The sequence below is a fragment of the Marivita cryptomonadis genome (assembly GCF_002115725.1).
GTDB classification, from domain to species: domain Bacteria; phylum Pseudomonadota; class Alphaproteobacteria; order Rhodobacterales; family Rhodobacteraceae; genus Marivita; species Marivita cryptomonadis.
This window is the reverse complement of record NZ_JFKD01000001.1, coordinates 345,367-397,937: the sequence shown is the minus strand read 5'-3', so window position 1 is coordinate 397,937 and position 52,571 is coordinate 345,367. Positions and strand designations below refer to the sequence as shown.

Annotated in this window: 51 protein-coding genes; 27 read left to right on the top strand and 24 right to left on the bottom strand. The window is 58.7% G+C overall.

Going from position 1 to position 52,571, the window contains the following annotated elements; translation table 11 throughout:
• Positions 1 to 148, bottom strand: a 148-nt coding sequence (locus MCRY_RS01820; protein WP_176234486.1) for a universal stress protein, incomplete at its 3' end; no start/stop codon positions are given.
• A 310-nt stretch (positions 149 to 458) separates the two neighbouring features.
• On the opposite strand from MCRY_RS01820, the gene MCRY_RS01815 reads away from it, so the two are divergent.
• Together MCRY_RS01815 and MCRY_RS01810 are read left to right on the top strand one after the other, a co-directional pair.
• Complete coding sequence (locus tag MCRY_RS01815) at positions 459 to 1,844, top strand: cytochrome ubiquinol oxidase subunit I (protein WP_085627741.1); 1,386 nt, start codon at positions 459 to 461, stop codon at positions 1,842 to 1,844.
• Between the two features lie 3 nt (positions 1,845 to 1,847).
• On the top strand, positions 1,848 to 2,858 hold the full coding sequence (locus tag MCRY_RS01810) for a cytochrome d ubiquinol oxidase subunit II (RefSeq protein WP_085627740.1): 1,011 nt from the start codon (positions 1,848 to 1,850) through the stop codon (positions 2,856 to 2,858).
• Here the strand turns inward: MCRY_RS01810 and MCRY_RS01805 are convergent.
• The 3 genes from MCRY_RS01805 to MCRY_RS01795 all read right to left on the bottom strand — a co-directional run bounded on the left by MCRY_RS01805 (position 2,845) and on the right by MCRY_RS01795 (position 6,500).
• Positions 2,845 to 3,582 (bottom strand): metallophosphoesterase family protein, encoded by a 738-nt coding sequence (locus MCRY_RS01805; protein ID WP_085627739.1) that lies wholly within the window; start codon positions 3,580 to 3,582, stop codon positions 2,845 to 2,847. The genes MCRY_RS01810 and MCRY_RS01805 overlap by 14 nt on opposite strands.
• Positions 3,583 to 3,651: 69 nt before the next feature.
• A complete protein-coding gene (serA, locus tag MCRY_RS01800; protein WP_085627738.1) occupies positions 3,652 to 5,247 on the bottom strand; it encodes a phosphoglycerate dehydrogenase in 1,596 nt (531 codons plus the stop codon).
• Between the two features lie 98 nt (positions 5,248 to 5,345).
• Positions 5,346 to 6,500, bottom strand: a complete 1,155-nt coding sequence (locus tag MCRY_RS01795) for a phosphoserine transaminase (RefSeq protein WP_085627737.1) — start codon at positions 6,498 to 6,500, stop codon at positions 5,346 to 5,348.
• A 297-nt stretch (positions 6,501 to 6,797) separates the two neighbouring features.
• On the opposite strand from MCRY_RS01795, the gene serB reads away from it, so the two are divergent.
• Positions 6,798 to 7,688: a phosphoserine phosphatase SerB gene (gene serB / locus MCRY_RS01790; RefSeq protein WP_085627775.1), complete on the top strand. Its 891-nt coding sequence runs from the start codon at positions 6,798 to 6,800 to the stop codon at positions 7,686 to 7,688.
• On the opposite strand, the gene MCRY_RS01785 is transcribed toward serB, so the two are convergent.
• On the bottom strand, positions 7,660 to 8,658 hold the full coding sequence (locus tag MCRY_RS01785; protein WP_085627736.1) for an asparaginase: 999 nt from the start codon (positions 8,656 to 8,658) through the stop codon (positions 7,660 to 7,662). The two genes, serB and MCRY_RS01785, sit on opposite strands and share 29 nt — an antisense overlap.
• Positions 8,659 to 8,831: 173 nt before the next feature.
• Between MCRY_RS01785 and MCRY_RS01780 the strand changes: the two genes are divergently transcribed.
• The 7 genes from MCRY_RS01780 to cueR all read left to right on the top strand — a co-directional run bounded on the left by MCRY_RS01780 (position 8,832) and on the right by cueR (position 15,736).
• Positions 8,832 to 9,365, top strand: coding sequence for an invasion associated locus B family protein (locus MCRY_RS01780; RefSeq protein WP_085627735.1), 534 nt, complete (start codon positions 8,832 to 8,834; stop codon positions 9,363 to 9,365).
• Positions 9,366 to 9,479: 114 nt separating this feature from the next.
• On the top strand, positions 9,480 to 9,797 hold the full coding sequence (locus MCRY_RS01775; RefSeq protein ID WP_085627734.1) for an ArsR/SmtB family transcription factor: 318 nt from the start codon (positions 9,480 to 9,482) through the stop codon (positions 9,795 to 9,797).
• A gap of 16 nt (positions 9,798 to 9,813) precedes the next feature.
• Positions 9,814 to 10,857 (top strand): permease, encoded by a 1,044-nt coding sequence (locus MCRY_RS01770; protein ID WP_085627733.1) that lies wholly within the window; start codon positions 9,814 to 9,816, stop codon positions 10,855 to 10,857.
• A 91-nt stretch (positions 10,858 to 10,948) separates the two neighbouring features.
• The gene (gene rlmN, locus MCRY_RS01765; protein ID WP_085627732.1) at positions 10,949 to 12,136 is read left to right on the top strand and encodes a dual-specificity RNA methyltransferase RlmN; all 1,188 of its coding nucleotides are present in this window, start codon (positions 10,949 to 10,951) and stop codon (positions 12,134 to 12,136) included.
• Between the two features lie 205 nt (positions 12,137 to 12,341).
• On the top strand, positions 12,342 to 12,794 hold the full coding sequence (locus MCRY_RS01760; RefSeq protein ID WP_085627731.1) for a hypothetical protein: 453 nt from the start codon (positions 12,342 to 12,344) through the stop codon (positions 12,792 to 12,794).
• 96 nt (positions 12,795 to 12,890) lie between these two features.
• Positions 12,891 to 15,347, top strand: a complete 2,457-nt coding sequence (locus tag MCRY_RS01755; protein ID WP_085627730.1) for a heavy metal translocating P-type ATPase — start codon at positions 12,891 to 12,893, stop codon at positions 15,345 to 15,347.
• Positions 15,344 to 15,736, top strand: a complete 393-nt coding sequence (gene cueR, locus MCRY_RS01750; protein WP_085627729.1) for a Cu(I)-responsive transcriptional regulator — start codon at positions 15,344 to 15,346, stop codon at positions 15,734 to 15,736. Before MCRY_RS01755 ends, cueR begins: the two co-directional genes overlap by 4 nt.
• A gap of 107 nt (positions 15,737 to 15,843) precedes the next feature.
• Here the strand turns inward: cueR and MCRY_RS01745 are convergent, their stop codons facing one another.
• The 3 genes from MCRY_RS01745 to MCRY_RS01735 all read right to left on the bottom strand — a co-directional run bounded on the left by MCRY_RS01745 (position 15,844) and on the right by MCRY_RS01735 (position 17,958).
• Positions 15,844 to 16,776 (bottom strand): aldose epimerase family protein, encoded by a 933-nt coding sequence (locus MCRY_RS01745; protein WP_085627728.1) that lies wholly within the window; start codon positions 16,774 to 16,776, stop codon positions 15,844 to 15,846.
• Positions 16,777 to 16,840: 64 nt separating this feature from the next.
• Entirely contained in the window at positions 16,841 to 17,455 is a 615-nt protein-coding gene (locus MCRY_RS01740) for a ferric reductase (RefSeq protein ID WP_085627727.1), read from the bottom strand.
• Between the two features lie 14 nt (positions 17,456 to 17,469).
• A complete protein-coding gene (locus MCRY_RS01735; protein ID WP_085627726.1) occupies positions 17,470 to 17,958 on the bottom strand; it encodes a peptidase associated/transthyretin-like domain-containing protein in 489 nt (162 codons plus the stop codon).
• A gap of 345 nt (positions 17,959 to 18,303) precedes the next feature.
• On the opposite strand from MCRY_RS01735, the gene MCRY_RS01730 reads away from it, so the two are divergent.
• Positions 18,304 to 19,023, top strand: coding sequence for a hypothetical protein (locus MCRY_RS01730; RefSeq protein ID WP_138487778.1), 720 nt, complete (start codon positions 18,304 to 18,306; stop codon positions 19,021 to 19,023).
• Here the strand turns inward: MCRY_RS01730 and MCRY_RS01725 are convergent.
• The 3 genes from MCRY_RS01725 to MCRY_RS01715 form a co-directional block, all read right to left on the bottom strand.
• Positions 18,975 to 19,769, bottom strand: a complete 795-nt coding sequence (locus MCRY_RS01725) for a helix-turn-helix domain-containing protein (protein ID WP_139834081.1) — start codon at positions 19,767 to 19,769, stop codon at positions 18,975 to 18,977. The genes MCRY_RS01730 and MCRY_RS01725 overlap by 49 nt on opposite strands.
• A 164-nt stretch (positions 19,770 to 19,933) precedes the next feature.
• Positions 19,934 to 21,355 carry a homospermidine synthase gene (locus MCRY_RS01720; RefSeq protein ID WP_085627723.1) on the bottom strand — a complete coding sequence of 474 codons (1,422 nt, stop codon included), beginning with the start codon at positions 21,353 to 21,355 and terminating at the stop codon, positions 19,934 to 19,936.
• A 237-nt stretch (positions 21,356 to 21,592) separates the two neighbouring features.
• Positions 21,593 to 22,276 carry a D-lyxose/D-mannose family sugar isomerase gene (locus MCRY_RS01715; protein WP_085627722.1) on the bottom strand — a complete coding sequence of 228 codons (684 nt, stop codon included), beginning with the start codon at positions 22,274 to 22,276 and terminating at the stop codon, positions 21,593 to 21,595.
• Between the two features lie 47 nt (positions 22,277 to 22,323).
• Here MCRY_RS01715 and MCRY_RS22575 point away from each other — a divergent pair, with 47 nt between their 5' ends.
• From MCRY_RS22575 to MCRY_RS01700, 4 genes are all read left to right on the top strand, one after another.
• A complete protein-coding gene (locus MCRY_RS22575; RefSeq protein ID WP_138487779.1) occupies positions 22,324 to 22,599 on the top strand; it encodes a hypothetical protein in 276 nt (91 codons plus the stop codon).
• Positions 22,596 to 24,923 (top strand): Tex family protein, encoded by a 2,328-nt coding sequence (locus tag MCRY_RS01710; RefSeq protein WP_085627721.1) that lies wholly within the window; start codon positions 22,596 to 22,598, stop codon positions 24,921 to 24,923. The genes MCRY_RS22575 and MCRY_RS01710 overlap by 4 nt, the downstream gene beginning before the upstream one ends.
• Before the next feature lie 361 nt (positions 24,924 to 25,284).
• Positions 25,285 to 26,652 (top strand): aspartate aminotransferase family protein, encoded by a 1,368-nt coding sequence (locus MCRY_RS01705; protein WP_085627720.1) that lies wholly within the window; start codon positions 25,285 to 25,287, stop codon positions 26,650 to 26,652.
• Between the two features lie 37 nt (positions 26,653 to 26,689).
• Positions 26,690 to 27,469, top strand: a complete 780-nt coding sequence (locus MCRY_RS01700) for a 3-keto-5-aminohexanoate cleavage protein (protein WP_085627719.1) — start codon at positions 26,690 to 26,692, stop codon at positions 27,467 to 27,469.
• A 43-nt stretch (positions 27,470 to 27,512) separates the two neighbouring features.
• Here MCRY_RS01700 and MCRY_RS01695 read toward each other — a convergent pair whose 3' ends face one another.
• The 4 genes from MCRY_RS01695 to MCRY_RS01680 all read right to left on the bottom strand — a co-directional run bounded on the left by MCRY_RS01695 (position 27,513) and on the right by MCRY_RS01680 (position 31,895).
• Positions 27,513 to 28,157, bottom strand: a complete 645-nt coding sequence (locus MCRY_RS01695; RefSeq protein ID WP_085627718.1) for a LysE family translocator — start codon at positions 28,155 to 28,157, stop codon at positions 27,513 to 27,515.
• Positions 28,158 to 28,164: 7 nt separating this feature from the next.
• On the bottom strand, positions 28,165 to 29,232 hold the full coding sequence (locus tag MCRY_RS01690) for an isopenicillin N synthase family dioxygenase (RefSeq protein ID WP_238939725.1): 1,068 nt from the start codon (positions 29,230 to 29,232) through the stop codon (positions 28,165 to 28,167).
• 59 nt (positions 29,233 to 29,291) lie between these two features.
• Positions 29,292 to 30,632, bottom strand: coding sequence for an ATP-binding protein (locus MCRY_RS01685; RefSeq protein WP_085627717.1), 1,341 nt, complete (start codon positions 30,630 to 30,632; stop codon positions 29,292 to 29,294).
• 363 nt (positions 30,633 to 30,995) lie between these two features.
• Positions 30,996 to 31,895, bottom strand: a complete 900-nt coding sequence (locus MCRY_RS01680) for a LysR family transcriptional regulator (RefSeq protein ID WP_238939724.1) — start codon at positions 31,893 to 31,895, stop codon at positions 30,996 to 30,998.
• 173 nt (positions 31,896 to 32,068) lie between these two features.
• On the opposite strand from MCRY_RS01680, the gene MCRY_RS01675 reads away from it, so the two are divergent.
• On the top strand, positions 32,069 to 32,800 hold the full coding sequence (locus MCRY_RS01675) for a DUF4386 domain-containing protein (RefSeq protein ID WP_085627715.1): 732 nt from the start codon (positions 32,069 to 32,071) through the stop codon (positions 32,798 to 32,800).
• 60 nt (positions 32,801 to 32,860) lie between these two features.
• Here the strand turns inward: MCRY_RS01675 and MCRY_RS01670 are convergent, their stop codons facing one another.
• Positions 32,861 to 34,048, bottom strand: a complete 1,188-nt coding sequence (locus MCRY_RS01670; protein WP_085627714.1) for an OmpA family protein — start codon at positions 34,046 to 34,048, stop codon at positions 32,861 to 32,863.
• 251 nt (positions 34,049 to 34,299) lie between these two features.
• On the opposite strand from MCRY_RS01670, the gene pheS reads away from it, so the two are divergent.
• The 5 genes from pheS (at position 34,300) to mscL (ending at position 39,596) form a co-directional block, all read left to right on the top strand.
• A complete protein-coding gene (gene pheS, locus MCRY_RS01665) occupies positions 34,300 to 35,370 on the top strand; it encodes a phenylalanine--tRNA ligase subunit alpha (RefSeq protein WP_085627713.1) in 1,071 nt (356 codons plus the stop codon).
• A 74-nt stretch (positions 35,371 to 35,444) separates the two neighbouring features.
• Complete coding sequence (gene pheT / locus MCRY_RS01660; RefSeq protein ID WP_085627712.1) at positions 35,445 to 37,841, top strand: phenylalanine--tRNA ligase subunit beta; 2,397 nt, start codon at positions 35,445 to 35,447, stop codon at positions 37,839 to 37,841.
• Between the two features lie 29 nt (positions 37,842 to 37,870).
• Positions 37,871 to 38,503, top strand: coding sequence for a class I SAM-dependent methyltransferase (locus MCRY_RS01655; RefSeq protein ID WP_085627711.1), 633 nt, complete (start codon positions 37,871 to 37,873; stop codon positions 38,501 to 38,503).
• 54 nt (positions 38,504 to 38,557) lie between these two features.
• Positions 38,558 to 39,007, top strand: coding sequence for a YtoQ family protein (locus MCRY_RS01650; protein ID WP_085627710.1), 450 nt, complete (start codon positions 38,558 to 38,560; stop codon positions 39,005 to 39,007).
• A 163-nt stretch (positions 39,008 to 39,170) separates the two neighbouring features.
• Positions 39,171 to 39,596, top strand: coding sequence for a large conductance mechanosensitive channel protein MscL (gene mscL / locus MCRY_RS01645; protein WP_085627709.1), 426 nt, complete (start codon positions 39,171 to 39,173; stop codon positions 39,594 to 39,596).
• Between the two features lie 76 nt (positions 39,597 to 39,672).
• Here the strand turns inward: mscL and MCRY_RS01640 are convergent, their stop codons facing one another.
• From MCRY_RS01640 to pncA, 5 genes are all read right to left on the bottom strand, one after another.
• Entirely contained in the window at positions 39,673 to 40,959 is a 1,287-nt protein-coding gene (locus MCRY_RS01640; RefSeq protein WP_085627708.1) for a PQQ-dependent sugar dehydrogenase, read from the bottom strand.
• Positions 40,960 to 41,135: 176 nt separating this feature from the next.
• Positions 41,136 to 42,428, bottom strand: coding sequence for a nicotinate phosphoribosyltransferase (gene pncB, locus MCRY_RS01635; RefSeq protein WP_085627707.1), 1,293 nt, complete (start codon positions 42,426 to 42,428; stop codon positions 41,136 to 41,138).
• 60 nt (positions 42,429 to 42,488) lie between these two features.
• Positions 42,489 to 42,944, bottom strand: coding sequence for a tellurite resistance TerB family protein (locus tag MCRY_RS01630; protein WP_085627706.1), 456 nt, complete (start codon positions 42,942 to 42,944; stop codon positions 42,489 to 42,491).
• Positions 42,945 to 43,067: 123 nt separating this feature from the next.
• Complete coding sequence (locus MCRY_RS01625) at positions 43,068 to 43,769, bottom strand: YkgJ family cysteine cluster protein (RefSeq protein WP_085627705.1); 702 nt, start codon at positions 43,767 to 43,769, stop codon at positions 43,068 to 43,070.
• Entirely contained in the window at positions 43,766 to 44,359 is a 594-nt protein-coding gene (gene pncA, locus MCRY_RS01620; RefSeq protein ID WP_085627704.1) for a bifunctional nicotinamidase/pyrazinamidase, read from the bottom strand. Before pncA ends, MCRY_RS01625 begins: the two co-directional genes overlap by 4 nt.
• A gap of 112 nt (positions 44,360 to 44,471) precedes the next feature.
• Between pncA and trhO the strand changes: the two genes are divergently transcribed.
• Positions 44,472 to 45,392, top strand: a complete 921-nt coding sequence (gene trhO / locus MCRY_RS01615; RefSeq protein ID WP_085627703.1) for an oxygen-dependent tRNA uridine(34) hydroxylase TrhO — start codon at positions 44,472 to 44,474, stop codon at positions 45,390 to 45,392.
• Positions 45,393 to 45,504: 112 nt separating this feature from the next.
• Here the strand turns inward: trhO and MCRY_RS01610 are convergent, their stop codons facing one another.
• From MCRY_RS01610 to MCRY_RS01600, 3 genes are read right to left on the bottom strand one after another with little or no spacing between them, the layout of a single operon-like run.
• A complete protein-coding gene (locus tag MCRY_RS01610; RefSeq protein ID WP_085627702.1) occupies positions 45,505 to 45,837 on the bottom strand; it encodes a hypothetical protein in 333 nt (110 codons plus the stop codon).
• Between the two features lie 35 nt (positions 45,838 to 45,872).
• Complete coding sequence (locus MCRY_RS01605) at positions 45,873 to 46,583, bottom strand: DUF599 domain-containing protein (RefSeq protein ID WP_085627701.1); 711 nt, start codon at positions 46,581 to 46,583, stop codon at positions 45,873 to 45,875.
• A 3-nt stretch (positions 46,584 to 46,586) separates the two neighbouring features.
• Positions 46,587 to 46,997, bottom strand: a complete 411-nt coding sequence (locus MCRY_RS01600) for a CopD family protein (RefSeq protein ID WP_085627700.1) — start codon at positions 46,995 to 46,997, stop codon at positions 46,587 to 46,589.
• Positions 46,998 to 47,119: 122 nt separating this feature from the next.
• On the opposite strand from MCRY_RS01600, the gene MCRY_RS01595 reads away from it, so the two are divergent.
• The 5 genes from MCRY_RS01595 (at position 47,120) to MCRY_RS01575 (ending at position 52,523) form a co-directional block, all read left to right on the top strand.
• Positions 47,120 to 48,568, top strand: a complete 1,449-nt coding sequence (locus tag MCRY_RS01595) for an FAD-linked oxidase C-terminal domain-containing protein (protein ID WP_085627773.1) — start codon at positions 47,120 to 47,122, stop codon at positions 48,566 to 48,568.
• Between the two features lie 54 nt (positions 48,569 to 48,622).
• Positions 48,623 to 49,726 (top strand): FAD-binding protein, encoded by a 1,104-nt coding sequence (locus MCRY_RS01590; protein WP_085627699.1) that lies wholly within the window; start codon positions 48,623 to 48,625, stop codon positions 49,724 to 49,726.
• 3 nt (positions 49,727 to 49,729) lie between these two features.
• On the top strand, positions 49,730 to 51,043 hold the full coding sequence (gene glcF, locus MCRY_RS01585) for a glycolate oxidase subunit GlcF (RefSeq protein ID WP_085627698.1): 1,314 nt from the start codon (positions 49,730 to 49,732) through the stop codon (positions 51,041 to 51,043).
• A gap of 70 nt (positions 51,044 to 51,113) precedes the next feature.
• Complete coding sequence (locus MCRY_RS01580) at positions 51,114 to 51,911, top strand: trypsin-like serine peptidase (RefSeq protein ID WP_238939732.1); 798 nt, start codon at positions 51,114 to 51,116, stop codon at positions 51,909 to 51,911.
• 144 nt (positions 51,912 to 52,055) lie between these two features.
• Positions 52,056 to 52,523 (top strand): Hsp20 family protein, encoded by a 468-nt coding sequence (locus MCRY_RS01575; protein WP_085627697.1) that lies wholly within the window; start codon positions 52,056 to 52,058, stop codon positions 52,521 to 52,523.
• The last annotated feature ends 48 nt before the right edge of the window (positions 52,524 to 52,571 follow it).

Here is a 52,571-nt window from a genome sequence, read left to right as displayed (position 1 = left end):
GGGGTGTCAGGAAGGAATACGGCGACCATTCCAGAACGTGAACGATCAGGATACTTCCCCCTTGGGCCTGGGCCCGTGATACGGCGAAATCGAGAGCACGTTTCGCAACATCACTCCCGTCGTATCCCACGACAAATTTCTCAGACATAATATCCCCCTTTGGAGTGTTCCCGGTCTCAACGCCGGTGCCGACAATCTACCACCTACAGCAAAGGCCATTTGCCTCAATTCCTTGTTCCAGAGCGGTAAACGCTGCAAAGATCTGCCCCAGATCAGCTTATTTGCGCAAAATTGTCCCGAATCGCAGGAATTATCCGCACATCACAACCCTTGGGAGAGAGGCTTGCGAACACTGTCGTCACTTCCGGTGCGCAATGCTGTCGCAGGAGAGGGGAAACCTGCATCTGCGACCTATCTTACAAACTAACAGAAAAACGTGTTTCAAAGGATGGTCAATCATGGACACTCTCATCCTCTCTCGCATCCAGTTCGGTGCCAATATTTCGTTCCACATCCTGTTCCCAACGATCACGATCGCACTGGGTTGGGTTCTGCTTTTCTTCAAGCTGCGCTTTGCGCGAACCGGTGATCAGAAATGGGTCGACGCCTATCGCTTCTGGGTCAAGGTCTTTGCCCTCAGCTTCGCGATGGGCGTGGTGTCTGGCATCACCATGTCGTTCCAATTCGGCACCAACTGGCCGGGCTTTATGGAAAGCGTCGGCAACATCGCCGGGCCTCTCTTGGCTTACGAGGTGATGACCGCGTTCTTCCTTGAGGCGGTGTTCCTTGGGATCATGCTTTTCGGCATGTCCAAGGTGCCAAGTTGGTTGCACACTTTATCCACCTTTCTTGTGGCATTCGGCACCACCATGTCGGCGTTCTGGATTCTTGTCCTGAACAGCTGGATGCACACCCCAGCCGGGTTCGAGATGCGCGACGGCGTGGCCTTTGCGACCGATTGGTGGGCGATCATCTTCAATCCGTCCATGCCGTATCGCCTGGTGCACATGCTGCTTGCCTCTGGCTTGACCGTTGCCTTCCTGCTGGCTGGTCTGAGCGCGTTCCGCTGGCTGATCGGCGACCGGTCGAAGGGCGTGCGTGCAACGCTCAAGACGGGGATGACCATCGGTGCCGTTCTGATCCCGCTGCAAATTCTCGCAGGCGATTTCCACGGATTGAACACGCTGGAGCATCAGCCGCAGAAAGTGGCTGCGATGGAAGGCAACTGGGAAACCGGGCCGAACGTGCCGCTGGTTCTGTTCGGCATTCCAAACGAGGAAACCCGCTCGACCGATTTTGAAATCGCGATTCCGAATGGGGCATCGCTCATTCTCAAGCATTCGCCAGATGGCGTTGTGCCGGGTCTCAACGATTTTGTTCTGGAAGACGGCACCATACAGCATCCGCCCGTAGCGCCCGTGTTCTTTAGCTTCCGCATCATGGTGGCAACCGGCATGGCAATGCTGCTGCTCAGCTGGGCCAGCGTGTTCTTCATGGCCCGCAAGAAACGCGGTGTCGAAGGGCTACCCAAGCCGCTGCTCTGGGCAATGGTGCCCATGGCCTTCTCGGGCTGGGTTGCCACTTTGGCCGGTTGGTACACAACCGAGATCGGCCGTCAGCCGTGGCTTGTTCAAGGCGTTCTGACCACTGAGGCCGCCGTGGCCGATGTACCTGCCCCCATGGTCGCATCTACGCTGATCGTCTATCTCGCGATCTATGCGGCATTGCTTGCGGCCTATGTCGGCGTGCTTTTCTACCTTGCGCGCAAGGCCGCCAAAGGCGAACCGCTTGGGTCGCGCGTTCCAAGCGCGTCCGAAGCTCAAGTCACTGTTGCGGCGGAGTAACCCATGTATCTGTTCGGAGACCCCGCCACTTGGCTGCCCTTGGCTTTTGCCGCTCTGCTAGGACTGTCCATTCTCATCTATGTTGTTCTGGACGGGTTCGATCTGGGCGTTGGGGTCTTGTTCCCCTTCGCCGAGCAGGATGAAAAGGACCGCATGGTTGCCTCCATCGGCCCGTTCTGGGATGCCAATGAAACTTGGCTGGTTCTGGCTATCGGTATCCTGCTGGTCGCTTTTCCAACGGCACACGGCACCATCCTGACAGCGCTTTACCTGCCGGTGGCGGTGATGCTGGTCGGGTTGATCCTGAGGGGTGTATCGTTCGAATTCAGGGTAAAGGCGCCTGCCCATCACAAAAAAGCGTGGGATGGAGCATTCTATATCGGCTCGATGATGACCTCACTCAGCCAAGGCTACATGCTGGGCATGTATATCATGGGCCTTGAAGTGACCGCGTTCACTCTAGCCTTTTCGGCGGTGACCGCCGTTTTCCTGACCGTCGCCTACAGCTTTATCGGTGCAACCTGGCTGATCCTGAAAACCGAAGGCGCGCTGCAGTTGAAAGCCGTGGCGTGGTCCAAGGGCGGCATCTGGGGCGTCGTTCTGGGCATGGGCGCGGTGTCTCTGGCGTCGCCGTTCGTGAGCGAACGTATCTTCGACAAATGGTTCTCCATGCCCGAGTTCTTTTTGCTGTTGCCGCTTCCCCTGATGTCGGGTGCATTGATCGTCCTTTTGTGGCTGGCTTTGCGCCGCCTGCCCACCAGCGATGACAGCTTTGCGTGGTTTCCGTTCGCGGCTACCATCGTTCTGTTTGTACTGGGCTTTTTCGGGATGGCCTATTCGTTCTACCCATTCATCGTCCCCGACCAGCTGACCATCTACGAAGCCGCAAGTGCACCCGAAAGCCTGTTCATCATCCTGATCGGAACCCTGTTCGTTCTGCCAATGATCCTTGGCTACACTGCGCTGGCCTATACGGTGTTCCGGGGAAAAGCGACGGCGCTCAGCTACGACTAGGCAGATGCTTGCGCCCATTTGCGGTCAGGATAAAGACGTCTTCTCCCTCGAACCCGGCAACGGTTAGCGGGCGCCCATATCCGGCGCCGGTGTCCAAATTGATCCGATTGGCATAGCGTTCCGGTGCATCCACTGGTGTGTGACCATGCACGACCAAAGCGCCGTGATCACGTTTGTCACTGTGAAACTCTTGCCGAATCCACAGAAGATCATTCTCGGCCTGCTGGTCCAGAGGCACGCCGGGGCGAATACCCGCATGTGCAAAGAAGCGCCCGTCTTGGTGATGTGCCGTTTTCAACCCCCGCAGAAACGCCTTGTGTGTGTCGGGTACAGCCGCGTGCAAAAGCTCTGCAAGATCGGTTTTGCGAATGCGGTCAGGCAAGTAAACATCATAAGAGGCGATGGTTTCCGTGCCACCAATCGCCTGATGAAACCAGTGATAGCCCACCAACAGATGCGGATCGAAGCGCGGGCCTTCGGGATCAAGATACCATTCAAAGAACCGGTCATGATTACCCTTGAGGCACACCCAATCGCGCCCGTCCGCTAATCCGCGCACAAGCGTGTCGATCACACCTTTGCTGTCCGGCCCCCGATCAACATAATCACCTAGAAAAACAACCCGCGCATTGCGTCCACCATCGACATCTATCTGCGCCAGGGCAGTTTCCAACATGCCGAGTTGGCCATGAATATCGCCAATTGCGTATAAGGTTTGTGTCATGCGCGGTATGTCGCATGTGGTAGGGAGCGGCGCAATCAGAACCGCCCCCCAGTAAGTATGGCGTTCGCGTCAAGCGACGTCGAACTGCAATGGTTTAACCTGCCGGAACAATCCTGTCGCCTTGAGCTTGTCCACCACATTGGCGGGCACCGCTTCGTCGACATAGAGCAAGGCAATCGCCTCGCCCTTGGCGACCGAGCGACCCAATGTGAAGTTCGCAATGTTGACGCTGTTCTGGCCCAGGGTCATGCCCAGCGTCCCGATGATGCCCGGCACATCTTCGTTGGTGGTGTAGATCATGTGCTGGCCGATCTCGGCGTCGATATTGATGCCTTTGATCTGGATGAAGCGCGGTTTGCCATCGCTGAACACGGTGCCCGCAATCGAACGTTCCCGCTCGGACGTGACCACAGTCACCTTCACATAGCCGTCAAACGCACCGGATTTCGCCTGGTTGGTCGTGCTGATCTTGATGCCACGCTCTTTTGCGATGAGCGGTGCGCTGACCATGTTCACATCCGGGTTGACCCGCTTCATGATGCCCGCAATCGCCGAACAGTTCAGCGCTTCGAGGTTCATCTCGGACACCGACCCATCATAGAGGATGTTGATTGCCTTGATCGGCTCGTCAGTCATCTGGCCGATAAAGCTGCCAAGGTGATCCGCAAGCTTGATCCATGGGCCCATGATCTTGGCTTCCTCAGCCGTCACCGACGGCATATTGAGCGCGTTTTCCACAGCGCCGGTCAGCAGGTAGTTGGCCATCTGCTCGGCCACCTGAAGAGCGACGTTTTCCTGCGCTTCGGTTGTGGCGGCACCAAGGTGCGGGGTGCAGACAACGTTGGGCAGATTGAACAGCGGGTTCTCTGTCGCTGGTTCTTCGCTGAACACGTCAAACGCCGCACCTGCGACATGGCCGGATTTCAAAAGCTCTGCCAACGCGGCTTCGTCTACCAGACCGCCACGGGCGCAGTTGATGATCCGCACACCCTTCTTGGTCTTGGCAAGGTTTTCTGCCGACAGGATGTTGCGGGTCTGGTCGGTCAGCGGCACGTGCAGCGTGATGAAATCGGCACGCTTGAGCAGGTCTTCCAGTTCGACCTTTTCCACCTGCATCTGTTTGGCTTTGTCTTCACCGAGGAACGGATCGTAGGCGACGACCTTCATCTTGAGCCCACGGGCACGGTCGCAGACGATGCCACCGATATTGCCCGCACCGATCACACCCAGCGTCTTGCCGGTCAGTTCGACGCCCATGAATTTCGACTTTTCCCACTTGCCCGCATGGGTCGAGGCAGAGGCCTCTGGGATCTGACGCGCACAGGCGAACATCATCGCAATGGCATGTTCGGCGGTGGTGATCATGTTGCCGAAGGGCGTGTTCATGACGATCACGCCTTTTTTGGACGCGGCCTCCTTGTCCACATTGTCGGTGCCAATCCCGGCGCGGCCGATCACTTTGAGATTGGTCGCATTCTCGAGGATCGTCGGCGTGACCTTGGTGGCCGAGCGGATCGCCAGCCCGTCATACTGACCGATCACTTCGGCCAGCTTGTCTTTGTCTTTACCCAGATTGGGCTGGAAATCGACCTCGATGCCACGGTCTTTGAAGATTTGAACGGCAGCATCGGAGAGTTTGTCAGAGATGAGTACACGAGGGGCCATGTCGGTGGTCCTTTTGAATATCGGGGAAAGGTGCGTGGGATCACGCACCCTACAGGGAATGATGGGGAAAGGTGCGCGCGGGCGCGCACCGCGTGATATCAGGCTGCTTGCGCCAGCGCCTCGATCTCGGTGTGGAAGGCCCAATCAAGCCACGGCAACATCGCTTCGATGTCCGCAGTTTCGACCGTGCCACCACACCAGATGCGCAGACCAGCAGGCGCATCACGATACGCGCCGATGTCCAGCGCCACGCCTTCGGCTTCAAGCCGCTTGGCGACGGCCTTGGCAAAAGCCGCACCATCGGTGATCCGGTCATCGGTGAACTTCAAGCAGACCGAGGTATTGGAGCGCGTGGCGGGATCATCCGCAAGGTTCGCAATCCAGTCATTCGCCTCGCAGAAATCCCAAACAGCCTTCGCATTGGCATCTGCCCGCGCCATCAGCCCCTTGAGACCGCCGACCGACCGCGCCCAGTCAAGCGCTTGCAGGTAATCTTCAACCGCCAGCATCGACGGTGTGTTGATGGTTTCGCCGACAAAGATGCCTTCGATAAGCTTGCCGCCTTTGGTCATGCGGAAGATTTTCGGCATTGGCCACGCGGGTGTGTAAGACTCAAGCCGTTGGACCGCGCGCGGGCTTAGGATCAGCATGCCATGCGCCGCTTCGCCGCCCAGAACCTTCTGCCAAGAGAAGGTGGTCACATCCAACTTGTCCCAAGGCAAATCCTGCGCAAACGCCGCCGATGTGGCGTCGCAGATCGTCAGGCCTTCGCGGTCCGCCGGAATGGAATCGCCGTTGGGCATTCGCACACCCGAGGTGGTGCCGTTCCATGTGAAGACGACATCGGTGTCGTAATCGATCGAAGCCATATCGACGATTTGACCGTACTCGGCGGTTTTCACCTCGGCGTCTATCTTAAGCTGCTTGACCACATCCGTGACCCAGCCAGCACCAAAGGATTCCCAAGCAACCATCGTTGCCTTGCGTGCACCCAGCAGCGACCACATCGCCATTTCGACCGCACCGGTGTCGGATGCGGGTACGATGCCGATCTTGTAGTCGGCGGGCACCCCAAGCAGGTCCCGCGTCTCTTCGATCGCGGCTTTCAGCTTGGCCTTACCGACAGCAGCGCGGTGCGACCGGCCCAGCGGCGCGTCAGCGAGGTTGTCGAGTTTGAAAACCGGGGGTTTGGCACAGGGGCCAGAAGAAAAACGCGGGTTAGCCGGCCGCGTTGCCGGTTGTGCAATAGCCATTGATGCTATCCTTCCAGATAAGCGCCCCTCGTTGGGGAGGGGTGTCCCGCTGCTGCGTTTATGCGGGCCTCGCACGCCGCGCAAGTCGGAAAATGCGACCAATGTGACGCATTTGAAGTTCCGCACGAAACGCGCGTTGCGGATCGGAAACTTGGTTCCGTTTTACAAGTCCGGCGGCATCGGACGCGGCACGCAGAGCGTATTCGGAACAAGAAGGGGGTAGTTGTGCGGTTGTTCCATCTGGCCTTTTTGACGGGCCGTAGATACATCGCGGCAAACCTTGCTTGGAGTGCTTTTATGTTCACCGCCACGTTGATTGCCCGTCCGGGACAGCTTGATCCTGCTCTTCCCGAAGCGCTGCGCAATGCCTGGGGCGGAGGTGATCTGGTTTGGCTGTCACCGGACGAGGCGGCGGAATTCGATCTTGAGATCGCGCCCGACACCGCCAAGACAAGCTGGACGGCGCTGCAGGATCAAGGCGTCGACCTAGCGATCCAGCAAACCGCGAATCGGAGCAAGAAGATGCTGCTGGCCGATATGGACAGCACCATGATCCAGCAAGAATGCATTGACGAACTGGCCGAGGTCGCAGGCGTTGGTACGCAGGTCAAAGAGATCACTGCCCGGGCGATGAACGGCGAGTTGGATTTCGACGGCGCGTTGATCGAACGGGTTCGTCTACTCAAAGGTTTGCCAGAGAGCGTGATCGGCGATGTTCTGGCCACGCGCATCACCCTCATGCCCGGCGGGCCTGCTTTGTTGGCAACGATGAAAGCACACGGAGCTTATGCGGCTCTTGTCTCTGGTGGCTTTACAGCCTTCACCGCGCGCGTCGCCGCAACGCTTGGTTTTGACGAAAACCGCGCAAACACGCTGCTGGTTGAAAGCGGCACGTTGTCAGGCGAAGTCGGTCGTCCGATCCTTGGGCGTGAAGCCAAGGTCACCGCTCTGCAAGAGATCACCGCGCGTCTGGGCATCACCGATGCCGATGTTCTGGCCGTCGGCGACGGGGCCAATGACCTTGGCATGTTGCAGCGGGCAGGCGCAGGCGTGGCGCTGCACGCCAAACCCAGCGTGCAGGCGCAGGCCAAGCTGCGCATCAACCATGGCGATCTGACTGCCCTGCTCTTCTTGCAAGGCTACAGCAAGGACGATTTCGTTACACCAGAAGTGCCGGCGCTGGCCTGATCTCTCCGGTCACCAGCCCGTCCCAATTGTGAATGGTCGGGGACAGGAACGCCTTGACCTCGGGGTGATCGGCATCCAGCACCTCCAGCTTCACAAGGATCGCGGCAATAGCACACTCCGCAGCCCGGGTCGCGCCGTCCGCTGCCTTGACCGCCACACCCAATCCGCGCGTCGGCAGTATCGCGATAAAATAACCTTCGGCCCCGGTCTTGAGAGCGACAGGTTCCTTGGAAACCCGCATCAAACGCGTGCAGGCACGGCCCTCTCCCGCAACCAGTTCAGGATGCGTATGCATCGCTTCTACCAGACGGGTCCCAGCGGTGCTCATCGTGTCTGACCGTTGTGCGGCAGTCGCAAACCACGCCATTGCCCGCGCCATACCATGCATCGTGGTGGCAAAGTTCGGCGCGGAACAACCGTCGATCCCAAACCCGGGGCTGGTTTGATCCGTCACCGTCTCGAACGCCTCAAGGCAGGCTTTCTGAACCGGATGTGCAGGATCGACATAGTTCGGCCCGGCGCCAAGATGCTGGGTCAGCGTCAGGAAGCCCGCATGTTTGCCGGAACAATTGTTGTGCACGCGGCACGGCGACTCATGCGCGCGGATCATCTCGATCTTCAGATCGGTGTCGCGACTCACCTGTGGGCCACAACACAGCGCATCATCGTTCAGCCCCAGATCAGTCAGCCAACGGTTCACCCGGTCCACATGAATCGCAGCGCCCTGATGCGACGCGCACGACAACGCCAATTGCTCGGTCGTCAAACCCCGCGCGTCGGCGGCACCAGACGTCAGCAGGGGCAGCGCCTGGATCATCTTCGACGAACTGCGTGGCAGCACGACCGCATCGGGATCGCCCCACGCCGAAACGATCTGTCCAGACCCATCGCAGATCACGGCATGGCCGCTGTGATGGCTTTCAAGAAATGGACCGCGCCAGACCTCGGCCAGCGACACGGGGTGTGCCATGGGTTCGCTCCTTCGTGCGTGGGCAAAAAACTGCCAATTGGGCTTTAAAGATCCTCATAAATCAGGCTATTCTCACGCCGTCGAGGGCAAAGTTGCAGTGACATAAGCGGGGCAAACCCCATACTGTGGCAGACAAACGAGTTGAGGCTAAGGACAGTCTGGAGGCTGGACGCATGAATTCATGGATTGGCGGAGCGGTGATCGGTGCAGTCGCGCTGGTGGCGGCAAGTGCGGGCGTGGCGCAGGAAACGAGTACAAACCGCGTGAACGCCATCACCGACTGGAGCGTGTTCGAAGGGCAAGAACCACGAGAATGCTGGGCGGTCACGACCTACAAAGAAAGCGTGAACACCAAGGATGGCCGCGTTGTTGCCGTGACCCGTGGTGAGATCCTCCTGATGGTCTTCTACCGACCCGGAGCCGAAGTGCAGGGTCAGGTTGCTTTCACGGGTGGCTACCCGTTTGCACCTGGGTCGACGGTAAACGTCAACATCAGCGGTACGGAGTTCGAGCTGTTCACCGAGGGTGAATGGGCATGGCCCGCAACGCCGCAGGACGATTCCAAGATCGTCACCGCAATGAAACGCGGCGCTGATGCAGTTCTCACAGCGCGGTCTGCGCGTGGGACCACGACCAAAGACACATTCTCGCTCTTGGGCTTCACAGCAGCCGTAGAAGACGCCGAGAAGCGATGTGCAAGCGGTTAAACGAACGTTGCGACTGACCCAAATGATGTAAAGGCCGGGCAAATCTGTCTGGCCTTTTTTCGTGCCGCATGAATTTCACTTGCCATACAACTATATTTCTAGTTTTATGGTTTCATGAATCAGACTCAACATCACGCCCGCGCTCTTTCTGCCTTGGGCCACGAAGCCCGACTTCAGATATTCCGCGTTCTGGTTAAGGCGGGGCATTCCGGCCTCACAGTGAGCCAGATCGCAGAACATCTTGGCCTACCTGCCTCAACGCAGGCGCATCACCTCAAGATGCTCGTCGAAGGCGGATTGGTGACGCAGACACGGCAAGGGCGAGAAGTGATCAACACGGTCGATTTTGACAGGATGAACGGCCTGATCGGGTTCCTTTCGGAGGAATGCTGCACAGGGTTCGCAACCAACACATCCAACACCGCTGCATAGCTCAAGGACATCGAGAATGGCTGACCTCTCATCTAACGCACCCCCGAACCCGATCTGGCTTGCGGTCAAGAAACAGAAGGTCTGGATCACGTCTGCTATTCTGCTGTTAATCGTTGCATTGGTCTCAGCCAATCAAGCCGAAGACAGCCTTGGCTTTGTGGTGCAGTCGCTGATGAAAACCGGCCCCTACCTTCTGTTGTCCATCGGGATTGCAGCTTGGGCCGTGGCGACAGGGGCGGACAACCTGATCGCCCGTGCCTTTACAGGTTCACCAGCACTGATGATCTTTCTTGCAGCACTGGCGGGTGGGCTGTCACCCTTTTGTTCTTGTGGCGTAATTCCCCTGATCGCAGCTCTTTTGACGATGGGTGTTCCGTTATCCGCTGTGATGGCCTTCTGGCTGGCATCGCCAGTGATGGACCCGTCGATGTTCTTGCTGACCTCGGGTGTGCTTGGGTTTGAATTCGCAGTTGCCAAGACATTAGCGGCAATCGGACTTGGCGTGGCGGGTGGCTATATCGTGCTGGCCTTGGGCGGCAGCCAAATCCTGCATGATGCCTTGCGCGAAGGTGTTGGAAATGGCGGCTGCGGTTCGGCCAAGATCCGCAATCCCAAGCCTGTGGTCTGGCGTTTTTGGGAGCACTCTGAACGGGTCGAGAAATTCGGCAAGGAGGCAATGAAGACAACGCTCTTCCTTGCCCAATGGTTGACCTTGGCCTTTTTGTTGGAAAGCCTGATGCTGGCCTATATCCCTGCGGAAACCATTACGTCCGTTCTGGGCGGCACCGGGATTGGTCCGATCGCGATCGCAACGGTGGTCGGTGTGCCCGCCTACCTGAACGGCTATGCCGCGCTGCCGCTGATCAGTGGGTTGATGGAGCAGGGCATGGCGTCCGGTGCCGGCCTTGCCTTCCTTGTCGCTGGGGGCGTCACGTCCCTGCCCGCCGCCATCGCGGTCTGGGCACTGGTGAAGCCCCGGGTGTTTACGCTCTACATCGCAATATCGCTTGGCGGCGCATTTCTCATCGGTTTGGCCTATCAGGGCTGGACGATGATCTAGGCTCTTGCAAGAGCCTTCACACGCATTCCCCTTTGGCAAAGCCCAAAGAATCCTATATGTGGCCCATCTCTTTTCGAGAAAGGCTGACCCAATGACCGGCTCTGCACCGATCACGCAAGACGTTATGACCATCCCGCGCAAGATGCCGGAGGGGGGCAAAACGAATATTGTCGGACTGACCCGCGACAAGCTACGCGAGGCGCTGGTCGCCATGGGCACACCGGAAAAGCAGTCCAAGATGCGGGTCAACCAGATCTGGCAGTGGGTTTATCAATGGGGCGTGCGCGATTTCCACGCGATGACAAACCTCGCCAAGGGCTACCGCGCCGAACTGGACGATCATTTCGAAATCGCTCTACCGGAGATCGTGTCCAAACAGGTCTCGGCAGACGGCACGCGCAAATACCTTGTCCGCATTGCAGGTGGGCACGAGGTCGAGGTGGTCTATATCCCCGAAACCGACCGTGGCACGCTGTGCATCTCGGCCCAGGTAGGCTGCACACTCACCTGTTCCTTCTGCCACACCGGTACGCAAAAACTGGTACGCAACCTGACCGCCGGGGAAATCATCGGTCAGGTCATGCTGGCCCGCGACGATCTGGGCGAATGGCCCGAACCAGGCATCGGCACCGGTGAGAACGGCCCACGCCTTTTGTCGAACATCGTGCTGATGGGTATGGGCGAGCCACTCTACAATTTCGACAACGTGCGCGATGCGATGAAGATCGCGATGGATGGCGAAGGCATCGCCCTGTCCCGCCGCCGCATCACGCTGTCCACGTCTGGCGTCGTGCCGGAGATCGCCAAAACCGCCGAGGAAATCGGATGCCTGCTGGCGGTCAGCTTCCACGCCACGACAGACGAGGTGCGTGACAGACTGGTTCCGATCAACAAACGATGGAACATCGAAACGCTGCTGGACACCCTGCGCGAGTATCCGAAGAAATCGAACTCCGAACGCATCACCTTTGAATACGTGATGCTCAAGGATGTGAACGACAGCGACGAAGACGCCCGCCGTCTGGTCAAGCTGATTTCGGGTATTCCGGCCAAGATCAACCTGATCCCATTCAACGAATGGCCCGGCGCACCTTACCAGCGGTCGGATTGGAGCCGGATCGAGTCCTTTGCCGACATCATATACAAAGCAGGCTACGCGTCCCCCATCCGCACCCCGCGCGGCGAGGACATCATGGCAGCCTGCGGGCAGTTGAAGTCGGCCACAGAACGCGCGCGTAAAAGCAAGGCGCAGATCGCAGCAGAGAGCGGGACTTCCTAAGCCCAAGAGCTTTGGAGTTTTGATGTGCACTTCTCGTGTCGACTGAACAATTGACCGTTTGCGTGGCAGAACAGGCGTCAGCTCGTCTTTTTGATCCAAGATCGCATCATTGGGCTTGAATGCCCTCGGCTCTTTCCTCTATTCAGGAATAATCCTGATTATTTTAATTGGGTATTATGCCGCCACGGTCCAACAAGGGTCACCCATGCACCACTCGCATATTCTTCTGCCGGATGATGACCTGCGATCCGCCGAAATGCGCGTGATCGCGCTGCTGCGTGCATGGAACACCAATTTGGACGCGCAAACAGCGATGTGGGAAGATTTGCAAACCTCGTTGGGCGCAGCCCGCGCCAGATCGTGTCTGCAAGCGTTCGAACAGATGCTTCAATTGCTCGCAAAACACAGCTGGCGCCCTCTGACGATCATGCCCATGGGGACCAAGGGTATGACGCCCGACGAAGCAGCTTTGGCACGGTTTGTCATGGCGTCAACCGAACAGAGGCGCGACACCGCATTGGCAGAAGCAAGGTTTCTGGTGTCACCCTCAGCCCTTTTGCCTTTGCTCTGCGCAGCATCTCGTTTTGGCTTGCCGCTGTTGTGCGAAGAATGCCGCGCACGGATTTTGACACCTTCGGTAAAAACCCCATTGAACTAGGCATGCAGCGCCTTTCTGGTGATTTCTTGGCCTTGCCTCTTGACCTTCCAGCGACTGGAGGCCCTATCTGATCCTCAAGCAACAAGGATCATTCCCATGACCACGCTCCGCTTTTCTGTCGACAAAATGAGCTGCGCAGGCTGTGCAGGCCGCGCCGAGCGGGCATTGGCGGCTGCCCCCGGCGTGACCGAAGCATCAGTCAACATCGCCAATCACATTGCGCAGGTTACCGGTTCAGCTTCACCCGAAACATTGCGCACAGCGCTCAAGACCGCGGGCTACCCCGCCCGCGAAACGAACCACAGTCTGTCCATCGAAGGCATGACCTGTGCCTCCTGCACCGGCCGTGTCGAACGCGCGCTTGAGGCCGTACCGGGTGTTCTGACGGCCAACGTGAACCTCGCCACACAGACCGCAAGCGTGCGTGTTCTGGATGGCGCGGTAACAATCGAAGCACTTGCCCAGACGGTAACCGATGCCGGATATCCGGCACGGCCAGTCGACAACGACATCCCGACAGAGCGGCATTCCGAAATCGCCCCCCTGCGCCGCGACACCTTGATCGCAGGCGCGCTCACCCTGCCGGTGTTCCTGACGGAGATGGGCGGGCACCTCTACCCGCCGCTGCACCACGCAATTATGGGCAGCCTCGGGATGCAGAGCTTCTGGGTGTTGCAATTCCTGCTCATCACACTGGTTCTGGCATGGCCGGGCCGTCGGTTCTTCCGCATCGGTCTGCCGCTGTTGGCTAAGGGCAGCCCCGACATGAACAGTCTTGTCGCCCTCGGCACGCTGGCCGCGTGGAGCTATTCCACCATCGCCACCTTCGCGCCTGCGCTTTTGCCCGAGGGTACCCGCGCGGTCTATTTCGAAGCGGCGGGTGTGATCGTCACACTTATCCTCGCTGGCCGTTGGATGGAGGCCCGCGCTAAGGGGCGCACCGGCGCTGCCATCCGCCATCTGATCGGCCTGCGGCCTGACACCGTGCTGCTGTCGCGGGACGGAGATTTTGTCGAAGTGCCGCTTGCCGATGTCGCAGTTGGCGATGTGATCATGGTGCGCCCCGGCGGACGTATTGCCGTCGACGGCATGGTGATGGACGGAGAATCCTATGTTGACGAGTCCATGATCACCGGAGAGCCTGTGCCCGTGGCCAAGACCACCGACGACGTCGTGACCGGCGGCACCATCAATGGGCGAAAGGCACTGACCTATCGCGCGACGGCGGTCGGCTCAAACACCGTTTTGGCCCGGATCATCGACATGGTGCAAACCGCGCAGGGCGCGAAATTGCCAATTCAGGCGCTGGCCGATACTGTAGTTCGCATTTTTGTGCCTGTCGTATTAGGCATCGCCGCGCTCACCATCGTTGTGTGGCTGACCTTCGGCCCGCAGCCATCGCTGGGCTACGCGCTGGTTTCCGGGGTGGCCGTCCTGATCATTGCCTGTCCCTGCGCAATGGGACTTGCGACGCCCACCTCGATTATGGTGGGCACCGGTCGCGCGGCTGAGCTTGGTGTGCTCTTCCGCAAAGGCGACGCGCTTCAACGCCTCGACAGCGCCACTGTAGTGGCGTTCGACAAGACCGGGACCCTGACCAAAGGACGCCCAAGCCTTGTCGATCAATACACCGTGCCCGGCATAGAAGCCGCCGAGGCGCTGCGCCTTGTGGCTGCGGTTGAACAGGGATCAGATCACCCGGTAGGGCGCGCCATCCTTGCCTCGGCCCCTGACGACCTCCCCACTGTTAAAGACAGCGAAACGGTTCCCGGCTATGGGCTGATCGCGTCACTGGGGGATCACAAGCTACTTGTCGGCTCCGAGCGTCACCTCACAGAAAACGGTGTAGACACGACACCCCTGCAAGCAGCAATCACGCGGTTTGCAGATAACGGGCACAGCCTCGTCTGCCTCGCACGGGGTGGGCAGGCCGTGGCTGTCTTTGCGGTGGCAGACCAAATCAAGCCCAGCGCAAAGCCTGCCATCGACGCGCTGCACGCAGCTGGCCTCAAAGTGGCGATGATCTCGGGCGACAATCCAGCCGCCGCCAATGCCATCGCCCGTCAACTGGGCATCGACCACGTTACTGCAGGCGTGCGCCCCGATGGCAAGGTCGACGCCATCAAGGATCTGCGCAGCCGCTTTGGTGCGGTCGCCTTCGTGGGCGATGGCATCAATGACGCCCCGGCCCTTGCCGAAGCAGATATCGGACTGGCCATCGGTACAGGCACAGATGTCGCCATCGAGGCGGCGGATATCGTTCTGTCCTCGGGTCGGGTATCTGGTGTGGTGAATGCAGTGGACGTGTCAAAACAGACCATGCGCAATATCCGGCAGAACCTGTTCTGGGCCTTTGCCTATAACACCGCGCTGATCCCGGTTGCCGCAGGTGTGCTTTACCCTGCGTTCGGCATCCTGCTGTCGCCGATGCTGGGCGCGGGTGCGATGGCGTTGAGTTCTGTGTTCGTCCTGACCAATGCCCTGCGTCTGCGAAACATCGCACCGGTGCAGAACGACTCGGCGTCCGTCACTTACGCGGAGGTCCCAGCATGAACATCGGAGATGTTGCCCAAAAGGCTGGACTGCCCCCAAAGACCATCCGGTATTATGAAGATATCGGGCTCATCACGCCGTTGCGGGATACCAACGGATATCGAGTGTTCCGCGAAAGCGATCTGCACAAGCTGGCCTTTCTCGGACGTGCACGCACATTGGGGTTCACCATCGAGGACTGCCGCACATTGCTGGCGCTCTACGAGGATGACACGCGCGCGAGTGCCGATGTGAAGGACCTCGCACAAGCGCACCTGGCCAAGATCGAAGACAAAATCACGCAATTGGAATCCATGCGTGATACGCTTTCGAACCTTGTGAAAAGCTGCGCCGGGGACAATCGTCCCGATTGCCCGATCCTGAGCGATCTTGCCACTGGGCAGCACTGATACGACGCCGGCCCAAAAGAACACACGGGTGAAAGAACCGCATGTGGTGGCCACAGGCGGCTTTCGACCGATGAAATGCGCAGCGTGGACGCAGAGCTGCATGTTTCCTAGAGGATTTCGATAGAGGTCATCTGCTGGTATGGCGCGTCCGGAGTACAGAGGATCGACGGGAATGCAGGCACATTCACCGCATTCGGAAAGTCCTGCGCCTCAAGACACAGACCGGCAAAACGCCCATGCGCCGCCCCCGGTCCTTCTGGCAAATGCCGCGCTAAGCTGTTTGAAGTGTAGACCTGCAACCCCGGACGATCCGTCCACAGCCGCAGTTCAAGCCCATCGGGGCCTGTCACTTCAGCTGCGGGATCGGCGTCAGACGTCAAGACAAGGTTCCCATCCCACCCGTCGCCATCCCCTAATCGCACCGGACGACGGAAATCATACGCCGTCCCCTCCACTGGCTCGATCGTGCCCAAAGGCACAAGATCCTGGGCCGTGGGTGTGTACTGGTCCGCCGCTACCTGCACATAATGCTCGGCAACGGTGCCGTGGCCTGCAAGATTGAAGTAAACATGCTGTGCCAGATTGATCGGCGTCATGCGATCCGGCACACCTTCCATATCCCATGTCAGACACCCACCCCTGAGACGCAGCACCACGCGGAACGCCACATTTCCGGGGTAGCCCTGATCCCCGTCTGTCGAGAGCAATCGGAATTCCACCGCGCGATCTCCATCCGGTGACATACGCCAGTTGCACCGGCCAAGCCCGCCCGGACCGCCATGCAGATGATGTGGCGACGCATTGGCGGGCAGGTCATAGCTGACACCATTTAGGTCGAACCGAGCCCCGGAAATCCGGTTGACCACGCGCCCGCACACCGCGCCCATCGACGCGGGGTTATGCCTGTAATGCTCGGGCTCTGCGTAACCCAGAACAACAGGACGGTCTGCAACACGCCAATCCATCACCGCGCAACCCATCGAAAGCACCGTCACTTCTGTGTCTGCATCACGCAGAACATGGGATGTGATCTGCTCCATGGAGCCTCCTTTGGTGTCACCTGACAGGGTCGACCGATTGCGGTCAATCCCAGAGTGCCCCGAATTACTTTCGGCGCACCAAAGGAAAATGAACCCATATCCGGCGATCAAAGATCACGCGCATTAAAACACCTAGGACCAACGCTGTGAGGAGTGCTTTCGAAATCGGCTCCATTGTGCCGTCAATCTGCAGAACATGCAGGGCCGTCCCAATGGCAATGATACTGACAAAAGAGGTATGCAGTACGCGCCAAAGTCGCAATCGCTGTCCCATCCGGTGCCGCAGCGCTCCGATCAACGCCGCTGCAAACACAGCCCACATTGCGATCACACCCCAGATAGAGAACGGTGTGGGCGACATGAACAAAAGCGCGTCAATGACATCGGGCGGGCTGGTCATCCACAGTCCAGCCACATGGATGATCACCAGCCCGACAAGCAAAGCTCCTACGCCGCGATGCAATCGCCGTCCGGAGATACCCTTGAAACCGGGCAAGTACCCCCCGACCAACAAAGGCTGCATCAGCAACAGCCCCATGGCCATCACACCGGCAATTCCGGACCCGATATAAACCGGGTCACGCCATTGAAGCAGGGGGCTTGAAACGGCAAAGCCAAACGGCACCAAAAGCGCTGTCGCGACCGCGATCCAGATCAAAACCGCGCGAGGCCGGGGCATGGTGTCAGCCCCCGTCAGACTGGTTGCAAGACGAAATCCGCACGCAGGCTGGTGTCGCGCGAACTGCCCATCACAGGACGCAGAAAGACAGTTTTGAATGCGTCCCCATCATAGGCCAGATGCCCGTGCGCTTGGCCAAAGGCTGGAACGATTTGCGGCATTTCCAGCCGGAATTCCCCGTTCGCATCCGTCAGCGTTGCGCCGTGGCTGTGCCAATCACGTTCATGGCCTTCGGTGGTATGCGCCCAGATTTGGATACGCTGACCTTCGAGTGGCGCTCCATCCTCGGCCCGACGCACCGTGCCGGTCATCCAGAACCCGCCACCACCAATCCGCGCAACGATTGGTGCGCCCGGGCGATAATTGTTGGACCCACCCCGCATGGTCGGTGTCGGCGCAAGCCCTTTGGCCCTTGCAGGAACCAGCAAACCCGACCCGGTTGTGAACAGCGCCGCAGCAGCAGTGGTTACCACGGACCGCCGCGTGAGACTTGAAATGGTCATGACGAACCTCCTTTGCAGCTGAACAATCATGAGGCGCAACACAGCCTCACCGCCCAGTCTTGTGTTCGCGCGAGCTTACCAAATGATATTCCGCTTTCCTGTCTGGAAAGGCCCCGCCCACGTCATCGTGATGTCCCAGCATGCCGACAGTGCCATGCAATACGGTCTGTCTGCGGAATTTTGCCAATGGCCTTCGAACACTCGGCATGATCCAGCAGCAACACATTCAACTGAAGCTATCTATAGGTGTCTCAACCGAAAAGAAACAACCTTAAGGCTTGGCGCGGCCCCGCGAATAATGTGGTGTGGAGGGATTGTTCAACACTCTATGAGGGAGAAATGCACGTGGCCAAAATTGCTCATCTAGACCTGATGAAATTCTTCAGCACCTGTCTCTACATGCTTGAAGAGCGGGGAATCACGGTCGAAGATTCATCGGATTTTGAAGGATGCGAAAACCGGATGCGCGCGATCGGTAAAAACTCGATCACACCAATGATCTCGTCAGAACACAATGATCTGTCCAAAGACAATGCCGGGTGGCTGATCCTGCGCAAGGACGGTCAAGATATCGGTGGTGTCGCTGCCCGGCACGACCGGTTTGTGACCGAAACGCTGTCAAGCTTCTGGTCCCGCAGTTATGGCAGATTGTACAAGGGCCAGGGGCATTTACGGGTTGTTTCGGACGAACACCGCCCGTGTGACGAGATCACGGGAAGCGTCATCTACATGGGCGAGTTCTTTATCGCCGAAAAGATGCGCGGCTCTCGGCATATGTTGTCGCTCTACACGCATCTGCTGTTTGCCTATTGCCACCTGCGCTGGCATCCAGACTGGCTCTATGCCTTTGTGAGAGCCGATGATGCCCGGTTGGGCTATGCCACGGAATATGGCTTTACCCGACAGTATCCCGGCGCGCATGTCTGGGGAACCTTGCCGAAAGGGCGGGCAACAGGTGAATATCTTGTGGCGATTCAATCAAGCGAACTGTGCGACATGGCACGCTACTTCAATCTTCACCCGTCTGTTCTTCTGGGGGTCGATTCGCTCAAAAGGGTGGAATAGTTCAGCACGAACAAGGTGCCCGACGCATCCCTGACAGGGAGCATGAGGCGAACGAAGCTGACCTCTGCGGTTTCGTTCGTTTCGGGGAAGGGCACAATCCGCTTGAGCGGCGTGATCATCCCCACACCGGAATGCGCAACCGATCTGATTTGTCCGTTCAGTTCGGTCAGATCAGAAGTGCTCAGGGTTTCGAGAAAGTTCGCGAGCCTAGAATTGTCTGCCGACCCGAGCGTCGTTGCGGACAGGCCAAGCGCACCAACATGGTGAATGCGCGGGATCGACGTCAAAGCTTCGGCTGCACTGACAAGATCGAAATGCGGAGCGATCTGCTCGCTACGGGACAGGTCGCCGTCAGTTTCCTTCCACCAAGCGATGATGGAATCCAGTGTTGGTCGATCTCCGATCCGGTCCAGCGACCGTTCGGTTGCCTTGAAGACCGCAGACAAAAGCTGTGCAGCCTGCCGATCCACTTCCTGCACCGGCAGCGCTTCGAAATCTCCTTTGAGGTGATCGTTCCGGTCCCTGAGCAAAACATCCACAGGGATTCCCAAAGCGTCCGCCAATCGCACAGGTGCGGCCATGTTCGGCAATGTGCGACCACGCATGATTTCGTCCAGAATGCTAGCTTCCTCAAACCCTGCACGCGCCGACAACTCGGCTTCGCTGAGGTTTTGTGACTTCATTATGCTTTGCAGGTTCGCCCGGAAATTATCTAGAACTTCCAGCTCTTTCGTATGCAACGTCATCTCGCCGTCCAGTAGTTACAGCTTTCGCCCACACCCACGGTCATGGGTAACCTCGCAAAAGTGGTGTGTATAGCAAAATTGCATCCTTAAGGAGATTTATCCGTTTGCGCATCAAAGCCTTCACCTCAGGTCACGCCGTTTGGACAGATGGCATTGCCCATGGATCAGCTTGCCAAAACATTTCTGAACAACCACGGGTCGCGTTCGTCGATATCTTCGGGGAAGTGTTCCCACCGATCCTGCAACGGTGTCCAATCAGTGTAATGCGCCTCTACAGGACCAAGGTAAGGGCGCTGCACATCAAGACAGCGTGCGTGATCCATCTCATCGGCTTCCACAATTCCCGCTTCGGGGTTTTCCAGTGCCCAGACCATTCCGGCAAGAACCGCCGAAGTCACCTGTAAGCCGGTGGCATTCTGATAGGGTGCCAGATCACGCGTTTCCGCGTTGGACAACCGAGACCCGTACCACATCGCGTTCTTTTCGTGCCCGAAAAGAAGCACACCAAGTTCGTCGATGCCTTCGACGATTTCGTCTTCGGTCAGGATGTGATGGATCGTTTGCTGTTTGCCCGACCCGAACATCTCGTGCAGGGACAACACCGCATCGTCGCAAGGATGATATGCATAATGACAGGTCGGACGGTAGTCGGGCGCAGCCGCATCACCGACCGTGTAATAGTCGGAAATCGAGATCGCCTCATTGTGCGTCACAAGGAACCCGAATTGCGGTCCCGGTGTCGGGCACCATGTATGCACCCGAGTGATCGCTCCGGGACGGTCCAACCAGATCGCCGCCTGACACCCTGTGTCATAGGAATACCCGTTCTCCGGAAACCATGTTTCGTGCGTGCCCCACCCTAGTTCGGCGGGTTGAAAACCTTCGGCAATGAACCCTTCGACAGACCATGTATTGACGAACACGTTGCGCGGTCGCGGTTGACGGCGCGCTTGGGTATCTCGCTCTGCGATATGGACACCTTTCACACCCAGCGACTGCATCAGCGTCGCCCAACCCGATCGGTCTTTGGGCGCTGGCACTTCACGCCCCGTATCCTTGGCAAGGGTAAGCAATGCCTCCTTCACGAACCATGACACCATGCCGGGGTTAGCCCCACAGCAGCTCACCGCAGTCGGACCACCGGGATTGGCCACCTTTTCGTTCTGCACCGCTTGCCGCAGGGCATAATTGGTGCGTGCTGCATTGTCGGCGGTGTCGAAATAATACCCGGCCCACGGCTCAACCACCGTGTCGATATAAAGCACACCCAGTTCACGGCAGAATTTCATGAGATCCAAAGACGACGTATCGACCGAAAGGTTAACGCAGAACCCTTTGCCCTCGGCAAAAATCCCCCCCAGCACCTCGCGATAGTTGTCGGGTGTTAGGGCAAGCTGCAGATGGCGGATCTTGTGCTGCCGCAGGAAATTGGCCTTACCCGCATCCGGTTCGATGACGATGAATTTATCTGCATCATATTCGAAATGCCGCTCGATCAGTGGCCATGTGCCTTTTCCGATCGAACCAAAGCCGATCATAACGATCGGCCCATCAATACGCCCGTGGACCTGATGTTTGTCAGTCATGTGCTTTCCTCGCCGCTCCTGTGTCGTGGACACTCCGTCCAGCACGACCAACAAGGCAGCTCCTCTTGTTTATCGCGCGCAAATCACAGAGTCCAAGATACTCTTGTCATTCGGAAAAACACATTCGGGGCCAATCGGTTTCCTTTGCAAACTGGCCATTCCCGAATTCCACAAAGCGATCCGGACCTGTCAGCCCCCTATGCAACGGCACCTCACGGCTTTAGCTGCGGGAACGCTTTAAAACGCCGCCGCGTAATCACTGACAAGAAGATGGGTCGGTGCCGTGTCCTCTTCGATTGTAGAGAAACGGCCGATCGGTTCGCGAAAGATATTGTCGGTCTCGTCATCGTTCACGGTCGAAACTTCTCCGATCAACACATCGCCACCTTCCCCCCAGAACGCGTGCCAATCTCCCGGACGGAGTGTCACGCTTTCACCCGGCGCGAGGCGGAGCTTCTGGCCCGGCGCATAGTCCAGACGAATACCATCGCACCACACGACGCCGCCGCGATCTTCGGCAAATCCGCCTGCATCGTCCGATCCGAACAATTCGATCACCAGTGTTGCGCCGCCTCGGTTGATGATGTCCTCGGCCTTGATCACGTGCGTGTGCATCGGAGACAACTGATCCTGCTGAGAAATCAGCAGCTTTTCAGCGTAGCACATCCCCCCGCCGCGCTGCAGGTCTGACAAGATGCCATTGCGCAGGGTAAACAGGAAAAGGCCCAGCTCGGCGTACCGTCCTGCCCCGTAATCAGTAATGTCCCAGCCGCAGCGTGTATCAATCACATGCTGCGCCTCTGCTGCTCTGGCCCGGAATTCGTCCGGTGTCCAATAGGCAAATGGCGGCAGGCTAAAGCCATGGGATCGGATCATCTCATCTGCATCCGCGATGATTTCATTGATGCGCGATCGTTTCATACCTGTGTTCCTTCGTTGCAGCGCAGACTGGGCTTAAGAAACCAGTAATGCCCAAGGGTTTCGTCGCCATTCAAACAGCCATGCTGAAAGCCATCCGCCCAGTTTCGCCCAATGCAACCTCGAGCCAATATAGTTGCAATCATACGGTGCCTGTCCAACCCCCGTTAGCGATAACAACGGCAAGATCACGCCCGGTGCAAGCTGAAACTCAGGAACAAGGCGGCATGATGATGAAAGGCGCGGACATGGCAAACACCTCTTTCCTCTGGCAAACACGCTGGCTATCAAGACAGACCAACAACATCAGAGGACACGTGACGTGAGCCAGAGCTCTGACCGTATTTCGCGCATCATCGCCGCTGACATCGACGCCCGACCGGATCAGGTCACCGCCGCCGTCAGCCTTTTGGATGGAGGTGCCACTGTTCCCTTTGTGGCGCGGTATCGCAAGGAAGCAACCGGTGGTCTGGACGACACGCAATTGCGCACATTGGCGGATCGTTTGGTCTATCTGCGCGAGTTGGAAGCCCGTCGCGAGACGATCCTCAATTCGATCAAGGATCAGGGCAAGCTGACCGATGCCTTGACCAAAGCCATCGCAAGGGCTGACACAAAAGCAGTGCTGGAGGACATTTACCTGCCCTTCAAACCCAAGCGCCGCACCAAAGCGATGATTGCCCGCGAGAACGGTTTGGAGCCACTTCTCAGCGCCATTTTGAACACACGGTCCGCCGCGCCCGAAGACCTGGCCACCACGTATCTGACCGAGGCCGTTCCCACGGCGAAAGAGGCCTTGGCCGGTGCCCGCGATATTCTCGCGGAAGACCTCAGTGAAAACGCCGATCTTCTGGGCCGACTGCGGTCATTCATGCACGAGACCGCCTTGATCACCGCGCGTGTGCAACCCGGAAAAGAAGATGCCGGCGCAAAATTCTCAGATTATTTCGACCATCGCGAAAAATGGGCAACCATCCCAGGCCATCGCGCTTTGGCCATTCTCCGCGCCGCCAAGGAAGAAATCGTCGCCATCGACATTGCACCAGACGCAGAAACCGACATGCCCCGCGCAATCGGGATCATTGCTGCGGCCATAGGGATCTCCGGCACCGGCCCGGCAGACACGTGGCTCCGAGCGGCGGCGGATTGGACATGGCGCGTCAAGCTCAGCCTTACGATGTATGTCGATCTGATGAGCGACCTACGCAAACGCGCCCATGAAGAGGCCATTTCCGTCTTTGCGCGAAACCTGCGCGATCTTCTGCTGGCAGCACCCGCCGGACCGCGCCCGACACTTGGGCTTGATCCCGGCATTCGCACCGGGGTCAAGGCTGCAGTGGTCGATGCAACGGGCAAACTGTTGGAAACCGCAACACTTTATCCCTTCCAGCCACGTATGGATGTGACCGGATCGCAGTCCGCCATATCTTCCATGATCCAACGCCACGGCATCGAACTGGTCGCGATCGGCAACGGCACTGCAAGCCGCGAGACAGAACGGCTTGTCGCAGAGACGATCAAGCAAATGCCTCAGGGTGTATCGCGTCCCGCCAGCGTGATCGTGTCAGAGGCCGGGGCTTCGGTGTACTCCGCGTCGGAACTGGCGGCACAGGAATTCCCTGACCTCGATGTGTCCCTGCGCGGCGCGGTTTCCATTGCACGCCGCTTGCAAGACCCACTGGCCGAATTGGTAAAGATCACACCGCAATCCATAGGGGTGGGGCAATATCAACATGACGTCGATCAACGGCGGCTGGCGCAGGCGCTTGACGCGGTGGTCGAAGACGCCGTGAACGCTGTTGGCGTCGACCTGAACATGGCCTCAGCGCCGCTTCTGGCGCGCGTGGCGGGTGTTGGCCCATCGCTGGCCAACGCAATCGTCACACATCGCGATGCACAGGGCCGTTTTGCATCCCGCAAAGCGTTGCTCAAGGTTCCTGGGCTTGGCCCAAAGGCGTTTGAGCAATGCGCCGGGTTCCTGCGGCTTCGGGACAGCTCAGAGCCGTTGGATGCGACATCGGTGCACCCCGAGGCCTACGACGTGGCACGCCGCATCGTGCAAGCCTGTGGGCGCGACTTCCGAGCGATCATGGGCACGCCGGAAACCCTCAGCAGCCTGCGCGCCGAAGACTTCGTTAATGAACGTTTCGGCATCCCCACGGTCCGCGATATTTTATCAGAGCTTGAAAAGCCCGGCCGCGATCCGCGCCCCGATTTCGTCACCGCGCGCTTTGCCGATGGAATCGACAACATCAAGGACCTGCGCCCCGGAATGTTATTGGAAGGAACGGTCACCAACGTCGCCGCTTTCGGAGCCTTCATCGATATCGGTGTTCATCAGGACGGCTTGGTGCATGTCAGCCAACTGGCCGACCGGTTCGTCAAGGACCCGCATGAGGTGGTGAAAGCCGGGGATGTCGTCAAGGTTCGCGTGGTTGAGGTCGACGTCGCACGCAAGCGCATTGGTTTGAGCATGCGAAAAGACGCCCCAGACACATCCCAAAACGTCCGAGACAAAAGCCCATCTGGCCAGAAGGCACAGAACCACACCCCTAAAAAACCACGGCCAAATACGAAAACGGACACAGGGGGCGGTGGTCAAGGCGCCCTTGCCGATGCGCTCCGGGATGCTCTTAAGGGCAAAACCTGACGCACCCACAAGCAACATCCCCGCGCGGGATCAGTCGCGGATGGTGGTTCGAACGCTGTCAGGAACGCCTCGGCAGCATTGCGCAGAGGCGGCCAAGATATCCGCCCTGTTAAATGAGCACCGTCAGTGGCCCATCGCGCGTTCCGGCTGTTCGGGATGTTGCATTGGCGCGCCGTCACGACAATTGAACCTGGGCTTGCGTCCCCAATGGCGTTTGTCGAAATAGGTTTTCTTGCAAGCTGCCACTTATTGGTCCGGGGTGGCCTGTCAGGGCTAGCATGACCCCTGCCCCCTTGCCACGCCAGTCTGGAACGCTTTAGCTGTTGGTTGAGACTCACCGACAGTTCGAAAGATGTGCCCCATGGACCTGCGCCCGAATTCCGACGAAGCCCGCGATATCGCGTACCACTTCCACAGCTACACCAATGCCCGCTTGCACGAGCAGAACGGGCCGCTGATCATGGATCGGGGCGAGGGGGTTCATGTGTTCGACACCCACGGCAACAAATACATCGAAGGCATGTCCGGCCTGTGGAGCGTGGCTGTCGGTTTTAATGAACAGCGTCTGATCGACGCCGCAACCCGGCAGATGAGCAAGCTGCCCTACTATCACAATTTCGCGCACCGTTCGCACGGGCCGGCGATCGATCTGGCGGAAAAGCTGATCGGCATGGCGCCGGTCCCGATGAGCAAGGTGTTCTTCACCAATTCCGGGTCCGAAGCGAATGACACGATCCTCAAGATGCTGTGGTATCGCTCCAACAGCCTCGGCAAGCCCGAGAAGAAGAAAGTGATTTCGCGCATGCGCGGCTATCACGGGGTGACGATTGCATCCGCGTCGATGACCGGGCTGCCGTACAACCACAAATCCTTCGACCTGCCGCTGCCCGGCGTGCTGCACACCACCTGCCCGCATTACTGGCGCGAAGGGCGCGACGGCGAGAGCGAAGAACAATTCGCCACCCGCTGCGCCGAGGACCTCGACGCGATGATCCAGGCCGAAGGGCCCGACACGATTGCCGCCTTCATCGCCGAACCGGTGATGGGCGCGGGTGGGGTTGTCGTGCCGCCCAAAACCTATTGGGAGAAAATCCAGAAGGTGCTGGGCCAGTACGACATCCTGCTGATCGCCGACGAGGTGATTTGTGGGTTTGGCCGCACCGGCAAGATGTTCGGCTGTGACACTTTCCAGATCAAGCCGGACATCATGACCATGTCCAAGCAGATCACGTCATCCTATTTCCCATTCTCGGCCTTCATGATGACGGAAGAGGTCTACGCCCCCATCGCCGACGAATCCGGCCGCATTGGCGTGCTGGGTCACGGCTATACCGGCGGCGCGCATCCGGTGGGTGCGGCGGTGGCGCTGGAGAACCTCAAGATCATCGAAGAGCGCGATCTGGTGGCGAACGCGGCCGAACGGGGCGCGGAATTGCAGGCAGGTCTGGCCAAGTTCACCGGCCACCCGCTGGTGGGTGAGGCACGCGGCGTTGGCTTGATCGCAGCCCTGGAAATCGTGGCCCCCGACGGCCGCGCCGAAGAGTTCGCACCGGGCAAACTGGGTGCAGGGCTTGGTGCTCATTTCCTGAAAAACGGCCTGATCTCGCGCAACATGACGGACGCCATGGCCTTCTGCCCGCCAATGATCATCACGCCTGCTCAGATCACCGAAATCCTGTCAGCAGTCGAGAAAAGCCTAGATGCGTTCCAGGCAGAGTTGACCACATGACAGGCCGCCACCTTTTGGCACGACCCTCGGACGTGCGATGAGACCGCTTCCGAAAATAATGGTCGCCCCAAGCGGCGCGCGCCTGTCGAAAGCAGACCATCCCGCATTGCCGCTCACCATCGACGAAGTCGTGACAGTTGCAAAAAGCTGTTTCGAGGTCGGCGCGGATGGGCTTCACGCTCATATCCGGGATGAAGACGGGTCACATCTGCTTGATGCGGCCGTCTACCGCGATCTGCTGTCTGATCTGAGGCGTGCTGTACCAGACATGGCCCTCCAGATCACGACCGAGGCGGCAGGGGTCTACCAGCCGGATGTCCAAATGGAGGTTGCCCTGAACTCGGGGGCTGACATGGTGTCCGCGGCGGTGCGCGAAATCGGCGAAGCCGGGTTGGAGACCGCCCGCGCGTTCTACGCCGAATGTGAGGATCGCAAGATCGCGGTTCAACATATTCTTTTTGATGTCGAGGATTGTCAGCGTCTCTCAGAGATACTGCCGCGGACGCGCCTCTCCGACCCCAAACTGCAAATGATCTTTGTTCTTGGTCGTTACAGCCAAACAGGCGCGTCTTCGCCAAACGAAATGCTGCCGTTCCTCACGTGGCTGAAGGATCAAAATCTGACACCCGACTGGGCCGTTTGCGCGTTTGGAGCGGCAGAACCGGCGTGCTTGGTTGAAGCCGCCCGCAGAGGTGGAAAATGCCGCGTCGGTTTCGAGAATTCCCGACTGCTCAGCAACGGGTCTGTGGCGAAGGACAATCGAGAGAAAGTCGTGGACCTCTGCACGCAATTGACCCAACAAAACCTGTTGTTGTGATGGCCTTGGAATGCAGGGGGTCTGGACGGTTCAACGCACGTCCTCAAAGGATTTCATAATGCAGGTTCAGTGCGATAAAGACCAAGGCCAGCCCCCCGACCCACGACAGCAGCTTGCGCACACCGGGGTTGGCCGACACAGAGGTCGACAGTGTCGATCCAAGCCACGCCACCACGAGATCCGACGGAATTGCGGTTAATGGGACAAGGGCACCCAAGACGATCAATTGCAATTGTAACGCTTGGCCTGTGAGACTTGGATCAACAAACGGCGGAAGAAATAACGAGAAGAACAATACTGTTTTCGGATTAAGCAATTCGACCCACATGCCCTGCCACACGATCTGCCCGAAGGATTGATGCAATGTCGGCGTGTCAGTGACAGTCAGATCGAGGGCGACATAGGAATCGCGGATCAGCCCGTAGCCCAGATAGATCAGATACAGCGACCCGAGAAACCGAAGGCCTGTCATCAGCCAATCGAACTGGCGAAACAGCGTTGCGAGGCCGAAGGCTGTAGCAATCGCCAGTAGAATGCCGCCAAGGCCCAAGCCCAGCGCCGAAGCATACCCCGCCCTCCGGCTTTGCCCGGCGCTTCGGGACAAGACATAAAGCATCGACGGCCCCGGCGTCGCACTTAGAACGAGCCCGGCAAGGGCCACGGTGAGCATCGTTTCGAGAGTTGGCATTGGGTGGTCAGGTGTTTTTCTTTAGTCTTTGCTCGAATGGGTTTTCGATCTGGAGATGTCCATCCCCAGGATCACATGCTTCCGCGGCTTTGGCCATCAATGCTTTCAGATATGGAAAATCGCGAATAAGCATCCGTTCCAAATGCGCACCTGCGGCAAAAGGTTGGTACTCAGGCGTCGCGCCTTTTGGGACGAGTTGTGGAAACGGCTGGATGATCGTGTCATGATTGGCGGCCACGAAATAGGGCAACGAAAAGCGCTCGGGGCGGAGATTGAGCACACGGTGAGGCGTAGATCGAAGCCGCCCATTCGTCCACGCCTCCATCATGTCACCGATGTTTACGACCAGCGCCGTCGGATCCACCGGAACGTCGATCCAGACATCGTCCTGACCGAGGATCTGCAATCCCTGATTTCTGGTGTGCAACAACGTCAGGCATTCGTAATCCGTATGCGCCCCCATATTCACGGACTTTGTGTCCTTAACCGTTGCTTTTCGCACATAGTGTAACAGCCGAAGCTGCGAGATCGGTTTTGTCATATGCTGGGTCATCGCACCCACCGGCAGGTCGAGATAAAGCTCCAGCGACGTGCTGATCAGCCGACCCAGAGCCGCTACCTCGTCATAATACCGACCAACAGTTTCACGAAATCCCGCCAGTTCCGGCCAGTTGTTCGGGCCAAGAACACGATTCCCCGCAAGGAAATCGGGATCATCCTGAGGCAGATCTAGCCCAAGGTCGAAAGCTTCATAGCTGCGGTGCACCTCGTCGGGGTAATCGCCTTTTTCGGAAAACGGCACGTAACCCCGATGATTGGGGCTGTCCCCGATGTAACACCGCATCTTCACGTCTTCGGATTGAAGGAAAAACCTTTCCGCAGTTGCGTAGACAGAGTCGATCAGATCCAGCGGTATTCCGTGATCACAGATTCGGAAAAATCCGTGTTGTTCGCAGGCTTTCCCGATTGCATGTGAAATCCGAGTGACTTCGCTTTCACAGCCCGACCTGAGCCCGGCGATACTGATGAGAGGCAAGACTTGCTCGCCTTTTTGAATGTCGGAGAACATCGTCATTGGATTCCTCCATGCAAGAAACCAATTTCATGAAATGAGCGGGCAACGTGAGCGACGGGTCACGGTTGGACCGGAAAAAACAGCTCCAGAATTGTCCCCTTGGGGGTATTTTGAGACACGACAACTGCGCCACCGGATTGCTTCATGAAACCATGAACCATGGACAGCCCAAGCCCATATCCCGAACTTGCCGGTTTGGTGGAGAAGAACGGATCAAATACGCGCTCGATCTGGTCAGATGTCATGCCCGTTCCAGTGTCGACAACCTTAACCGACACATAAACTCCCGGAGACAAAACCCGCGGAAGCATGAGCCGGGACATTGTGCTGCGGCCAACGATATCTGTCGACACCGTGAGCGTGCCGCCGTCGGCCATAGCTTCGATCCCGTTTGAAATAACTGCATTGATGGCAGATTTTGCCGCGCTGACATCTGTATCGGCAACAAGGTCGATCGGTGACAGATCAAGCTGCAACGTCACATTGTGGGGAACAACCGAAACGCCACATAGGTCGGCAACCAGATCGTTCATATTCGTCTTGGAAAACGTCAATTTGGATCGCTGAGCAAAAACCAGCAGATCGGACACCAATCGTGTCGCCCGCTGTGACGCAAGGCTTGCTTCATTAAGAAATCGCCGGCTGCTCGGTTCCTTGAAATAGGCCTCGACCAGTTCAAGATTTCCCGAAATGACAGACAGCAGATTGTTGAAATCATATGCGAGGCGACCTGTCAGTTGTCCGACCGCTTCGTGTCTGCGCGCGTCGTGCAGCTCGGCCTCAAGCGCTTTTCGACTGCAGATTTCCTCTGATAGCTTTGCATGCGTCTTGACGAGGTCGGCATACCGTTGCTGGGACCGATCCGCCTCGTCCAGCAGTTCAAGCTTGGCGCTTGTCATCGCGGCCACGGTTGTCAAGATTTCGAGCTCGGCCGGGCCGAAGGCATGCGCATCCGGATGTTCGCTGTCGATCACGCCAACCAATTGTCCACGGGACAGCAAAGGCACACAGATCTCCGACCGCGCGGGCTGGGAATCCTGAATGTAGTTCGCGTCATTCAGCAGATCATCCACAATAATCGGCTGCCGTGAGAGCGCCACTTTGCCTGTGATCCCGACACCAAAGGGAATGACGAGCGGATTGAGGATCGTCCTGCCGTAGGGGTTCTTTTCCCCAAGCGCAGCAACCTGTGTCAGTTCCTGGGTTTCAACGTCAGCGGTGTAGATCACACAATCTACAAACCCCAATCTGCCAGCCACATTTCGTGCAACGTACCAGAACAGATCAGTGGCGTTCGGTATGGAAATTAAGTCGACGGCAAATTCATTGAGCGTGCGCAGAAAATCGGGGTTTTGTTCGGCGACACTCGCGTTGAACTCACTTGGTGCTGTATTACTCATAAGAAGATCCCCCGGACACTTGCGCGCAAAAGTTGTATAATGTGTATCGTGTATAGATCATAAATCAAGACAGCTTTTTCCCAAACCACGCAAAGAATGAACATTCTCGGTATTGGGAAAACTCAAAACATGCAGCCAAGAACCACCCAAAACATCATGATATGGCGCACAAACCCATAGGTGCACGGAACGCGCTAGATATTGAAATTACGATGTTTTTTGGAAACAGATCAAAGCACTTTGAGATCTCGCAAACACCTGCCCCGCAACATCGGAACGGCTCTGAATTTTCTGCCGTCACCGTTCACTGGACACGATCTGTAGAGGAAAGAACCCCACATCTGATGCGCGCAACCCTAGCGATCATGCTGATTGTGATGCCGAAAGCTCGGCCGCAAGGAAATCGAATACGAACCGCATGCGCCGATTGGTCAGGATATCCCGATGCGCGGTCAACCAGATCGGAAATGGCACATCTGGCAAAGATGGCGCGATACGGCACATAGTGGGATCACGGTCTCCAATCCCGGTATCGACAATTCCAACACCCAGACCCTGTCGAACCATTTCCCACATCGCAAGATAACTGGTGCATTCACAAGCGACAGAGGCGTGCGGGATAGACACTCCGAAACTCTGCAGTGCGGCTATGAATTCTTGCGCTGGACCGGGTGTAATCAGATCAACATTGGCCCAATCAGTCTCAGTCTCGACCATGCCAGTGCGCGAAGCATAATCCTGCGCGGCAAAGAAAGCTGCCCTCGCATCGGCAAGCCGTTTGGCAATCAGATCGGGCTCCTTCGGGCGAAAATTGCGCACCGCGATATCGGCCTCGCGCCGCATCAGGTCGCTGGCTTGATTGTCCGCCAAGATGCGCAACGTGATTTTGGGTTCCGCCTCGCGCAGACGCTTCAGGATCGGCGGCAATACCAAACCTGCGTAAAGATCGGACGCAGAGATCGTCACCAAGCCAGACACGTCTTCCGATTGCCCATGCGCAGCAATCGACAATGCCATCGCGGCATCGCCCATCTTTCGCGCATGCGCAATCAGATCGGCCCCGGCGGGGGTCAGTTCGAGCCCCCGGCCAAAACGCTCGAACAACACAACTCCCAGTTCGGTTTGCAACGCATCGACCTGCCGGCTGAGCGTCGGCTGTGCCAATCCCAATGCCCGTGCAGCAGCCGATAGCGACCCTTCTTCTGCCGTCACAAGGAAGGCTCGCACGCGGTTCCAGTCAAAAGTGACAGAAGACCAATCCATGCATTTTTGCATATCAGAAATAGAATATACGTCAATTATGTTGAGATAGCTTTGCAGCTAATGTCTGTCGCAGTCGTCACACCAAAGCGGCACCCACGACTTGCCCAACCTTCATAAACGGTGGTCACCCGACCCGCCGGTCCAAATGATTTTGCCTCAAGAAAGGACATGTCATGCACGCCTTTTCCGATCCGACCTCCCCCATCTATGCCCGATTGACGGGCATGTTCTATCTCGGTATCGCCATCGCCGGTGGGTTTGCCATCGCGTATGTTCCCTCGCAGATCGTGGTCCCGGACGATCCGGCGCAAACGGTCGCGAACATCCTCAACCGGAGCGCGCTTTATCAATCCGGTATCGCGGCGGATGTTGTCGTGATGATATTCGAGATCATGGCCCTGACCATGCTCTACTTCATGTTCAAACCGGTTTCGGCGACCCTTTCCTTGGCCGCTGCGATAACGCGGTTGAGCATGGTCAGCGTGATGTCCGCGATGCTGTTCTTCCACGCAGGAGCGACCCTTCTTGCGACGTCTCCGGATCTCATGCCCAGCTTCAACGCAAGCCAACGCGCCGACCTTGCCGGTCTCCTGCTGGAAATGCACCGCGCCGGTGTCTGGATCTGGCAGGTCTTCTTTACAGTTCATCTCGTTCTGCTCGGCGCTTTGATTGTGGCCTCCAACAAAGCCCCCCGCCTGATCGGCATCGGCCTCATGCTGGGCGCGTCAGGGTACCTGCTCGACAGTGTCTATGCTTTCGCATTCCCGGATGCCGCACTTCTTGGGGCTTTGCGCATCGCTCTGTTGGTCATCGTAACACTGTCGGAACTCAGTTTCGCCCTTTGGCTCGTTATCAAGGGGCAAAGCACAGCGACAACAGCTCAGCACATGGCGGTTAGCCACTAACTCCAAAACGAAAACGGGCGGCCTAGCGACCGCCCGCATCCATCAAGACCAGTGTTTGACCTAGTTTTCGAGAATAATGTCGAAATCAACCCGGTGCTCGCTAAGACCCGGCTGCCCAGCAAGAACCTGCGGGGCAGAATGCGCCGCGATGATGATCTGTTCCGGATCGAACCCGGCCGCCACAAGCGAACTCATCAATGCGACAGCCCGAAGGCGCGCAGTGGCCGGAGTTTCACCCGACCCCGGATCATCCGAGAACTGACCCACAACCCGCAACCGAGCATCGGGGCAGGCACTGGCCCTTGCCGCGAGATCGACGACAGCAGGCATTCCATCAGATGGCGCAGTGATCGAACGCGGCGAATAGAACAGTTTGGTCTGTGCCACTGCCGCTTGCAGCTGCGCAGCACAGGCCGACGATGCGCTCGCCAACGGACGCGAGAACCCGGTTACACCCGCGCGCTGCGCCACTTCACGGACTTCGAACTCCACACGACGGTCATAGTACGCAGTCGACTGTGTGCCGGTGATGCGCGACGGTTCCTGGCTGCCCAGCCCCACCGACTGGAACCGAACCACGTCGATGCCAGAGGCTGCGATCCGTTTCAGGACAGCGTCCGCGCGCTGCTGGCTGAGCCGCAGATTGGCCGCTGGGTCACCCGACGGATCGGAATGCCCTTCGACGACGATTTCGACATGTGGACAATCTTGCGCGACCAACCCGATAAGGCGCGCTTGCGCCATTCCAGCCTCATCGGCTGTCAGGCCACCGCTGGGGAAATAGACACGCGCTTCACCAGCCAAAACCCGCAGGTCTTCGACACAGGACCTGTCCTGCGCAAGATTGGCCTGCGCTGCGGCAAAGAACGCCCCCGGATTGCTTGTCGGGCTGACCGAAGGCTCTGGTTCGATCGACACCTGTTGCGGCGTGACCTCTGGCTGCGCCGGGGTCACAACTGCCGGTTCCACCGGGACAGGTGCCAACGTGACCTCTGGAACCTGCGGCGCCTGCTGGACGACCGCCTGAAGTGCTTCGATGCTGCCAGACGAATCCGGCAGCATACCGATGCCCTGTTCACCCAAGGCCACAGGGTTCTGCGTCATGGTACGCGACACTTCAAATTCAGACGCAACGTCGACCGGCGCTGCATCGCGCGGGCCAAAACTAATGACACCCGTGGCAGCAAGGACGATCGCCGTCGTTGGCGCAATCCACGGCAAATGCTCTTTCAAAATTCGTAACGACATGCTCTTCCCCCAGAATTAAGCAGCATCGTGAGCGTTGTTTCGCTCAACATATTGGCAGTGATATCTTTAGATACTGCTCAATTTGGTGTATGCGTCAACATCTATGTGGCAACCATGCGCTGTAGGATAGAATTTCTTTTCGCCTGTCACTTTCGCGACTCAGCATGAAAGAATCCCACCGGACATTCCGGCTGCCTTGCGTCCCTGCACGGTCGCGGCTAGGGAAAGCACGACACGAGCCGGAGGGTGACATGGACGATCTGCGCGACAAGTATATTGGGCTGATAGCAGCGGCGAGCGACGAAGCGGCGCTTGAAGACCTGCGCGTACAGGCCGTCGGCAAGAAAGGCGAGATCAGCCTCAAGATGCGCGAACTGGGCAAGATGAGCCCCGAAGAGCGTCAAACAGCCGGTCCCGCGCTGAACGCGCTCAAGGACGAGATCAACTCGGCCCTCTCCGCGAAAAAAGCCGCGCTAGAAGACACCGCACTTGATGAGCGTCTGCGCGGCGAATGGCTGGACGTGACACTGCCCGGTCGCGGTCACCGCCAAGGCACGATCCACCCGATCAGCCAGGTGACCGAAGAGGTCACCGCGATCTTCGCCGATATGGGTTTTTCGGTTGCCGAAGGCCCGCAGATCGACACCGACTGGTACAACTTCGACGCGCTGAACATCCCCGGCCACCACCCCGCGCGCGCCGAGATGGACACGTTCTACATGCACCGCGCCGACGGCGACGACCGCCCGCCCCATGTGCTGCGCACCCACACCTCGCCAGTGCAGATCCGGTCGATGGAGAAAACCGGCGCGCCCATCCGCATCATCGCACCGGGCCGCGTCTACCGCGCCGATTACGACCAGACCCACACACCGATGTTCCACCAGGTCGAAGGCCTTGCCATCGACAAGGACATCTCCATGGCGAACCTGAAATGGGTGCTGGAAGAATTCGTGAAGGCCTATTTCGAGGTGGACGATGTCGAGCTTCGCTTCCGCGCGTCGCACTTCCCCTTCACCGAACCGTCTGCCGAAGTCGACATTCGCTGTTCATGGGAAGGCGGCACATTGAAAGTGGGCGAAGGCGACGACTGGCTCGAAATCCTCGGCTCCGGCATGGTGCATCCGCATGTTCTGCAAAGCGCAGGCGTCGACCCGAACGAGTGGCAGGGCTTTGCCTTCGGCATGGGCATCGACCGCATCGCGATGCTGAAATACGGCATCCCCGACCTGCGCGCCTTCTTTGACTCTGACCTGCGCTGGCTGCGCCACTACGGCTTTGCCGCGCTGGATGTGCCCACGCTGCATGGCGGATTGAGTTAAAATCGTAGGCCGGGCTTCAGCCCGGCACAGAACTGGATTGCCGGGCTGAAGCCCGGCCTACAGGAAGACGAACCATGAAATTCACCCTCTCCTGGCTGAAAAAGCACCTCGACACCACCGCGACCGTGGACGAGATCACCTATGCCCTGACCGATCTGGGCCTCGAGGTCGAAGGCATCGAAAATCCGGCGGACAAACTCAAGACCTTTACGCTGGCAAAGGTGAAACACGCCGAACAGCACCCAGATGCTGACCGCCTGCGCGTCTGCACGGTTGAGACCGACGAAGGCGACAAGCAGATCGTCTGCGGCGCGCCGAACGCACGCGCGGGCATCACCGTCGTTCTGGCAAAACCGGGCGACTACGTGCCGGGCATCGACGTGACCCTCAGCGTCGGCAACATTCGCGGCGTCGAAAGCCACGGCATGATGGCGTCCGAGCGCGAGCTTGAATTGAGCGAAGAACATGACGGCATCATCGAACTGCCCTCGGGCGAGGTGGGCCAGAAGTTCATCGACTGGCTGGCCCAGAACGATCCCGCCAAAGTGGACCCGGTGATCGAAATCGCCATCACCCCCAACCGCCCCGACGCGCTGGGTGTGCAGGGCATCGCCCGCGATCTGGCGGCGCGCGGACTGGGCACGCTCAAGGCCAAACCCGCCGATCCCGTGCCCGCGTCGTTCACGGCTGAAACCAAGGTTATCATCGACGAAGACACGCTGGACGGTTGCCCGCTGTTCTGTAGTCGCATCATTCGCGGCGTCAAAAACGGCCCCAGCCCGCAATGGCTGCAAGACGCCCTGCGCGCCATCGGTCTGCGCCCGATCAACTTCCTTGTCGATGTGACCAACTTCTTTACCTACGACCGCAACCGCCCGCTTCACGTGTTTGACATGGCGAAAGTGACCGGCGACCTGCGCGTCCACCGCGCGGCTGGTGGTGAGGAACTGCTGGCCCTCGACGGCAAGACCTACACGCTCCAGCCCGGCCAGATGGTCATTTCCGACGCGAACGGCCCAGAAAGCATCGCGGGTATCATGGGCGGCGAAGAGACCGGCTGCACCGACGAGACCACCGATGTCTTTGTCGAAAGCGCCTATTGGGATCCGATCCAGATCGCCTACGCGGGTCGTGCTCTCAAGATCAACTCCGACGCGCGCTACCGCTTTGAACGCGGTGTCGATCCGGCCTTCACCCCCGAAGGTCTGGAATTGGCCGTGCGCATGATCGTCGATCACGCGGGCGGCGAAGCGTCTGACATGATCATCGCCGGTGCCGTGCCCGACACCTCGCGCGCTTACAAGCTTAACCCTGCGCGCGTGATCTCGCTCGTCGGCATGGAGATCCCCGAAGCCACACAGCGCCAGACGCTCACCGCCCTTGGCTTCCGCCTCGAAGGCAACATGGCGCATGTGCCGTCCTGGCGTCCCGATGTCATGGGCGAGGCTGATCTGGTGGAAGAGGTCGCCCGCATCGCGTCGCTGACCAAGTTGGAAGGCAAACCGATGCGGCGCACCAACCCCGGTGTGCCCAAGCCGATCCTGTCCCCAATGCAGCGCCGCGAACGTGCCGCGCGTCGGACAGCGGCGGCGCTCGGCTACAACGAATGTGTCACCTACAGCTTCATCGACAAAGCGTCTGCCACCCTTTTCGGCGGCGGTGATGATATCACAATGCTCGCCAACCCAATCAGCACGGACATGAGCCACATGCGCCCCGCCCTGCTGCCCGGTCTTTTGCAGGCAGCCGCCCGCAATCAGGCACGCGGGTTCATGGACCTTGCGCTCTTTGAACTGGGCCACGCCTTCCACGGCGGCGAACCCGAAGAGCAGCACCTGATGCTGTCCGGTGTCCTGATCGGCAAAACCGGCCCCAAAGACGTGCACGGCACCGCCCGCGCGGTCGATGTGTTTGACGCCAAGGCCGATGCCGAGGCGATCCTTGCAGCCATGGGTGCACCCGCCAAAACCCAAATCCTGCGCGGTGCCAGCGATTGGTGGCATCCGGGACGTCACGGAATGATCTGCCTTGGCCCAAAAAAGGTGCTGGGCGTCTTTGGCGAACTGCACCCCAAAGTGCTCAAGGCGATGGATGTCAAAGGCCCGGTCGTCGGTTTCACCCTCTGGCCGCAGGAAATTCCGATGCCGCGCAAGACCGGGGCCACACGCCCAGCGCTGGTGCTCAACGATCTGCAAGCGGTCGAACGGGATTTCGCCTTTGTCGTCGATGCCCAAATCGCAGCGCTCGACCTGATGAACGCCGCAGCTGGGGCAGACAAGACGTTGATCTCTGACGTGCGTCTGTTCGATGAATTCATCGGCGGGTCGCTGGGTGAGGGCAAGAAATCCCTCGCCATCACCGTGCGACTTCAGCCAACCGACAGCACGCTCAAGGAAGCGGACATCGAAGCGGTCGGCAAAAAGATCATCGAAAAGGTCGAAAAAGCCACCGGCGGCGTGCTGCGCGGCTAGAGCGACATAGCAGAAAAGGCGAGGCCACCATGTATAAGTCTGCGAAGTTCTGGGATCGGGCCGCGGACAAATACGCGGCCTCGCCGATCCGCAACCAAGACGCCTATGAGGCCACCTTGGACAAGATGCGCCTGCTCTTGTCACCCGACGATACCGTGCTCGAACTGGGCTGCGGCACCGGCACCACTGCGCTTGCCCTTGCCGCAAGCGTCCAACACATCATCGCCACTGATGTCTCTAACGCAATGTTGGACAAGGGACGCGAAAAGGCGCAGGCTGCTGGCACGACCAATGTCGATTTCCGCCAATCCGACGCTGCTGATGCCCCCGCAGGCCCGTTCGACGCGGTGCTGGCCTTAAACCTTCTGCACCTGATCGAAGACATGGACGGCGCCTTGGCCGAAATCGCCAAACGGACCAAACCCGGTGGTGTGTTCGTATCAAAAACCTTCTGCATGCCGGAACACCGCAACATGATCTGGTGGTTCATCCAGCTTGGCCTGCCCATTATGCAAGCCATTGGCAAAGCACCCTATTTTGCCAAATTGGCGACGTCCGACCTTGATGCTGCGATCACAAAATCCGGGTTCAACATTGTCGAAACCATAAACGCTCCAGGCAAAGACCCCCGCCGCACAGTTATTGCGCGCCGGGCCGATTGATTGGCCTTTCCGCAGATCTGCGCTACCCCTTTCCCAAACAATTAGGAGTACCCCATGACCCTGCGTGTCTACCTGTCCGGCGAAATCCACACCGATTGGCGTGAACAGATCATCGATGCCTGCGAAGGCCTTGATGTAACCTTCGACAGCCCCGTCACTGATCACGCCGCCAGCGACGATTGCGGCGTGGCGATCCTCGGCGCAGAAGAGAACAAGTATTGGCACGACCACAAGGGCGCGATGGTCAACGCGATCCGCACCCGTAAGGGCATCGCGGATGCCGATGTGGTCGTCGTGCGGTTCGGCGAGAAATACAAACAGTGGAACGCTGCCTTTGACGCCGGATACGCCGCCGCATTGGGCAAGTCGCTGATCATCCTGCAACAGCCCGAACATGACCACGCGCTGAAAGAGGTCGACGCGGCGGCTCTTGCGATGACCCGCACCCCACAGGAAGTCGCGCAAATCCTGCGCTACGTGCTGACCGGAACACTCCCCGGCTAAGAGCATCGCTAAAGGTGAGTCTTCCATGCTGCATTTTTGCGGCAAGGTTTCGCAATTTCCCCGTGGTTTGTGTCGGAAGACGTGACAAAGACCGTGGCGATGATATCAAAATCTTCGCTGCGCGTTTTTCGCCGCGGTAAGCCAACACGAGGGAAACACAGTAATGATTCAAGAATTCAAGGACTTCATTGCCAAAGGCAATGTCATGGACATGGCCGTCGGTATCATCGTCGGCGCTGCTTTCACAGCGATCGTCACATCACTGGTCGGCGACATCATCAACCCGATCATCGCGCTCTTTACCGGCGGCATCGACTTCTCGGGTTGGTTCTATACGCTTGATGGCAGCACCCATGCATCACTGGCCACCGCGCAGGAAGCTGGCGCTCCGGTATTCGCAGTGGGAAGCTTCATCATGGCCCTGATCAACTTTCTGATCATCGCCTTTGTGGTGTTCCTGCTGGTCAAGATGGTCAACCGGATCAAATCTGCCGCTGAAAAGCCGGAAGATGTGGCACCTGAAGTTCCAACCGGCCCAAGCGAACTTGATGTGCTGCTCGAAATCCGGGATGCCTTGAAGAAAAGCTGACACGCTCTCGCCGCTGGCTGCGTGACTGACCCTAAAAGAGCCCTGCGCCGGACCGTCCGGCGCAGGGTTTTTCGTATCAGTTGCCCGGAGTGAGCTTGTGGATAAAGCCCTCATCCGTCGCGGTGTACAGGCTACCATCCGGCCCGAACACAACCGACCGGAACCGCCCCGACTCCATCGGCAAGGTCAGTTCCGTGACATCTTCAACCGTCATCTCGTCGGTCAGTTCGATGACGTCGATCCGCTGACCGATCGGTGTGCCACCAAAGCCGATACCCATGATCCCAACGACCATCGCACCGTTCCAGTCACCCCACTGCTCGCCCTCAAGGAACGCAGCCGAAGATGTGCCCTGTGACCAACCGTTATTGTCCCAGATCGGCGGCATAGCGTCAGGATATGTTGCCAGATCCGTCATCGGCATGAACGCAGCACGCGCATAGCGGTCCATGCCATCCATCTGGTTCGGGCTGTAACCGCAGTAATTGTCCGGGCAATCGCCCCGACCGGCCATATTCGGGCGCGGATCCCAACCGGCGTTGCCGCCGTTGCTGAGCACTGTGATCTCGTCCGAATGCCACGGGCCATGCTCTGCCGTGATCGGCGTGCCGGTTCCCGGATGGAATGCGATGCCCTGAACGTTGCGATGCCCATAGGTGTAGGTCCGCTTGTCGAACCCTTCCGGCGGCGTGTTCTCGGCAGCAGCGTTGCCATCCCGGTCGATACGCAGCACCTTGCTGCCCATCATCGTTGGGCTTTGCGGCACTTCGCCGTTATGGGTGTCTCCGGTCGTCAGGTAGATATACCCGTCCGGCCCGAAACGAACCCGCCCGCCATTATGCGCACCCGACCCACCGAAGGGGTGGTCACTCGGCGCCATCTTGTAGGGCACATCGTCCACGATATCGGTGCGATCCGACACGTTGGAGAAATCGTCATTCACCACCATGCGCATCAACCGGTTGGTGTGCGGCGTAACCATATTAGATGTCGAATAGACATAGATCTGGCGGTTGGTCGCAAAATCGGGATCAACGGCAACACCCATCATCCCGGCCTGGCCATCACAGAACAGGTCGTCAGCGCTGCTGGCATAGCCTTCGGCACCGGACATGCCCAAAAGGCTGTTCACCTGACCGGACGGCAGCATAACGGACAGCCCGTCACATTTTTCCGTAAAGAACATGGTGCCGTCGTCAAGGAACGACATGTCCCATGGCTCATCAAGGTCTTGCAAAACAAGTGTATGCTGCAGGCTGGTCGTGTTCATCATTTGGGCCGAAGCCGAAGACGCGGCAATAAATGCACCGGTCATGAACGGCGCAAGCGCCAGAACAGCGGTAGTACGAGACAGATAACCCATAATATCCTCCCTGAATTATGGAACATCCAACTTCCTCCGATAACGCAAGGTGACCCTGCGTCAGTTGGACACAGCAGAGCTAGTGCCACGCCCAGATCTAATCAACACCTGAGATACATCTTTTCTTGATAATTGGGATTTCCGCAGAAAAGCGGCCGCCGCGCAGACGCTCTTTGTCAGACCACCACGTCCAGCCGTTCTTGCGCGCCAACGTCGAAAACACGCTTGTAGCGATCAATCTGGTCCTGTGGTCCCATCGCCTTGTTGGGGTTGTCAGACAGTTTTACCGTCGCCCGCCCATTCGCATCGACCGCCTTGCACACAAGGCTGAACGGCGCCAGTCGATCATCCGGCGTGAGCCCCCGGAAGTCATTGGTCAGCAAAGTCCCCCAACCAAAGGACACGCGCACACGACCAGCGAACTGACGCTGCAACTCTAGGATCTTGTCCACATCCAACCCGTCCGAGAAGATCACCAGCTTCTTGGTCGGGTCTTCGCCCCGCTCTTTCCACCAGCGGATCGCAGTCTCGGCCCCGGTTGCGGGGTCACCTGAATCAATGCGGATACCTGTCCACCCCGCCAACCAATCCGGCGCGTTCTTGAGGAACCCTTCAGTGCCATAGGTGTCTGGCAGGATCATCCGCAGATTGCCTTCGTGTTCTTCGTGCCAATCGGCAAGAACGTCATAAGGCGCCTTTGCCAACGCCGCATCATCCTTGGCCAAAGCCGCATAAACCATCGGCAGCTCATGCGCGTTGGTGCCAATCGCCTCAAGGTCGCGGTTCTTGGCGATCAGGCAGTTCGACGTGCCAACGAAACTGTCGCCCAGCCCTTCGTACATTGCCTGCACGCACCAGTCCTGCCACAGGAACGAATGCCGCCGCCGTGTGCCGAAATCCGCGATGCGCAAGGCCGGATCACCACGCAGCTTTTCGATCTTTTCCCACAGCTTGGTCATGGCGCGCGCATAAAGCACCTGCAGCTCGAACCGCCCCATGTCGTTCAGAACCGCGCGTCCGCGCAACTCCATCAACACCGCCAGCGCCGGAATCTCCCAAAGCATCACCTCGGGCCACGCGCCTTCAAAAGTCAGTTCGTACTGATCGCCCACCCGCTCAAGGTGATAAGGCGGTAGGCGTAGCTGTTCGAACCATTCCATGAAATCCGGGCGGAACATCTGGCGCTTGCCGTAAAACGTGTTCCCGCGCAGCCATGTGCTTTCGTTGCGCCGCAAAGACAGCGACCGGATGTGATCCAACTGTTCGCGCAACTCCCCTTCGTCGATCAGCTTGGCCAAGGGCACATGCGAGGACCGGTTGATCAGGCTGAACGTGACCTGCGTGTCACGCTTGTTGCGGAACACCGACTGGCACATCAGCAGCTTGTAGAAATCCGTGTCGATGAGCGACCGCACAATCGGGTCGATCTTCCATTTGTGGTTCCAGACGCGGGTGGCGATATCAACCATGAGGGTCTCCGAAAGCGCGGGCGCCTCGCTTAGACCAACCCAACCCCGACTTGTCCAGTGTCAGTGGTACTTGTGCCAGTTCGCGACCTCTTCATCGCGGATGCGCTCACAGGTCGCCTCATCCACGCCCAAGAGACCCGCGATCTCACCGACAAGCAGGTCTTCCTTGGCATGGCGATTGCCATCGGCATAGACCACATCCCACAGCGCCGCGACCGCCGCTTCGCGTTTCTCTTGGCTGATGTTTTCGGTCAGGATCGCCGCAAGATCGGCGGTCTTGGGAAGCTCGTGTTCCAGCTTTTCGCATTGCGCCCGCATCTTTGCCGCCTCAAGGGGTTTGAGCCCGTAAATCCGAGACAACACACGGTCGATCTCTTCGACCTCCTGAAAAAGGTATGCTTTATCTGCCATCGCAGTGCGCACCATCAACGCACCCAACGCGTATTTGGCGTCCGCAGGCGGCAGCGGAGTCGTGGGCGTGGACTTATCAAACAGGGCAAGGATGCGTTCGAACATGGCTCGGTGCCTCTTACGAGAGTGTTTTTAAGAGACTACGAAACTCTGCGACAGGCACAAAGAGGGAAACCACATGCAGATGCGTCTCCGTTCCCAACAGTGCGCATTCGGGAACACCCTTGGTCAAACGCGCGAGATATCCCGCTTGCTGCGCTTGAGTTCTGCGTCCAACTCGGTCGGTTTGTGCCGCGCATGTACCAAAGCCTCGTCCAGCGAAACCCCGTCGACAGCAGCCGCTGCAACCTGTGCCAGCGCATAGGTCGACACCCGCTTCACCCCCTTGAGGGCCGCGCGGCTCAGACCGATGGCCGCAAGATAGGTGTGATACGGCCCCAAGGTGCCCGGCCCAGGCACAGCCTGTCCTTCAGACACCGATTTGCACGCCTCAACATCGGTCGACACATAGGCCCGGCAGATCATCGGTCGTGCCTCATAGGCGCGGCAACTGCGGGTTTCCGGGTCCAGCGATGGACACGCTTTTGGATGCCAAGCGCGACCATCGGGCTGCCCCGCCAAGGGCGCAAGCGCGCTGTGGAGTGCAACAGCTTCGGCCTCGGTGATCGTTCCGCCATCCGCACCTGACAGGATGCAGCAGAACGCGCAGCCATCGGCGCAGGCCAGTCCCTGCGGAGACAGCCCCGACAAAGCGACCCGCCCAATCCCGGTGGCTGCCGTCCCATCGGCAAGGTCTTTCGTGGCACGCGCCGTATCTGGCTGCGCCCCTATGTAAGCGACCAAGCCACGCTTGGCGCGGTCACTCACCTCGGGCGTGCTTGGTGTGCGGGCTTTGTTCAGGCGGTCCGCCAGCGTCGGGATTTTGCTCATGCCAGCGTCACACCCGCCTGCGCCATGTCCTGTTTCGCCGCCTCAAGCGATCCGTTCAGGTTGATGGCCCGGCAAAGGTCCATGCGCACAGTCACATCGAACCCCAGCTTGGCCGCATCAATCGCCGAATAGGCGACGCAGAAATCAGTGGCGAGGCCAACCAGTGTCAGCGTCGTAATCCCGCGCGTGCGCAGATAGCCCTCAAGACCGGTGGGCGTTTCGTGGTCATTCTCAAAAAACGCCGAATAGCTGTCGATCGCGCGGCGGAACCCTTTGCGGATCACCATCTCGGCGCGGTCGGTGGTCAGGTCACGGTGAAACGCCGAACCCTCCGATCCAATCACGCAATGATCCGGCCAAAGCACTTGCGGACCGTACGGCATCTCGATCAAACCGTACGGCTCTTGCCCGTCATGTTGCGAGGCGAAACTCGAATGGTCCGCCGGGTGCCAATCCTGCGTCAGCACAACCGACCCGGCCTCTGCCATCAGCGCATTGATCCCCGGAACGATCTTGTCGCCTTCTGGCACGGCCAATGCGCCGCCGGGGCAGAAATCATTTTGGACGTCGATGACGATCAGCGCAGACATGGGGTAGCCTCCTCTTGGGTGTGCCTTGGGTAAGAACACTGTCCAACAGGGTCAAGGGTTGCGGCATCGCGGGGCCTTGCGCGACCGGGAATCGAGGCGTAATTCCGCGCCCATGTTTACGGTTTGCGCACTCTACCACTTCACCCGCTTTGACGATCCGGCCGCCCTGCAGGAGCCGTTGCTGACGGTCTGCCGCAACAACGCGATCACCGGCACGCTTCTGTTGGCGCGCGAAGGCATCAATGGCACGGTCGCCGGGCCCGAGGCTGGCATTAACGCTTTGTTAACCAATCTGCGCGCCCTGCCCGGCTGCGCCGATCTGGAATGGAAACTGTCGACCGCGCAGGACCGCCCTTTCCACCGCATGAAGGTGCGGCTGAAAAAAGAGATCGTGACCATGGGCGTGCCCGATGTCGATCCGCGCGCCAAGGTCGGCCACTACGTGCAACCTGCGGACTGGAACGAGCTGATCCAAAGCCCCGATGTGGCCGTGATCGACACCCGCAATGATTACGAGGTCGCCATCGGAACCTTCGACGGCGCAGTTGATCCCAAGACCGACAGCTTTCGCGAATTCCCCGAATGGTGGGAAAAGAACAAGGACCGCTTTCACAACAAGCGGATTGCCATGTTCTGCACCGGGGGTATTCGCTGCGAAAAGTCGACGAACTACCTGATCAGTCAGGGGGTCGAGGACGTGTACCACCTCAAGGGCGGCATCCTGAAATATCTCGAAGAGGTGCCCGCCGAGCAAAGCACCTGGCAGGGCGAATGCTTTGTTTTTGATGCGCGCGTGTCCGTGGGGCATGGCCTTAAGGAAGGGCCACATTTGCTTTGCCACGCCTGCCGTCACCCAATTTTACCGGATGATAAAAATCGCCCTGAATACGAGCAAGGTGTGTCCTGCCATCTGTGTTTCAACGAGACCTCGGACGACGACAAAGCCCGGTTCCGCGAACGGCAAAAACAGATCCGCTTGGCCGAAGCGCGGGGCGAACGGCATCTGCATTCGGACGTGGTTGACGAAACGTAAATAGGTCCGCCCCGGCCCTATTGTTTCGCACGCGAAACATTGGGTCAGGTTCCGTTCCGTTTCTTGTCCACCATTATTGGGGTGCGGTCAGAGGGTGGTCGTACGACGGCTCTTAGCGCATCAGAGAAACGCGTGTGTCAGACCAGCCGTCGACCGAGCATTTCGCCCGGATAAACAACGGACCATCGGGTAGATCGTTAACCGTCAGACTTCGGGTAAACGGCTGCTCCTCAACATGCGGATGCAGCAATTCCCGCGTTCCAATCACAGTCCCGTCTTCGGTTTCGACCCGCCAGCCATCGGCGTAGTGATCCCATCCCGTATCCGGGTGCGCGAGGGTTACAGACACGCGCGCGCCGCTCACTTCGGCCCCGACGATCTGAGGTGGATCGGCAAAAGCGGGCGCTGCGAAACAGCCAAAACAAAAGAGGGCACGGGTCAACATAGGATGAGACTAGCAGACCCATCCTCACCCAGCGGTCACGATTTCGCGTCCGGCGCACCGTGAATGAGGACATACCGCGATTGTGACGCGAATTCCCGCCGCAAGATCACCAGCAGGGTCACCAGCGTGGCAAGGATCAACGGCCCCGCCCCAAGCAGCCATGCTGAAGACGCGATGCCGAAATAGACCGACCGCAGCCCGCGATTGTATCCCCGCGCTGCCGTGATGTTCACTTCGCCGGCTTGTAACGCCATCGGCAACGCCTTTGGATCGTCCGGGTCGTTCGGCACCGCCGCCATGATGACCGAGCAGTAACCGAACAGCCGATGCGACCAGACAAATTTCAGAAATGCGTTCGCTGCGAACAACAATAGAACCAGCAGTTTGACCTCCAGAAGAAAAATCGGATCACTTTCAAGCGTCAAATCCTGCGCCACCCCTCGTAACCGCTCCGCATTACCCAACAACGCGAAACTGCCACCGATGGCGATCATGCTGGCCGAGGCAAAAAACGCCGTGCCTTGCCGCAGGCTTGCAATGATCTGACTGTCGAAGATACGCGGATCGCGTTGCACGAAGGTGCGCATCCATTCGCGGCGAAACTCTGCCATGATCTGCGATGTCGACGGATGTGATTTCGGCGCGTTCTCGACCACGAGACTGCAGGCGATCCAACTGCCGATGAGCAAGCCAAGACCAACCGCATCCAAAGCCGTGAAGAGGTAAAGGCGATCAAACCAGTCCATCGGTCAGAACGGTTTGACGACGACAACCCACAGGATCGCGATGGCGCCGAACACGCTGACTTCGTTGAAGATGCGCAGGTAGCGGTCGGATTCTGTGAACACGCCGCGTTTCGCCCGCAGCACCAGCCGACCTGTCCACGCATAGTGCAGCGCAAGCAGCAGCACGAGACTCAGCTTGAGCCAAACCCAACCCGGCATGCCCCACAGACCACCCAACCAAAGTCCTGTGATGATCGCGATCACGCCCAACCCTGCGGAAAAGCGATAGAGTCGGATGGTCAGATCCCCCAAAGGACCGAATTCGCCGATCCGGTCATATTCGCGCTTCCAGTAGATCAGGGCGCGGGGGACGGCAAAGATCGAGGTCATCCAACCCATGACGCAGAGAATATGAATGATCTTGATCCAATCCATAGCAGCTTGGTGACCGGGCTTGACCGCAAAGGCAAGAGGAACAGATGCCGCGCGTTGCAAAATTTTCGCTGGTGTTATCTGACATATTGGTTATATCTTTTTACCAATTTGGAGGAAACGCCATGCAAATGCCCCAACCCGACGCGCGTGTACTGTCCCGCAAGGCGCAGATCGTTGCACGCCTGCGCGATGCCATCCCGGCTGATGCGGTGATCTCGGACGAGATGGAAACCCGTGCCTATGAGTGCGATGCGCTGACGGCCTATAAGTGCCCGCCTCTTGCGGTCGTTCTGCCGTCGACAACCAAAGAGGTCGCGGCGGTTCTCAAGGTCTGCCACGAGATGGGTGTTCCCGTTGTTCCACGCGGATCAGGCACATCACTGGCCGGGGGCGCATTGCCAACGGCGGATTGCGTGCTGCTGGGCGTCGCACGCATGAATGACGTGCTGGAGACCGATTACGACAACCGCTTCATCCGTGTGCAGACCGGGCGTACCAATCTGAGCGTCACCGGCGCAGTTGAGGCGGATGGGTTCTTTTACGCGCCCGATCCATCAAGCCAGTTGGCCTGTGCCATTGCGGGCAATATCGCGATGAACTCTGGTGGTGCGCATTGCCTGAAATACGGCGTGACGACCAACAACCTGATGGGTGTCACGATGGTGCAGATGGATGGCACAGTAATGGAGATCGGCGGCAAACATCTGGATGCGGGTGGGTATGATCTGCTGGGTCTGATCTGTGGCTCGGAAGGACAGTTGGGCGTCGTCACCGAAGCCACGCTGCGCATTCTGCCCAAACCCGAAGGCGCGCGGCCTGTGCTGATGGGATTCGATGCAAACGAAGTCGCAGGCGCCTGTGTGGCCGACATCATCAAGGCGGGCGTTCTGCCAGTTGCCATCGAATTCATGGACCGCCCCTGTATCGAGGCGACCGAAGCCTTTGCCAAAGCGGGCTATCCGATGTGTGAAGCGCTGTTGATCGTCGAGGTCGAGGGCAGCCCTGCCGAGATCGACGAGCAGCTTTCCCTGATCCTTGAAATCGCCCGCAGACACAACCCGGTGGAGCTGCGCGAAGCCAAGGATGCCGACGAGGCTGGGCGCATCTGGCTGGGGCGTAAATCGGCCTTCGGCGCAATGGGGCAGATCAACGATTACATGTGCCTCGATGGCACGATCCCGGTGTCGGAGTTGCCTTACGTGCTGCGCCGGATCGGTGAGATGTCCAAGGAATACGGGCTGGATGTGGCCAACGTGTTCCACGCTGGCGACGGCAACATGCACCCGCTGATCCTGTTCGATGCGAACAAGGAAGGCGATCTGGAGCTGTGCGAGGCGTTTGGCGCCGATATCCTGCGGCTGTGTGTCGAGGTGGGCGGCTGCCTGACCGGGGAGCACGGCGTTGGCATCGAAAAGCGCGATTTGATGGTGGACCAGTTTGCGCCTGCCGATCTTGAGGCGCAGATGGCGGTGAAGGATGTGTTCGACCCCGCATGGTTGTTGAACCCGGCCAAGGTGTTCCCGCTGGCGGCGTCGGAAAGCCGCCGCAGCGTTGCGCTGGCGGCGGAGTAAGTCTTGGGGGCTCTGCCCCCAAACCCCCGGCATATTTGGAAAAAGAAGAAGATCATGAGACCTGAGACAGAGGCCGAACTGGCCGACATGATCGCATCGGCAAGCGGGCCCGTTTGTGTGCGAGGTGGGGGAACGCGGGGCGTTAACCTGAATGGAGCTATGCTGGAAACCGGCGGGTTGTCGGGGGTCACGTTGTATGAGCCGGGGTCTTTGACACTTGTGGCGCAAGCGGGAACGCCGTTGGTCGAGATTGAAGCGGCACTGGATGCCGAAGGTCAAAGATTGGCGTTCGAGCCGATGGATCATCGGGGGCTGATGGGTACATCCGGCGCGCCAACCATTGGCGGTGTCGTAGCGGCCAATGTCAGCGGGCCCCGTCGAGTGTCGGTTGGGGCCTGTCGGGATTTCATGCTGGGTGTTCGGTTCGTTGATGGGACCGGGACCATCGTCAAGAATGGCGGGCGGGTGATGAAGAACGTCACTGGTTACGATCTGGTCAAGCTGATGAGCGGGTCGTGGGGCACGTTGGGTGTGTTGAGCGAGGTGAGCCTCAAGGTTTTGCCGAAGCCGGAAACGGCCGCTTGCGTGATGATCGACGGGTTGAGCGATGCGGACGCAGTGCGGGCGATGGCAAAGGCGCTGGGATCGCCGTTCGAGGTATCGGGTGCAGCGCATATCCCCGCAGGTTTGGATGGGCATCCGGTGACGATGCTGCGGATCGAAGGCTTTGCCGGGTCGGTGGCTTATCGCGCGGATCAGATCGCAGGGCTGTTTGATGATATGGCTGTGCGGGTTGACCGCGATCTTGAGGCGGTGACAAAAAGCTGGGCTTGGGTGCGCGATGTTTCGGCATTTCATGGCGCGGAGGGCGATGTCTGGCGCGTGTCTTGTACGCCGTCGGACGCCGCAACGCTTGCAGCCAAAATCGGCGCTGATGCGCTGCTCTACGATTGGGGCGGAGGGCTGATCTGGGCGCGTGTGACGCAAGGCAAAGACGTGCGGGCGCGTCTGGGCGAGTTTGACGGCCATGCGACCTTGGTCCGCGGAACCGGCCAACCGAAGTTTCAACCCAACCCGGCGCCTATTGCTGCGTTGTCACGTGGCCTGCAGCAGAAATTCGATCCGAAAGGCATCCTGAACACGGGATTGATGGGGTAAGCGATGCAGACGACATTCACAGAAGACCAGCTTCGCGATCCGGACATAAAACGCTCGAACGAGGTGTTGCGGACCTGCGTGCATTGCGGGTTTTGCACCGCAACCTGTCCGACATATCAGGTGTTGGGCGACGAGTTGGACAGCCCGCGTGGGCGGATTTACCTGATCAAGGATATGCTTGAAAACGAGCGCAAGCCGGACGAGAAGACGGTCAAACATATCGACCGCTGCCTGTCCTGTCTGGCCTGTATGACCACTTGCCCGTCGGGTGTGCATTACATGCATCTGGTCGATCATGCGCGGGCGTATATCGAAAAGAACTATGATCGCCCGTGGCACGAGAAAGCGCTGCGTTGGACGTTGGCGCATATCCTGCCCTATCCGACGCGGTTCCGGGTCGCGTTGTTGCTGGCGAAGATTGGCAAGCCGTTTGCGCCGCTCATTCCGGATGCACGGGTGAAGGCGATGCTGGAGATGGCACCGAAAACCATTCCGCCTGTCAGCCGCAATGACGATCCGCAAAGCTTTGCGCCGGTGGCACCGCGCAAGAAGCGGGTGGCGTTGATGACCGGGTGTGCGCAGAAGGCGCTGAATACCGATATCAACGATGCGACGATCCGGTTGCTGACGCGGCTGGGCTGCGAGGTAGTCGTAGCACAAGGCGCGGGCTGCTGTGGGGCGCTGACGCATCACATGGGCAAGGTGGACGAAAGCCACGGATCGGCGGCGGCGAATATCAAAGCCTGGGCGCGCGAGATGGATGGCGCGGGCCTTGATGCGATTGTCATCAACACCAGCGGCTGCGGCACCACCGTCAAGGATTACGGGCATATGTTCCGCAATGACGCCTTGGCTGCAGATGCACTGCGCGTGTCGGCGATTGCCAAGGATGTCAGCGAAGTGCTGATCGACCTGATCGACGAGGCCAGCGTCGCTGGGGCGCGGACGCATCATGGTGGGATGAAGGTGGCCTATCACGCCGCGTGCAGCTTGCAGCACGGGCAGCAGATCAAGACACATCCCAAGACGCTGCTCAAGGCGGCAGGGTTCGAAGTGGTGGAACCGGCGGACAGTCATCTGTGCTGTGGGTCGGCGGGCACATACAACCTGATGCAACCGGAGATTTCCAAGCAGTTGAAGGCGCGCAAGGTCAAAACGTTGGAGGCCAAGCAACCCGACATCATCGCAGCTGGCAATATCGGATGCATGATGCAGATCGGGTCCGGGACGGCGGTACCGATCGTACATACGGTCGAATTGCTGGATTGGGCGACGGGTGGGCCGAAACCAACAGCACTTGCCGCGTCTCACGGCTGACCCTGGGTCATAGTTTCGCCCCAATTGGCGCATAACTGCACAAGACAAACGGAGGTGACCTGTGCGCCAAATGCTCTGGGGGGCATTGTTTTCGCTGCTTCCAGCCATTGCTGGAGCTCAAAGCACCGGGCTGTTCTCGATGGAGAGCCGCCAGGATGGTCGCGCGTGGGAAGCTGTTGGGCGGCTAGAACTGGCTGGCACAGCGTTTTGCACCGGGTCATTGATCACCCCAAACCTCGTTCTGACGGCGGCCCATTGCCTGTACAACGAAGCGGGCGAATTGCTTGCCCCCGAGGATATTCAGTTCCTTGCCGGGTGGCGCAACGGGCGTGCGGCAGCCTATCGGCGCGTGCGACGGGCGGTGGCGCATCCGGAATACGACTTTACCGCTGAACCCAGCCCAGAGCGCGTTTACTTCGATATCGCTTTGATCGAGTTGCAACACCCGATCCAGAATACGACGATCATCCCGTTCGTAACCGGGGAACGACCCAAGGTTGGCGAAAGCGTCGGTGTAGTATCCTACGCCCACAACAGATCCGAAGCGCCCTCCATGCAAGATACCTGCGAAGTGATGTCGGCGCAGAAGACCCTTTTGATCATGTCCTGTTCCGTAGATTTCGGCAGCTCCGGATCGCCGGTTTTCGCGTTTGGGGCGCAGGGTGCGCGAATTGTCTCGGTGGTCTCGTCCAAGGCCAAGAGCGGGGAGCAGCCGGTGTCCTTAGGTGCCCCTCTCGAGGCGCAGATCGACGCAATTCTCGGGATGATGGCGCAGGGCGCAGGGTTCCCCGAAGGTTCGGTACACCGCCCGCTGCGTGCCGAGGCTGGCGAACGCAAGGATACAGGCGCGAAATTCATTCGGCCCTGAGCCGTGTGACATCACCCTTGAAACCCGAAGCTTGCCATCCCAAATCACATTCGTCGGGATGCCCAGACGGGGCCTGACAGCAAACTTGGCCTGTCCACATCGGAAGGCTTGCAACATCTGGTATCGCTCAATGGAGGATGACCTATGCGAGGATATGATTTCGCACCGCTTTACCGCGCAACTGTCGGCTTTGACCAAATCGCCGACCTAATGGATCGGGTTCTGACCAACGAGGTCGCGCAACCCACCTACCCGCCCTACAATATCGAGAAGACAGCCGATGATGCATATCGCATTTCGATCGCCGTTGCGGGGTTCTCGGATGACGACCTGACCGTTGAGGTCAAGGATGGCGCGCTACACGTGTCTGCACGCAAGGTCGATGAAAACGAAGGCCGCACCTATCTGCACCGCGGCATTGCGACCCGCGCGTTCCAGCGTCGGTTCCATTTGGCCGATCATGTCCGCGTCGTTGGCGCGAGCCATGAGAACGGTATGCTGCATATCGACCTGCAACGCGAGATTCCCGAAGCGCTGAAACCGCGCCGGATCGCGATTGCCAAGGCCGATGCGGTTGATAAAGACGTTGTGGACGCAAAAGCCGTCAACTGATCTTTACCCAATCCAAAATGTCAAAGGCGCGGGAGAACCCGCGCCTTT

Excerpts from the sequence above, each read along its gene's own strand:
- cueR (WP_085627729.1), top strand. The coding sequence starts at position 15,344 with ATGAACATCGGAGATGTTGCCCAAAAGGCTGGACTGCCCCCAAAGACC.
- MCRY_RS01580 (WP_238939732.1), top strand. The coding sequence starts at position 51,114 with ATGCTCTGGGGGGCATTGTTTTCGCTGCTTCCAGCCATTGCTGGAGCT.
- pncA (WP_085627704.1), bottom strand. The coding sequence starts at position 44,359 with ATGTCTGCGCTGATCGTCATCGACGTCCAAAATGATTTCTGCCCCGGC.
- serA (WP_085627738.1), bottom strand. The coding sequence starts at position 5,247 with ATGGCCCCTCGTGTACTCATCTCTGACAAACTCTCCGATGCTGCCGTT.
- MCRY_RS01695 (WP_085627718.1), bottom strand. The coding sequence starts at position 28,157 with ATGCCAACTCTCGAAACGATGCTCACCGTGGCCCTTGCCGGGCTCGTT.
- rlmN (WP_085627732.1), top strand. The coding sequence starts at position 10,949 with ATGACCGGCTCTGCACCGATCACGCAAGACGTTATGACCATCCCGCGC.
- MCRY_RS01795 (WP_085627737.1), bottom strand. The coding sequence starts at position 6,500 with ATGGCTATTGCACAACCGGCAACGCGGCCGGCTAACCCGCGTTTTTCT.
- MCRY_RS01755 (WP_085627730.1), top strand. The coding sequence starts at position 12,891 with ATGACCACGCTCCGCTTTTCTGTCGACAAAATGAGCTGCGCAGGCTGT.
- MCRY_RS01815 (WP_085627741.1), top strand. The coding sequence starts at position 459 with ATGGACACTCTCATCCTCTCTCGCATCCAGTTCGGTGCCAATATTTCG.
- MCRY_RS01605 (WP_085627701.1), bottom strand. The coding sequence starts at position 46,583 with ATGGACTGGTTTGATCGCCTTTACCTCTTCACGGCTTTGGATGCGGTT.
- MCRY_RS01810 (WP_085627740.1), top strand. The coding sequence starts at position 1,848 with ATGTATCTGTTCGGAGACCCCGCCACTTGGCTGCCCTTGGCTTTTGCC.
- MCRY_RS01735 (WP_085627726.1), bottom strand. The coding sequence starts at position 17,958 with ATGACCATTTCAAGTCTCACGCGGCGGTCCGTGGTAACCACTGCTGCT.
- MCRY_RS01775 (WP_085627734.1), top strand. The coding sequence starts at position 9,480 with ATGAATCAGACTCAACATCACGCCCGCGCTCTTTCTGCCTTGGGCCAC.
- MCRY_RS01715 (WP_085627722.1), bottom strand. The coding sequence starts at position 22,276 with ATGAAACGATCGCGCATCAATGAAATCATCGCGGATGCAGATGAGATG.
- MCRY_RS01705 (WP_085627720.1), top strand. The coding sequence starts at position 25,285 with ATGGACCTGCGCCCGAATTCCGACGAAGCCCGCGATATCGCGTACCAC.
- MCRY_RS01575 (WP_085627697.1), top strand. The coding sequence starts at position 52,056 with ATGCGAGGATATGATTTCGCACCGCTTTACCGCGCAACTGTCGGCTTT.
- MCRY_RS22575 (WP_138487779.1), top strand. The coding sequence starts at position 22,324 with ATGCCCAAGGGTTTCGTCGCCATTCAAACAGCCATGCTGAAAGCCATC.
- pheT (WP_085627712.1), top strand. The coding sequence starts at position 35,445 with ATGAAATTCACCCTCTCCTGGCTGAAAAAGCACCTCGACACCACCGCG.
- MCRY_RS01685 (WP_085627717.1), bottom strand. The coding sequence starts at position 30,632 with ATGAGTAATACAGCACCAAGTGAGTTCAACGCGAGTGTCGCCGAACAA.
- MCRY_RS01590 (WP_085627699.1), top strand. The coding sequence starts at position 48,623 with ATGAGACCTGAGACAGAGGCCGAACTGGCCGACATGATCGCATCGGCA.
- MCRY_RS01740 (WP_085627727.1), bottom strand. The coding sequence starts at position 17,455 with ATGCCCCGGCCTCGCGCGGTTTTGATCTGGATCGCGGTCGCGACAGCG.
- MCRY_RS01725 (WP_139834081.1), bottom strand. The coding sequence starts at position 19,769 with ATGACGTTGCATACGAAAGAGCTGGAAGTTCTAGATAATTTCCGGGCG.
- glcF (WP_085627698.1), top strand. The coding sequence starts at position 49,730 with ATGCAGACGACATTCACAGAAGACCAGCTTCGCGATCCGGACATAAAA.
- trhO (WP_085627703.1), top strand. The coding sequence starts at position 44,472 with ATGTTTACGGTTTGCGCACTCTACCACTTCACCCGCTTTGACGATCCG.
- MCRY_RS01670 (WP_085627714.1), bottom strand. The coding sequence starts at position 34,048 with ATGTCGTTACGAATTTTGAAAGAGCATTTGCCGTGGATTGCGCCAACG.
- serB (WP_085627775.1), top strand. The coding sequence starts at position 6,798 with ATGTTCACCGCCACGTTGATTGCCCGTCCGGGACAGCTTGATCCTGCT.
- MCRY_RS01655 (WP_085627711.1), top strand. The coding sequence starts at position 37,871 with ATGTATAAGTCTGCGAAGTTCTGGGATCGGGCCGCGGACAAATACGCG.
- pncB (WP_085627707.1), bottom strand. The coding sequence starts at position 42,428 with ATGGTTGATATCGCCACCCGCGTCTGGAACCACAAATGGAAGATCGAC.
- MCRY_RS01625 (WP_085627705.1), bottom strand. The coding sequence starts at position 43,769 with ATGAGCAAAATCCCGACGCTGGCGGACCGCCTGAACAAAGCCCGCACA.
- MCRY_RS01630 (WP_085627706.1), bottom strand. The coding sequence starts at position 42,944 with ATGTTCGAACGCATCCTTGCCCTGTTTGATAAGTCCACGCCCACGACT.
- MCRY_RS01650 (WP_085627710.1), top strand. The coding sequence starts at position 38,558 with ATGACCCTGCGTGTCTACCTGTCCGGCGAAATCCACACCGATTGGCGT.
- MCRY_RS01680 (WP_238939724.1), bottom strand. The coding sequence starts at position 31,895 with ATGGATTGGTCTTCTGTCACTTTTGACTGGAACCGCGTGCGAGCCTTC.
- MCRY_RS01745 (WP_085627728.1), bottom strand. The coding sequence starts at position 16,776 with ATGGAGCAGATCACATCCCATGTTCTGCGTGATGCAGACACAGAAGTG.
- MCRY_RS01785 (WP_085627736.1), bottom strand. The coding sequence starts at position 8,658 with ATGGCACACCCCGTGTCGCTGGCCGAGGTCTGGCGCGGTCCATTTCTT.
- MCRY_RS01610 (WP_085627702.1), bottom strand. The coding sequence starts at position 45,837 with ATGTTGACCCGTGCCCTCTTTTGTTTTGGCTGTTTCGCAGCGCCCGCT.
- MCRY_RS01720 (WP_085627723.1), bottom strand. The coding sequence starts at position 21,355 with ATGACTGACAAACATCAGGTCCACGGGCGTATTGATGGGCCGATCGTT.
- MCRY_RS01805 (WP_085627739.1), bottom strand. The coding sequence starts at position 3,582 with ATGACACAAACCTTATACGCAATTGGCGATATTCATGGCCAACTCGGC.
- MCRY_RS01690 (WP_238939725.1), bottom strand. The coding sequence starts at position 29,232 with ATGACGATGTTCTCCGACATTCAAAAAGGCGAGCAAGTCTTGCCTCTC.
- MCRY_RS01780 (WP_085627735.1), top strand. The coding sequence starts at position 8,832 with ATGAATTCATGGATTGGCGGAGCGGTGATCGGTGCAGTCGCGCTGGTG.
- MCRY_RS01700 (WP_085627719.1), top strand. The coding sequence starts at position 26,690 with ATGAGACCGCTTCCGAAAATAATGGTCGCCCCAAGCGGCGCGCGCCTG.
- MCRY_RS01595 (WP_085627773.1), top strand. The coding sequence starts at position 47,120 with ATGCAAATGCCCCAACCCGACGCGCGTGTACTGTCCCGCAAGGCGCAG.
- mscL (WP_085627709.1), top strand. The coding sequence starts at position 39,171 with ATGATTCAAGAATTCAAGGACTTCATTGCCAAAGGCAATGTCATGGAC.
- MCRY_RS01600 (WP_085627700.1), bottom strand. The coding sequence starts at position 46,997 with ATGGATTGGATCAAGATCATTCATATTCTCTGCGTCATGGGTTGGATG.
- MCRY_RS01640 (WP_085627708.1), bottom strand. The coding sequence starts at position 40,959 with ATGGGTTATCTGTCTCGTACTACCGCTGTTCTGGCGCTTGCGCCGTTC.
- MCRY_RS01760 (WP_085627731.1), top strand. The coding sequence starts at position 12,342 with ATGCACCACTCGCATATTCTTCTGCCGGATGATGACCTGCGATCCGCC.
- MCRY_RS01770 (WP_085627733.1), top strand. The coding sequence starts at position 9,814 with ATGGCTGACCTCTCATCTAACGCACCCCCGAACCCGATCTGGCTTGCG.
- pheS (WP_085627713.1), top strand. The coding sequence starts at position 34,300 with ATGGACGATCTGCGCGACAAGTATATTGGGCTGATAGCAGCGGCGAGC.
- MCRY_RS01675 (WP_085627715.1), top strand. The coding sequence starts at position 32,069 with ATGCACGCCTTTTCCGATCCGACCTCCCCCATCTATGCCCGATTGACG.